Genomic DNA, 53,546 nt, shown 5'->3' with positions numbered 1-53,546 from the left:
GCCCGACGCCGCGGACCCGGACACCTACGGCTTTGTACGCCAGGAGCTGCTGGACGTCCGGATGCCCGGCCCGGACCAGGACCTCCTCGACGTACTGGAGGTCGTCCAGCGCACCCAGGACTGGAAGGCCGCGTCGCAGCTGCTCGCCGGGACCCCGAAGGAGAGCGAGCAGCGCTGGCAGCGCGTCCAGGCCTTCGCCGGCGCCGCGTCCCTCGAGCTGCAGCAGCAGCCCGGCGTCGGCGGCGCGTGGCTGCGCAACTGGCGCTACCAGGCCCCGAAGGACGCGGGCGCGGCGCAGGTGCACGCCGAGTTCCTGGTGCAGCAGGCCTGGCGTACGTCGACCGTGGGCGCGGACGACTTCCGGATCATCCTGGAGGAGGCCCGCACCGTCTGCGGCGAGGCAGCGCTCCTCGCTCCCGGCGACCCCGTGCCGTACATCGTCGAGCTGGCCGTCGCCCGCGGACTGGGCGACAGCCACGAGCAGTTCGACCAGCTGTGGGCGAAGGTGATCGACCGGGCCCCCGACCACATGGGCGCCCACCTGGCCGCGCTGCACTACCTGTGCGAGAAGTGGCACGGCTCGCGCGAGGAGGCGGACCACTTCGCCACGACCACCGCGGCCCGCGCCCCGCACGGCTCCCTGCTCGCCGCCCTCCCGCTCTTCGCGGTCTACGAGCACCTGCCGGAGGTGAACCTCGTGCGCTCCTTCTACCAGAGCGCGGTGGTCACCAAGGCCATGGAGGGCGCGCTGTTCGCGGTGCACTCCGCCCGCCCCGACGACCCGATGCTCGCGCACGTACGCCACCTGCTCGTCGTCTTCCTCGTGAACTCCGAGCGGTGGGCGGAGGCGATGCACCAGCTGGTGCAGGTCGACGGGCACGTCGGCGCGCTGCCGTGGACGACGGAGCCCGACCCGGCGGCCGCGTACACGGTCTACCGGGCCCTGGCAGTCGCCGGTTACGAGGCGAACGGCGGCAGCCCGGCGACACTGCTGCGGTAGCAGGCGCCGCTTCGGACCGGCGGAATGCATGACGGCATCGGGACGTTCTTGCCTGTGCCGTCACCGTGAAGGAGAACCAGCCATGCTCTTCGGCCGTACGCCCGTGCTGCCCACCCCCGAGCAGGCCCTCAAGGGCCGCCCCGACCCGTCCTTCACCGTCCCCGACCGCCACACCGTCCTCGGCAACCCCCTGCTGGGGCCCTACCCCGAGCACCTGGAGACCGCGGACTTCGCGCTGGGCTGCTTCTGGGGCGCCGAGCGCAAGTTCTGGCAGACCCGGGGCGTGTGGACGACCCTGGTCGGCTACCAGGGCGGCTACACGGAGAACCCCACGTACGAAGAGGCCTGCTCGGGCATGACGGGCCACACGGAGGCGGTCCGCGTCGTCTTCGACCCGTCGGTCGTGTCGTACGAAGACCTGCTGAAGCTGTTCTGGGAGTCCCACAACCCGACACAGGGCTTCCGCCAGGGCAACGACGTCGGCACCCAGTACCGCTCCGCGATCCACACCCACTCCCCGGCCCAGGCCGCGGCCGCCAAGTCGTCCCGCGACGCCTACCAAAAGGTCCTGACGGGCTCGGGCTACGGCACGATCACGACCGAGATCCTCCCGGCTGAGGGCCGCCCGTTCTATCCGGCCGAGGCATACCACCAGCAGTACCTCGACAAGAACCCGGCGGGCTACTGCGGCATCGGCGGGACGGGGGTCTCCTGCCCGATCGGCGTCGCAAAGGCCGACGGGTAAGCGCACCGCCGCTGCTGGAGGCGCTGTGGCGGGCCCGACTGCCGTGCCCGACGGCGTCGGGCACGGCTCCGAACGTCCCCCGCAGCCTGACGCCACTACCGGGCGACGATCCGCTCGGCGGGGTCGAGGCACCAGGCGAGCACCGACGGCCACGGCCCATAGCCCGCGTCGAGGTCGAGGTGGGCGCCGCCCGTGATCGTGTCGGTGTCGAGGCCGAGCGGCCGGCCGTAGTGCAGGTCCGCGCCGCCGGGACAGTAGGGGTCGTCGTCCCCGGCCACCAGCCGTGTCCGCGCCGCAGCGGCCCGCGCCTGGGGGCCGGTGACCTTGAGCTGCGCGAAGCCCGCAACCTCCTGGTATCCGGCGATCACTTCGGTGGACGGCGGTGCGACCAGCAGGACCCGGTCGGCGCGCACGCCCCCGCCTGCCGCGGCGTGCAGCCACAGCAGGACGGCGAGACTGTGGCAGATGACGACCCGCTCCGGGCCGCCGGCCTCCGGTTCGGCGCCGAGCAGGGTGTGGAGCCGGTCGAGCCATGTCCCGCGGTCCGGGCCGTCCGGCTCCGGGAGTTGCGGGCAGGTCACCGCATGGCCACGGGCCGTCAGTTCGTCCGCCGGCCTGTGCTGCCGGTGCGGCTTCGGCCGGCGGTTCTGCCAGCCGTGCAGGATGAGGAAGGAACTCGCAGGCCGGGCGGAAGCCGAGGCAGCAGTCGAGGTCATGGCGCGATCTTCGGGCCTCGCACCCGCCGAGTTCCACTCGTTGCGGCCCCGGTCCCCGTGGCACACTGGGCGCATGGGTTCCCACAAGCACTACTTCTTTCTCTGATTCCGGGCGCGGACGCAGCGTGCGAGTCGTAGGACTCCGCTGACGTCCCCTCTCTCCGCCCGTCCGGCAGAAACCCTGCTCCGCTTCCGGCATGCCCCGGCGCTGCACGTCGCCGCCGTGCCGTGCGCGGGGCTGTCATCCCAGGGAAAGAACCATGCGCGAACGCGCCCAATTGACCATGAAGGACGTCTCCAAGGCGTACGAGGGCCGTGTTGTCCTCGATCAGGTGTCGCTGACCGTCCGGCCCGGTGAGCGGGCCGGTGTCATCGGTGAGAACGGGGCCGGCAAGTCGACGCTGCTGCGGCTGCTCGCCGGGGGCGAAAGTCCCGACGCCGGTGAGATCACCGTCAGCGCGCCCGGTGGCACCGGGCATCTCGCCCAGACGGTCACCGGGACGTTCGGGCTCGGCCCCGAGCACACCGTGCAGGACGTCGTCGACGCCGCGCTCGCAGGGCTGCGCGACATCGAGCGCCGGATGCGCCAGGCGGAGGCCCGCCTGGGCGAGGCCGGTGAGGAGGAGCTCGCCGCGTACGGGGAGTTGCTCACCGCCTTCGAGGAACGCGGCGGTTACGAGGCCGACGCCCGGGTCGACGCCGCGCTGCACGGGCTGGGCATCGCCCGGATCGCGCGCGTCCGGCGGCTTCGTACGCTCTCCGGCGGGGAGCAGTCGCGGCTGGCGCTGGCGTGCGTACTGGCCCCCTCGCCGGAGCTGCTGCTGCTCGACGAGCCGACCAACCATCTGGACCGGCAGGCCACCGAGTGGCTGGAGGAGCACCTGCGCGGGCATCGCGGCACGGTGGTGGCGGTCACCCACGACCGGGCGTTCCTGGAACGCGTCGCCACCACCATCCTCGAAGTGGACCGCGACACCCGTACCGTGCGTCGCCATGGCGACGGCTGGGCCGGCTACCTGGCGGCGAAGGCCGCCGCCCGCCGGCGCAGGGAGCAGGACCACGAGGAGTGGCTGGACGAACTGGCCCGTACGCGGGAGCTCGTCGCCGCGTCGGGGCAGCGTCTCGCGGCGACGGGCAAGGACCCGCGCCAGGGCTTCGGCAAGCACCGGCGGTCGCACGAGGCGAAGTTGTCGGGCCGTGTCCGGGCGGCGCGGCAGCGACTCGAACGGCTCGAGCGGGAGCCGGTGGCCGCACCGGTACCGCCGCTGCGGTTCACGGCACGGCCGGTCACTTCGGGCCGCTCGGGGCTGCTCGCCGAGCTCACGGGCATCACCGTCGGCGACCGGCTGCGGCTGTGCGGTCTGCGGGTGGAGTCGGGACAGCGGCTGCTGGTGACCGGCCCGAACGGGGCGGGCAAGACGACCCTGTTGCGTGTCCTGGCGCGGGATCTGCGCCCGGACGAGGGCACGGTGCACCATCAGGAGCGGGTGCGCATCGGCTATCTGGCGCAGGAGCTGCCGGCGTCGCCGCCGCGTCGGCCGTTGCTGTCGGCGTACGCGGCGGGTCGCGGCGGGCCGCCGGAGGATTACGCCGACGAGCTGCTCGGTCTCGGCCTGTTCCGCGAGGAGGACCTGGCCGTGCCGGTCCCGGATCTGTCCGTGGGGCAGCAGCGGCGTCTCGAGCTGGCCCGGCTGCTGTCGTCCCCGGCCGACCTGCTCGTCCTCGACGAGCCGACGAACCACATGGCGCCCGCGCTGATGGAGGAGTTGGAGGAGGCGCTGGCCGCGTACGAGGGCGCCGTGGTCGCGGTCTCGCACGACCGGCGGTTCCGCTGTGCGTTCACCGGCGAGCGGCTGGAGCTGCGTGTCGGCCGTGCCGCGTCGGCGTGCCGGGTCTGACCTGGGGAAACGACACGGAAGCCGGGGCCTCTGCTCGCAGCGAATCTGCTGCGGGCAGAGGTTTCTGACATGGCGCCATGTACGGGCCGACAGTGGGAGGACCGCGGCGATCACCGCCGCGGACCACCCAAGGAGGCCCGATGTCAGCCCTTGCCCCGTATCCACGAGCCGCCGACGAGGACACACCCCCGTCGCGGTTCGACGATCATCTGGCCGCGCAGCTGCTGACGCAGCGGATCGTGTTCCTCGGTACGCAGGTCGACGAGGTGTCCGCGAACCGGGTCTGCGCGCAGTTGCTTCTGCTGTCGGCGGAGGACCCGCGGACCGACATCAGCCTCTACGTCAACAGCCCGGGCGGGTCGGTGACCGCGGGGCTGGCGATCTACGACACGATGCGGCTGATCCCCAACGACGTGTCGACGCTCGCCATGGGGTTCGCCGCGAGCATGGGGCAGTTCCTGCTCACCGTCGGCACGGCCGGAAAGCGTTTCGCGCTGCCGAACGCGCGGATCATGATGCACCAGCCGTCGGCCGGCATCGGCGGGACCGCGGCCGACATCGCGATCCAGGCCGAGAACCTCGAGTTCACGAAGAAGGCGATCGAAAGGATCACGGCGGAGCACACCGGTCAGTCCGAGGAGACGATCTCGCGCGACGGCGACCGCGACCGGTGGTTCACGGCGGAGCAGGCGAAGGAGTACGGCATGGTCGACCACGTCGTCGAGTCGCTCGAGGACGTCCGGCCCGCCGGGTCCCGGCGGCGTATCGGCCTGGGGGGCTGACATGGGCCAGTACACGATCCCGAACGTCGTCGAACGCACGGCGCAGGGCGAGCGGTCCTACGACGTGTTCAGCCGGCTGCTGTCGGAGCGGATCATCTTCATCGGCACGGAGATCGACGACGGCGTCGCGAACGTCGTCATCGCGCAGCTGCTCCACCTGGAGTCGTCGAGCCCGGACACCGAGATCGCGATCTACATCAACTCGCCCGGCGGCTCGTTCACTTCGCTGATGGCGATCTACGACACGATGACCTTCATCCGTGCGCCCATCTCCACCTTCTGCGTCGGGCAGGCGGCCTCGACCGCCGCTGTGCTCCTGGCCGGCGGCGACGCGGGCCGGCGGTACGTCCTGGAGCACGCGCGGGTGCTGATGGGGCAGCCCGCGAGCGGTGGCAGGCGGGGCACGGTCTCCGACCTCAGCCTCCAGGCCAAGGAGATGCTCCGCATCCGCTCCCAGGTGGAGGAGGTGCTGTCCCGGCACACGCACCACGACGTGGCCGCCCTGCGCGCCGACATGGACCGCGACAAGGTCTTCACGGCGCACGAAGCGGTGGCGTACGGGCTGGCGGACGAGGTGCTCAGCCGCCGCCAGACATGACGGCCGACGGACAAGATGCCCAGCCGCCGCCAGACATGACGGCCGGCCGGTGCACGGCCGGCCGTCGTCTCACGCGGCGAGGCGCACGTCGCCCTGCCGTGTGGCCCCTGCGGTCCGGCCGAGCCGGGCGGTGGTGGACCGGACGGGGCGTACGAGTTCGCGGTGGGAGAGGGCGAGGAGATCCGCGAGCCCGAACCCCAGCGCGTGCGCGGCGGCCGCGAGGATCTCGGAGGAGGCCTCCTTGCGGCCGCGCTCGAGCTCGGAGAGGTACGGGACGGAGATCCGCGCGGCGTCTGCCACGTCCTTGAGGGTGCGCTCCTGCGCGAGCCGCTCACGCCGCAGGACGCCGCCGACGATGTCCCGCCACAGGGGTTCCCTCACGGGGGTGGGGGATGCCGGGGCGGGAGTCGCCGGGGCGGCCGGGTCAGCGGCCGAAGCCGGGCGTAGAGGGATGACACGGGCGCGGTTCGTCTCGTGGCTGCTCACCCCCTCAGCCTAGGAGCGTCACAACCACCTTGCGAGCAGGCGGTGTTGCGCCGGGGGCGAAATCGCCGCGGCCCGGGGGCGCCGGCGGTGGAGACGGGGCCACCGCCTCAGCGCCCGGCGGCGGCCGCAGCCGCCTGCGCCTCCCTCATCCGGGCCGCCGTGACGGCGGGGTCGTAGCCGGGCGCGACGCCGTCGACGAGGACGACATCGCCGGCCATGTGGCGGGTCCGCAGCGGTACCAGCTCCTGATAGGCCTCGGACGCGTACCAGTCGCGGGCGTCGCCCAGTGCGGGGAAGGCGATGACGACCAGGGCGTCCGGCCCCTGGCCCTCGATCACTTCGAGGGTCGCCCCGTGGACGAGGAAACGGCCCCCGAAGGGGTCGAGCGTCGCCTGGATGCGCTCCATGTAGTCGAAGACCTCGTCGTCCAGGTGTTCGGCGGGCCGCAGGTTGGCGACGGCGTACGCGGTCATGGCGTCCTCCCGGGAACAGCGGTTCGTGATGTGGTCCCGATGCTGCCCGGAGAGCGGGCACCCGTCGATTACCTCGGAGGTAGTCGACGGGCGCCGCCCGGCTCAGATGGTGGCCGTGTCGATGACGAACCGGTAGCGGACGTCGCTCGCCAGCACCCGCTCGTAGGCCTCGTTGATCTGGTCGGCCCGGATCAGTTCGATCTCCGCGCCCAGCCCGTGCTCGGCGCAGAAGTCGAGCATCTCCTGGGTCTCGGCGATCCCGCCGATCATGGAGCCGGCGAGGGTCTTGCGGCCGCTGATGACCGAGAACAGGTTGAGGGAGATCGGCTCCTCGGGTGCGCCGACGTTGACGAGCGCGCCGTCCGTCTTCAGCAGGCCCAGGTAGGCGCCGAAGTCCAGGGGCGCCGAGACCGTCGAGACGATCAGGTCGAAGGTGCCGGCCAGCTTCTCGAAGGTCTCCGGGTCGCTGGTGGCGTAGTAGTGGTCGGCGCCGAGCCTCAGGCCGTCCTCCTGCTTGCGCAGGCTCTGGCTGAGCACCGTCACCTCGGCGCCGAGCGCGTGCGCGATCTTCACGCCCATGTGGCCGAGGCCACCGAGCCCGACGACGGCGACGTTCTTGCCGGGGCCGGCCTTCCAGTGGGTGAGCGGCGAGTAGAGGGTGATGCCGGCGCACAGGAGCGGCGCGGCCTCGTCGAGGGCGAGGCCGTCGGGGATGCGGACGGTGTAGTTCTCGTCGACGACGATGTGCGTGGAGTAGCCGCCGTAGGTGGGCTGCCCGTTCTTGTCCAGGGCGTTGTAGGTGCCGGTCATGCCCTGGGTGCAGTACTGCTCCAGCCCCTGCCGGCAGTACTCGCACTGGCGGCAGGAGTCGACGAAGCAGCCGACGCCGACCCGGTCGCCGGCCTTGTACGTGGTGACCCCCGTGCCCACCTCGGTGACGACACCGGCGATCTCGTGGCCGGGCACCATCGGGAAGATGCCCTCTCCCCAGCCGTCCCGGGCCTGGTGGATGTCGGAGTGGCAGATGCCGGCGAACTTGATCTCGATGAGTACGTCGTGCTCGCCGACGGCGCGACGCGAAACGGTGGTCCGCTCCAGCGGAGCGTCGGCGGCGGGAGCGGCGTATGCGGAAACGTTCGTGGTCATGGCGTCGAGTCTGTCCGAGTCCCGGCAAGCCACCCAGCCCTCTGTTGTGCGTACGTCTGCTGTGCCTACTACTGGCAGGGTCAGGCGGGCGCTCGGGCGCCGGCCGGGAGCGTTGAATAATTGACTGTATGGACCAGCGTGCGGAGCTCAGTGAATTTCTCCGGTCCCGGCGGGCCCGGCTCAAGCCGGAGGACGTCGGGCTTCCCGACTTCGGCCGCCACCGCCGGGTGCCGGGGCTGCGCCGCGAGGAGCTGGCACAGCTGGCCGGGGTCTCCGTCGCGTACTACACGCGCCTCGAGCAGGGAAACGGCCAGAACGTGTCCACCGAGGTGCTGGACTCGATCTCCCGCGCCCTGCGCCTGTCGGACACCGAGCGTTCGCACCTGACGCATCTGGCGAATCCGAAGGCGAAGAAGAAGCGGCATTCGCCGAACCGGCAGCTGAAGGTGCGGCCGGGGCTGCAGCATCTGATCGACTCCATGGACACCGTGCCCGCGTACCTCCTGGGCCGCCGGCTGGAGATCCTGGCGTGGAACCGGATGGCCCGCGCGCTGCTCGGCGACTTCGCCACGATGGCGCCGGAGGAGCGCAACATGGCACGGATCGTCTTCCTCGACCCGGGCGCGCGCGACCTCTACCTCGACTGGCAGTCCAAGGCGGTCGAGGTGGTGAGCGTGCTGCGGCTGTGCGCCGGCTGCTATCCGGACGACCCCCAGTTGTCGGCACTGGTGGGCGAACTGTCGGTCAAGAGCGAGGAGTTCCGGTCACTGTGGGCCGCCCATACCGTGCAGGAGAAGGGGCACGGCACGAAGCGGCTCCACCATCCGCTGGTCGGCGAGATGACGCTGGCGTACGAGACGCTGAAACTGGCCGACGACCATGATCTGTCCCTGGTCACCTACCACGCCGAGCCCGGTTCGCGGTCCGAGGAGTCGCTGCGGCTGCTTGCGGGCTGGGGCGTGGACGAGGTGGCGAACGCCGGCGCGGTGTGAGGCTCAGAGCGTGGTCTGGAAGTAGCCGATGGCGCGCTCGCGCCGGTAGCCGAGTTGTTCGTTGACGGCCAGCATGGGGCCGTTCTCGTCGGCGACCGTTGTGGCCACCTCCCGTACGCCGGGGTGCGCCGCGGCCACGACGCCCATCATGTGGCGCTTGACCGCCCTGCCGAGCCCGTGGCCGCGGTGGGCCGGAACGACGGCCGTGTCGTACTGCATGGCCCGTGCGTCGGACGGGTCGCGCAGCACCAGCTCGGTGTACGCGGCGACGCTGTCGGCGCCGGACGTGGTGTGCACGACGGCGGAGGAGAGGATGACCCCGCCGCGGCCCTCGACCACCTGGGCGGCCTGCCGCACTCTGGCCGCGTCCCACGGCCGGACGCCCTGGTCGACGTCTCCGAGGGGCGCGTCCTGCATGGCGTTGTGGGCCTCTGCGAACCCGTCGGCGAGCGCGTCGGGCACGACGCCGGTCCAGTGGGCGTAGGCGTACCCGTCGGGGAGCGCCGGCTGCACCGGCTGGGCGGCGAGCGCGTCTTGGATGTTCTGCACGTACCAGGCCAACGACAGTGCGTTCGAGAGCCCGAGGCCGGTGGCGAACGCCTCGCCAGGGCCGCCGAGTTCTACCGCGGTGGAGACGGACGTCCGTCCGCCCGCGACGAGTTCGTCGCATATGGCGTCCCAGAGCCGCGTCCCGACACCATGCCGCCGGGCCCGCGGGTGCACGGCCAACTGGTCGAGGAAACCGGTGTGCTGGTTGCTCCGGTCGGTGAACAGCACCAGCGAGGCCACACCGTCGTACGACCCGTCCGCGGCCACGGACGCCACATGGACGGACCGGGCGTCGACGGAGGACATGCGCAGCTTGCCCTCGGTCTCGACCCGGCCGGGCGGGGGCACATGCCCGGGCAGGTCCACGAGGTGCGCGGCCCGAACGACGGCGTGCCAGGCGTCGACGGCGGAGTCGGAGGGCGATGCGGGAAGACTGGTGATCGTCATGCCGGGACGGTACGCCCCCGGCATGTCCACAGCAGTCGAATTCCCGGAGCGACGGGCCCGGCGGCTCGGGGCGCGGCCAGGCCCGCGTCCGCCAGGGACCGGGACCAGGCCCGGGAGGTGACACCGAAGGGGCGGCACCCCTTGAGAGGGTGCCGCCCCTGTGGCGGTCGTGCGAGCGGTTGGGGGTGTATCAGGCGGCGGAGCCGGCCTTCCACTGTGCCCAGTCCAGGTTCCAGCCGTTCAGGCCGTTGTCCGGCTTGACGGTGGTGTCCTTGGAGTTCTTGACGACCACCACGTCGCCGACGATCGAGTTGTTGTAGAACCAGGCGGCGGGCTGGTTCGGGTCGCCGGCGCCCTTGACGTCGTTCAGACCGACACAGCCGTGGCTGGTGTTGGCACCGCCGAAGACCGAGTCGGGTCCCCAGTAGTTGCCGTGGATGAACGTGCCCGACGTGGACAGCCGCATGGCGTGCGGGACGTCCTTGATGTCGTACTCGCCCTTGCCGTCGTCGTCGGTGAAGCCGACCGTCGCGCCGTTCATCCGGGTCTCCTTGAACTTCTCGGAGATCACCATCTGACCGTTGTACGTCGGGTTCTCCGGCGAACCGGCCGAGATCGGGATGGTCTTGACGACCTTGCCGTCCTGAGTGACCGTCATCGTCTTCTTGGCGACGTCGACGGTCGACACCTGGTTGCGGCCGATCTTGAACGTGACCGTCTTCTGCTGCACGCCGTAGACGCCCTCGGCGCCCTCGACCCCGTCGAGCTCGAGCTTCAGGGTGACGGTCGAGCCCTCGGTCCAGTACTGGTCCGGGCGGAAGTCCAGGCGCTGGCCGTTGAACCAGTGCCCGACGACCTCCTGGCCGGTGCTGGAGGACACGGTGATGGCCGACTGGACGGCCTTGCGGTCGGTGATCGCCTTGTTGAAGTTGATCGAGACCGGCATGCCGACGCCGACGGTGGAGCCGTCCTCCGGCGTGAAGTTGCCGATGAAGCTGTTGTCCGGCGAGACGGTCGTGAACGACGTGTTCTCGTGCGCCTCGAGACCCGCCGCGTCCTTCGCCGTGGCGGAGATCTTGTACGTGGTCGAGCGCTCGAGCTGACCGTCCGGCTTCCAGCTCTTGCCGTCGGCGGCGAGTGTGCCGGCGACGGCCGTGCCGTCGGCGGTCGTCATCGCGACCTCGGTCAGCGTGCCGTCGCTGACTGTGACTCTGGCGGCGTTGTTGATGCTCGCGTTGGTGGCGCCGTTCTTCGGCGAAATCACTATTCGCGCCTTGGAGACTTCCTTGGCCGCCGCCTCGTCGATCTGAGCCTGTGACGTCTTCGACTTGTCCGAAGCGGCCGATGCCTCGTCGTCCCCGCCGCTGCAGGCAGACAGGGCCAGCACGCCCCCGAGCACGGCGGACGCGACCTTCAGGCCACTGCGCCGCTTGCTGTCCGTCATCACACGCTTCTCCATCGTTGCCGAGACACCTGATCAACCACTATGGACAACCCCCATTTCAGGTCATCCGGTTCCACATCGGTGCAAGATGTGGGGAACAACACTCACTCGAACGCGGTCTGTCCGGACGGCGGAGAGACCGCTCGCCGGACGCGCCGCGTCCCGAACTGATCGACGCTGCCGCGCCCTCGTCGGTTGCAGTACCCGCAGACCGGTTTCCCAGTGGCAATTGTCGTCCTTCTCACGTCCGCACGGTTACGCCCGGCTCCCGGTTCGCCTGCCCGACGATCCGGAGCCGAAGCCTGGCACATCTCCCGACCGGACCCGTTCGGCCATGATCCGCCGCGCGGGCCTACGGGTTGCGGCCGTCGTCGTCCGCGTCCAGCAGCGGGTAACCGTCCGGACCCCCGTCGTAACCGTCGTCGTCGTCCTCGTCACCCAGGTCCCACTCCTCGGAATCGGGGTCGTAGTCGATCTCCTCGCTGCTCCACGACGCCTGCGCGAGTTCGATCCCCGGCACCTCGCCGACCAGGTCGAACGGGTCCACGAGGTAGGCGAGGGCCTCCGCGTCGTCCTCCCGGACCGCGGAGCGCGCGTGGGCGCGCTCCTCGTCGGGCATCTGCTCGTCCTCCGCGATCTTCTCCAGGGCCGCGCCGGTCAGGGCCCCGGAGTCGTCGACCTCGAGCACCAATTCAACTCGTAGCCGCACATAGCGTGATGTCTCAGAAGTGGTCATACGACGGAGCGTAGGGCCCCCGAGGCTGTGGCTTTCCCGCGACCCGCTGCTTTCACTAGCATCAGCCCACCGGCCAATTCGAGGATGCCTCAAGGAGGATCGACTCCGTGTCCGTCGCACGTCGACCGCTGCTCACCGCCACTGCCGCAGGGACGCTGCTGTGTGCGCTGTGGTTCGTTCCCTCGGCGAACGCGACCGCCGAGAGACAGGCCGCGCAGCAGTCCGGAAGCATCACTTCCGCCGCCGCGCCGCAGACGGCGGGCGAGCAGGAACTACTCCTCGCCCGCACAGGCAGCGTGGACACCACCCCGTACGTGATCGGCGGCACCACTTTCCTGGGGATCGGGGCGGGCCTCGTCGCGTACTCGATGCGCAGGCACTCGCCGGCCGCCGTCTGAGTCCTCGGAGCACAGCGGTCCGCCGCCCTCCGAGGCTCCTGAACGCGGCCGGCCGCCCCCGCCGTCTCGGCGGAGGCGGCCTCGGCGTTACGGGGTCAGGCCAGCGGACCGGTCACCGGCTCCACGGCCGCGACGAGCTTCCCGCCCCGGACGAACGCGTCCGCGGCCGCCAGGTCGGGCGCGAGGAAACGGTCCTCCCCCGGGCCCCGCACACCCGCGGCGCGCAGCGCCTCGATCGCGGCCCGCGAGGCGGGGGCCGGGGTGAGGTGGCGGCGCAGCTCGATCGCGCGGGTCGCCGCGTACAGCTCCACGGCGACGACGCGGGTCAGGTTGTCGACGGCGGTGCGCAGCTTGCGGGCAGCCGACCAGCCCATCGACACGTGATCCTCCTGCATGGCGGAGGACGGGATGGAGTCCGTGGAGGCGGGGACGGCGAGGCGCTTCATCTCGCTGACGAGGGCTGCCTGCGTGTACTGGGCGATCATCAGGCCCGAGTCGACGCCGGCGTCGTCGGCGAGGAAGGGCGGCAGGCCGTGGCTGCGGTTCTTGTCGAGGAGCCGGTCGGTGCGGCGCTCGGTGATGGAGGCGAGGTCCGCGGCGGCGATCGCGAGGAAGTCCAGGACGTAGGCGACGGGCGCGCCGTGGAAGTTGCCGTTGGACTCCACTCGACCGTCGGGAAGCACGACCGGGTTGTCGACGGCCGAGGCGAGCTCGCGTTCGGCGACCAGGCGGGCGTGCGCCATGGTGTCGCGTCCGGCACCCGCGACCTGCGGGGCGCAGCGCACCGAGTAGGCGTCCTGGACGCGGGGCGCCTCCTCCTCCTGGAAGTGGCCGGTGAGCCCGGAGTCCTTGAGGACGGCGAGCATGTTCGCGGCGGACGCGGCCTGGCCGGGGTGGGGGCGGATGGTGTGCAGCTCGGGGGCGAGGACCTTCTCGGTGCCGAGCAGGGCCTCCAGGGACAGGGCCGCGGTGATGTCGGCCGACGTGTAGAGGCGCTCGAGGTCGGCGAGGGCCATGACCAGCATGCCGAGCATGCCGTCGGTGCCGTTGAGGAGCGCGAGGCCCTCCTTCTCGCGGAGTTCGACGGGTGCGATGCCGTGCTCGGCGAGCAGCTCGCCGGCGGGGCGCACGGTGCCGTCGGGGCCCTCGGCGTCGCCCTCGCCCATGAGCGTGAGAGCGCAGTGGGACAGCGGGGCGAGGTCCCCGGAGCAGCCGAGGGAGCCGTACTCGTGGACGACGGGCGTGATGCCCGCGTTCAGCACGTCCGCCATGGTCTGCGCGACCTCGGGGCGTACGCCGGTGCGGCCGGAGCACACGGTCTTCAGGCGCAGGAACATCAGCGCGCGCACGACCTCGCGCTCGACGTGCGGGCCCATGCCGGCGGCATGCGAGCGCACGATGTTGCGCTGAAGCTGGGCGCGGAGCTCGGGGCTGATGTGACGGGAGGCGAGGGCGCCGAATCCGGTGGAGACGCCGTAGACGGGCTCGGGCTTGGCGGCCAGCGCGTCCACGATCCCGCGGGCCGCGGCGAGGGCGGCGACGGCCTCGGCGGAGAGCTCGACACGGGCTCCGCGGCGGGCCACGGCGACGACGTCGTCGGCGGTGGTACCGGACGTCCCCACCACGACAGTTTGCATATCCATATTCAGCAGCGTACGGACTGAATCCAAACCTGTCACCACTGGAGTCCGGGTCGACCCCTTACCGGCTCCAGCGCCGCCTCAGGGCTCGCTCCACGGCTCCTCCCCGGCTTCCTCCGGGCTCGCGTCGCGGAAACGGCGACGGTCGCGCGGGGAGCGCGGCGGGGAGTCGGCGAGCCGCATCACCGTGCCGTCGCGACCCGCGACCACCGGCTTGAGGGAACGGGCGGCCTTCGCCCGGTACTGGGCCGCGTCCGCCAGCCGGAAGAGCCGCCGGGCCGAGTGCACCTGCCCGATCGGGTCGCCGGTCGACGCCACCCCGCAGGCGACACCCTCGCCGAGCTCCAATTCCTTCGCCCTGGCGCACAGTTCGCCGGCGACGTCCACCACCTCGTCGGCGGTGGGCCCCACCGCCACCAGACAGAACTCGTCCCCGCCGAGACGGGCCGCCAGCGTGCCCGGCAACATCGCCCCGCACAGCGACAGGACCGAACCGAACCGCTCCAGCAGCCGGTCCCCGACTGCGTGGCCCTGGGTGTCGTTCACCTGCTTCAGCCCGTTGACGTCGCACACGACGAGGCTGGCCACCACACCGTCCGCCCGGTGCTGCTCCAGCGCCTCGTCGAGTCGCGTGTCGACCGCGCGGCGGTTGGCGAGGCCGGTCAGCGGATCGGTGAACGCGAGTCGGCGGACCTCCTCGAGCCGCTCCGTCTGGGCGATCCCCGCGGCCACGACGGACGCCAGGACCGTCGCGAAGTCGGCGTCGTCCCGGTCGAACACCGGCGCCCCCTGCGGCCGGGCCACATACAGCTCGCCCCACGCCCTGCCGTGCAGCACGATCGGCGCGACGACGCAGCACCCCCGGCCGCGACGACGGAGCGCCGCCGCCCTCTCCCACAGGACTCCGTCCGTGGGAGGCGCCCCCTGGCGGCGGTAGCCGTGGCCGGCTGTCGCGGGACCCGCCGCGGTCTCCACCCAGGCTCCCCCACAACGCTCCGCGCGTGGGAGGGTCTCCCACTCCCCGCCGCCCGCCCAGCGCTCGTGCAGGAACTCGGTGATCTCGGGGAAACGGTTCACCGGGTAGGTCTCCGACTCGGGGAACTCCTCCTCGTCCGGAGTGCGTTCGCCGGCGTTGACGAGCACCCTCAGCCGCCCGCGTTCGCGTTCCCACACGGAGAGCGCCGAGAACGACCCGGCGAGCGCGCCGCACGCGCCGAGAGCCGCCGCCCGCCAGCAATCGCGCGGGGTCTGGGCGGCGGCCATCGCCTGAGCCAGCGCCACCACGGATCGCAACCGCCCATCCACAGCCATTCACCCAGCTTAGGGAGGTTTCGGGCGATTTGATCAGTTGGAGTGGACCGAGCCGGTCGCGCGCCCGCGATCACCCGCTTCCACCCTTTTCCGCCAGGCGCTCACTCACCGGGCCACTGCGGCTTGCGCTTCTCATTGAAGGCAGCCACACCCTCCGCCCGGTCACCGGAGAACGCGGTGGCCCGCCACGCGGCGTCCTCGACCTCGAGACCGGCCCGCAGGTCCAGCCCCTGCCCGAGCCGCATGGCCTTCTTCGCGTTGCGCAGACCGACCGGCGAGTTCACGGCGATCCGGGCGGCGAGCGCGAGCGCTTCCGTACGGGCGTCCTCGGCGAGGATGTCGACGAGCCCCAACTCCCGCGCCTCTCCGGCCTCCACGCGTCGCGCGCTGAAGACGAGTTCGGCGGCACGGGCGGCGCCGACCCGGCGCGGCAGCAGCTGCGTACCGCCGCCGCCGGGAATGACGCCGACGGACACCTCGGGCAGGCCCACGAGGGCGGTCGCGTCGGCGACGATCACGTCGCAGGACAGCGCCAGCTCGAACCCCCCGCCGAGCGCGAACCCGTGCACCGCGGCGACCGTCGGCATGGGCAGCTCCAGCACACCGGTGTAGGCGGCACGGGCGGTGGGCCGCTGTCGGACCAACTCGGCGTCGGAGAAGGAGTTGCGCTCCTTGAGGTCGGCGCCGACGCAGAAGGCGCGCTCGCTGCTCGACGCGACGACGGTCACCCGCACGTCCCCGTCCGCGGCGAGCTCGTCGCAGGCCGCTCCGATGGAGCGTGCCATCTCGGTGGAGACGGCGTTCATGGCCTTGGGCCGATCGAGGACGAGCTCGGCGACATGGCCCTGTTCGTGCCTGCGCACGACGACGAACTCCCCGAACCGCTGCTCGGACTCCGACATGGCACCCTCCCGGTTAACGATGGTTCACCGGATCATAGGCCGGGCGCGATTCCCCCATCGGCGGGCGGGCCGAGAAAGTCCGCGGGCCCGGACAGGCCGCCGGGCCGCAGGGGGTGCGAGGCGCGGGGTTTCGGGGACAGAGCCAGTCCCCGGTCACGGGAAAACAGCCTGCCGCAGGCGCTACGCGCCCGCCCGCCTCACGACGGCCGGCGCGACAGCAGCCACGGCTCGACGACGCCCAGACCGCGGACCGGCCGCTGCCACATCGGCTGCAGGGCGAAGCGGTACGTGGGGACCTCCCGGCCCTCCTTCTCCGCCTTCAACGCCTCCTCCGCGGCCTCCGCCTCGGACGCGGGCGCGTCGCCGGTCCTGATCAGCTCCTCCGCGAACGCCCCGTCCACCAGTACGGCGTCCTTCGGCGCTATCGACGTCAGCCGGCTGGCCAGGTTGACCGTCGTGCCGAAGACGTCACCCATGCGCGTGGTGACCGTTCCGAACGCGATGCCGACCCGCAGCGCGGGCATCGACTCGTCGTCCGTCATCGTCTCGATGAGCCGCAGGGCGATCTCCGCCGCGGTGCCCGCGTCGTCCGCCGCGTACAGCACCTCGTCACCGAGGGTCTTGATCAGCCTGCCGCTGTGCGCCGCCACCAGGTCCGCGCAGGTGGTCTCGAAGGACTCGACGAGCTCTCCGAGCTCCTCCTCCTCCAGGCGGCGGGTGAGCCGGGTGAAGCCGACCAGGTCGGCGAAGCCGACGGCGAGCCGGCGGTCGACCATCTCCTCGTCGTCCGCGGCCTGCACGACGCGTCCGGTCGCCGCGGCCAGCTGCCGCCGCCAGACGTAGACGAGAAACTCCTCGAGCTCGGGCAGGAGCAGCTCGACCAGGGGATAGGTGACCTCGGTGCGGGTCATGCCGGGCTCGGGGGGCTCGGTCAGGCCCTCCAGGAAGGAGTCGATCTGCCAGTCGGCCAGTCGGGCGGTGGTCTGGCCGGTCGAGCGGGCCACCTGGATTGCCATCGGCTCGCTGAGCAGGCCCGCCTCGACGAGACCGGCGAGCCGTCGCAGAGCGAGAACGTCCGCCTCGGTGAGCGCCTTGGCCTGCCCGATGTCGGCGAAGCCCATGGCCCGCCAGAAGCGGGCGGCGAGCTCCATGGACACTCCGGCGGTGCGGGCGGCCTGGAAGGCGGTGTAGCGCCGCTCGGCGCCGAGGATCAGCTGTTCCAGCCGGATCGCCAGCGGGTCGTCGGAGGGCTCAGCCGTGTGGTCGACCTCGTGATGAGGCGTGGGGTGCACCGAGCCTGAGGATCCGGACGACCCCGAGGAAGCACCTGAGGACCCGGAGGACGACCCTGTGGGCCCGGATTGCCCCGATGACGAGGCGGACGCGCCGGAAGAGCCGTCCGACGGCGGCTGCGCGCCCGCGCCGGAAGTGGTGTCGTCGACGGTCACCAGCCGCCTCCTGCCCGTTCCCTGCGCAATGCCCTGCCGATCTGTCGCTCGATCGCCTCAACGATACGGCAGGTGTGCCCTGGCTCACGTCCGGACGGCCGGGCCGGTTCGTCCAGGGCCACGCCGGTGGGCTCCGGGTACCGCTATGGGGGGCCCTCAGTCCGACGGCCGCAGATGCACGATGTCGCCCGCGCTGACCGGGTGCCGCTGCCCGTCCTGCGTTGCCAGCACCAGCCTGCCGTCGCCGTCCAGGGCGACGGCCTCGCCGGTCACGGACGTGCCGCCGGGCAGCTCGGCACGCACCTGGCGCCCGAGGGTCGCGCAGCCGGCCGCGTATGCCGCCTGGAGGCCGCAGGCGGCGGGGTCGCCGCCGGCCGCGCGCCAGTCGGTGTACCACTTCTCCAGGGAGCGCAGCACGGCCCGCAGCAGCGGGTCGCGGTCGGTGGACACGGCGTTCGCGAGGCCCAGGGAACCGGCCGCGGGGACGGGCAGTTCTTCGGATTTCAGGGAGACGTTGATGCCCATGCCGAGCACCACCGCGTCGTCCCCGGCACGTTCGGCGAGGATGCCGCCGGCCTTGCGCTCCTCGCCCTTGACGGTGACCAGCAGGTCATTGGGCCATTTGAGGGACATGTCCACGCCCGCGGCCCTCGCCAGCCCGGTCGCGGCGGCAACCCCGGCGAGCAGCGGCAGCCAGCCCCAGCGCGTCGCCGGCACGTCGGGGCCGGGCCGCAGCAGCACGGAGAAGAAGAGGCCGGAGCGCGCGGGCGCGGTCCAGGTGCGGTCGAGCCTGCCCCTCCCCGCGGTCTGTTCCTCGGCGACCAGCACCGCACCCTCGGGCAGCGCGGCCGCCCGTGCCGCCAGGTCGGAGTTGGTGGAGCCGGTGGCGGCCACCAACTCGAGCGAGGTCCACAGGCCGCCGGGGACGACGATGCCGCGACGCAGCGCGGCAATGTTCAGCGGGGGCCGGTCGAGGTCGGACCAGCGGCTGTCGGGCGCATGGGGAGGCGTCATGCAAGCCAGGTTAGGTGTGGCCAACGCCGCACTGCCGAACGGTATCCGCGCCGATACGCTACGGGTCAGTAGCAACCGATCGTTAACACGTCCCCGTAAGCCGTCCCCGTGAGCAGCCAGGGAGCCGCATCCCGATGTCCGAGCCGGAAGAGATCGCCCTCTCACCTGACCCGAGCAGCCACACCACCGCAGGAAAGATCGCGGATCTTCAGCGCCGTATCGAAGAGGCGACGCACGCCGGCTCCGCCCGCGCGGTGGAAAAGCAGCACGCCAAAGGCAAGTTGACGGCCAGGGAGCGGATCGACCTGCTCCTCGACGAGGGCTCCTTCGTCGAGCTGGACGAGTTCGCCCGCCACCGTTCGACCAACTTCGGCCTGGAGAAGACCCGGCCGTACGGCGACGGTGTCGTCACCGGCTACGGCATGGTCGACGGCCGTCCCGTCGCCGTCTTCTCGCAGGACTTCACCGTCTTCGGCGGTGCGCTCGGCGAGGTGTTCGGACAGAAGATCATCAAGGTGATGGACTTCGCGCTGAAGACCGGCTGCCCGGTCATCGGCATCAACGACTCCGGCGGCGCCCGCATCCAGGAAGGCGTCAGCGCGCTGGGCATGTACGGCGAGATCTTCCGCCGCAACACCCACGCCTCCGGCGTGATCCCCCAGATCTCGCTGGTCGTCGGCCCCTGCGCGGGCGGCGCGGTCTACTCCCCCGCCATCACCGACTTCACGGTGATGGTCGACCAGACCTCGCACATGTTCATCACCGGCCCCGACGTCATCAAGACCGTCACCGGTGAGGACGTCGGCTTCGAGGAACTCGGCGGCGCCCGCACCCACAACACCACCTCCGGCGTCGCCCACCACATGGCCGGCGACGAGAAGGACGCGATCGAGTACGTCAAGTCCCTGCTGTCGTACCTGCCGTCCAACAACCTGTCCGAGGCGCCCTCGTTCCCCGAGGAGGCGGACACCGCCGTCAGCGCCGAGGACCGTGAGCTGGACACGCTCATCCCGGACTCGGCCAACCAGCCGTACGACATCCGCACCGTCATCGAGCACGTCGTCGACGACGGCGAATTCCTCGAGACGCAGGCGATGTTCGCCCCGAACATCACCACCGGCTTCGGGCGGGTCGAGGGCTTCCCGGTCGGCATCGTCGCCAACCAGCCGATGCAGTTCGCCGGCTGTCTGGACATCAACGCATCCGAGAAGGCCGCGCGTTTCGTGCGCACCTGCGACGCGTTCAACGTCCCGGTGCTGACGTTCGTCGACGTCCCCGGCTTCCTGCCCGGCGTCGACCAGGAATACGGCGGCATCATCCGCCGCGGCGCCAAGCTGATCTACGCGTACGCGGAGGCGACCGTCCCGCTCATCACGGTCATCACCCGCAAGGCGTTCGGCGGCGCGTACGACGTCATGGGCTCCAAGCACCTGGGCGCCGACCTCAACCTCGCCTGGCCGACCGCGCAGATCGCCGTCATGGGCGCCCAGGGCGCGGTCAACATCCTGCACCGCCGCACCATCGCCGCCGAGGCCCCGGAGAACCAGGAAGCCACCCGGGCCCGGCTGATCCAGGAGTACGAGGACGCGCTGCTCAACCCGTACACGGCCGCCGAACGCGGCTACATCGACGGCGTGATCATGCCCTCCGAGACACGGGCACAGATCGTGAAGGGCCTGCGCCAGCTCCGCACCAAGCGGGAGAGCCTGCCGCCGAAGAAGCACGGGAACATTCCCCTGTAAGGCTCCGAAGTACGAGGAAGGGACACGACGATGATCAAGGTCGTACGAGGAAACCCGACCCCCGAGGAGCTGGCAGCCGCACTGGCGGTGGTTCAGGCCCGTGCCGCGGCGGTCCAAGGCGCCGCGGCCGGTGGCCCTGCGCTGCCCGAAGGCTGGTCGGACCCCGCGCGGATCGCGCGCAGCAACAGGCCGCTGCCCGGGCCGCGGGCGTGGGCGCGCAGCTACTGGCCGGTCTGAGGGTGACGGGAAGGCCGGGCCCTCGAAGGGAGGGCCCGGCCTTCGCGCTGCCCAGCGCGGTGATCGCCGCCGCGGCCTGCGACGAGGAATGCGCGGACGTCGCACCTCGGGGAGTGGGCACCGGTGGCAGAACGGGCCTCGCTCGCGGCGAGCTCCCGCCGGGGACGGACCCGCTGGAGGACGTACGGGCCATCTGCGCGCCGCTGTACTGCCTGCCGCTTCACCGTCAGCCGCGAGAACGCGCGGCGGCGGGGGCGGCGGGCGCGTTCGTGGTTTGAGTACGCGTACTCAGGCGCGTGGACGTCCTCGCCAGCACCATCGAAGGCATGCTGTGGTCCGACCCGAAGAACGAGCCCCCCAAGGAACTGCGCGACATGCAGGCGATGCTGCGTCGCGCTGGCCTGCTGCTGGCGCTGGCGATGCTGGTGGCCATGCTCGCGGCGGGCCTCCGCTGACGCCGAACCGCACCTCCAGCCCGCCGCCCCGGCCCCCGGGCAGGACCGGCAGGACCGGCCCCTCCAGCCCCGCCGACGTTTGAGGCGCGGGGGCACAATCAGCCTCGCCGGAGTTTGAGGCCTGGGGCTCGGGGCTCGGGGCCTCGACGGGCGGGGGCCCAGTCAGCCCTGCGCACTCGAGGCGCGGAGCTCGGGGCGAAGCCCCGACAAGACCGGTCCCTGAGGCGCGGGAGCGCATTCAGCCTCGCCGGCGCTTGAGGCGCGGAGCTCGGGGCAGAGCCCCGACGGGCGGGGCCCTCCAGCCCCCGGCCCGACGAGACCGGCTCCAGCCTCGCCGGCGCTTGAGGCGCGGAGCTCGGGGCGAAGCCCCGACAAGACCGGTCCCTGAGGCGCGGGAGCGCATTCAGCCTCGCCGGCGCTTGAGGCGCGGGGCTCGGGGCAGAGCCCCGACAAGACCGGTCCCTGAGGCGCGGGAGCGCATTCAGCCTCGCCGGCGCTTGAGGCGCGGGGCTCGGGGCAGAGCCCCGACGGGCGGGGCCGGGTCGGGGCCCGGGCCGGCCGACTCCCGGCTCGCCGGGTCCGGGCGGAGCCCGGTTCGGGAAGGGGCGGGGTGGGGAAACGCGCCGCCGCCTACGATGACCCCCATGACCCCGCAGCACCCACACCCCCGTCTCGTCCTCGCCTCCGCCTCCCCCGCGCGCCTGAACCTGCTCCGGCAGGCCGGCCTCGCGCCCGAGGTGATCGTCAGCGGCGTCGACGAGGACGCCATCGACGCGCCCACGCCCGCCGAACTCGCGCTGGTGCTCGCCGAGGCGAAGGCCGCGGCCGTCGCCGCGCGGCCCGAGGCCGCCGGGGCGCTGCTGATCGGCTGCGACTCCGTCCTGGAACTCGACGGCGAGGCGCTCGGCAAGCCCGCGGACGCCGAGGAGGCGACTGCCCGCTGGAAGGCGATGCGTGGCCGTGCGGGCGTGCTGCAGACCGGGCACTGCGTGATCGACACGGCGACCGGCCGCCGGACGTCGGCGACCGCGTCGACCGTCGTGCGGTTCGGCGAGCCGACGGACGCCGAGATCGCGGCGTACGTCGCGAGCGGCGAACCACTGCACGTGGCGGGCGCGTTCACCCTCGACGGCCGCTCGGCCCCGTTCATCGACGGAATCGACGGCGACCCGGGCAATGTCATCGGACTCTCGCTGCCCCTGCTCCGCAGGCTCTTCGCCGAGCTGGGCTTCTCGATCACCGACCTCTGGGCCGCTCCCGCGGTCTGAACGGCCGCAGCCTCAGCCCAGCCGACGCCGCCCCGGAACGTCTCAGCCAGCCGACGCCGCCCCGGAACGTCTCAGGCCGGCGACGCCGCCCCGCCGACGGGCGGCGCTGCCGGTCCGTCCTCTCCGTCCGCCTCCCGCGATGGCCGCTCCTGGCCGTACGCGATCAGTGACGCCACGATCAGACCGAGCACCACCATCATCCAGGCGAACGCGGTCCATCCGACCAGACCCACCGTCAGCGCGCCCAGCACCCCGTGCAGGACGGCCAGGCCGATGAGCAGGATGCGGGTGAGGCGGCCGGGTGCCCGGTCGCGTACAGCCACCACCAGCAGCAGGACACCGCACAGCGCGAGGAGCAGGCCGGTCCCGATCCCCAGCCCCCAGGTCGCGGTCACCATCACGTCCGGATCCAGGCCGTCGAGCGACATCCGCTGGGCATCGACGAAGGTGGCCATGACGCCGTTGAGCACGACGATGCCGACGGCCTCCACCAGCAGGACAAGCGCAGCCACTACGGCCACCGGTCTGCGCACCACGGCGCCCCCAACCCTCTGTGTAACCGGAAGTACGTACGACAGCCGCGAGGCTACTGATCGGTAAACGCTGCGACAAGAGCCGCGGCACGCTCGGTCCCAGGGCAAAGAATCATTGGGCCATTCGTAGGGACTCCACAAAGAAACCCATTCGGCCGCTGACCTCGCAGACAGAGACCTTGGCCACACCGGAGGGCTACTGTGCGGGAGAGGAACCCGTCGTACCGTGGTGCGACAAGGGATTTCGCGATCGAGCGAGCCTCGAATCACGCTCCGTGTGGGCAAGCTCACCATTGGGGACGGGTCGAAAGGCCGTGTCGGCAGTCCCTAAACTCAGCTTGTTTCAAGGAGGGAGCCATCGTGCGCAAGGTGCTCATCGCCAACCGTGGCGAAATCGCTGTCCGCGTTGCCCGTGCCTGCCGGGACGCCGGGATCGCAAGCGTAGCCGTCTACGCCGATCCGGACCGGGACGCTCTGCATGTCCGCGCGGCCGACGAAGCGTTTGCCCTGGGCGGTGACACCCCGGCCGCCAGCTATCTGGACATGGCCAAGGTGCTTCAGGCCGCGGCCGATTCGGGAGCGGACGCCGTCCACCCCGGATACGGCTTCCTGTCCGAGAACGCCGAGTTCGCTCAGGCGGTCATCGACGCGGGCCTGACCTGGATCGGCCCGCCGCCGCAGGCGATCCGCGACCTGGGTGACAAGGTCGCCGCTCGTCATATCGCGCAGCGCGCTGGTGCGCCGCTGGTCGCGGGCACGCCCGACCCGGTCTCGGGGGCCGATGAGGTCGTCGCGTTCGCCAAGGAGCACGGCCTGCCGATCGCGATCAAGGCCGCCTTCGGCGGTGGCGGTCGCGGCCTGAAGGTCGCCCGCACCCTCGAAGAGGTGCCGGAGCTGTACGACTCCGCGGTGCGCGAGGCCGTCGCCGCCTTCGGGCGCGGCGAATGCTTCGTCGAGCGCTACCTCGACAAGCCGCGTCACGTCGAGACCCAGTGCCTGGCCGACTCGCACGGCAACGTGGTGGTCGTCTCCACACGTGACTGCTCGCTGCAGCGCCGCCACCAGAAGCTGGTCGAGGAGGCTCCGGCGCCGTTCCTGTCAAAGGCGCAGAACGCCGAGCTGTACCGCGCGTCGAAGGCCATCCTCAAGGAGGCCGGTTACGTCGGCGCCGGCACGGTCGAGTTCCTCGTCGGCGTGGACGGCACGATCTCCTTCCTGGAGGTCAACACCCGACTGCAGGTCGAGCACCCGGTCACCGAAGAGGTCACCGGCATCGACCTGGTCCGCGAGATGTTCCGTATCGCCGACGGCGAGGAGCTGGGTTACGACGACCCGGCGGTGCGCGGACACTCGTTCGAGTTCCGCATCAACGGCGAGGACCCGGGCCGGGGCTTCCTGCCCGCCCCCGGTACCGTCACCACCTTCGCCGCGCCCAGCGGGCCGGGTGTGCGTCTGGACGCGGGCGTCGAGTCCGGCTCCGTGATCGGCCCGGCGTGGGACTCCCTCCTCGCCAAGCTGATCGTGACCGGCGCGACGCGCGAGCAGGCGCTGCAGCGCGCCGCGCGTGCGCTGGCGGAGTTCCAGGTCGAGGGCATGGCGACGGCCATCCCGTTCCACCGCGCGGTCGTGACCGACCCGGACTTCACGGCGGACCCGTTCCGCGTCCACACCCGGTGGATCGAGACCGAGTTCGTCAACGAGATCAAGCCCTTCGCCGTCGTCGGGGACGGGGAGGAGGAGGACGAGTCCGGCCGCGAGACCATCGTGGTCGAGGTCGGCGGCAAGCGCCTCGAGGTGTCGCTGCCGTCCTCGCTCGGTATGACGCTGGCGCGCACCGGCCTCGCGGCGGGCGCCAAGCCGAAGCGCCGGGCCGCGAAGAAGTCGTCGTCGGCCGCGTCCGGCGACACCCTCGCCTCCCCGATGCAGGGCACGATCGTCAAGGTCGCCGTCGAGGAGGGCCAGGAGGTCAAGGAGGGCGACCTCGTCGTCGTTCTCGAGGCGATGAAGATGGAGCAGCCGCTGAACGCGCACCGCTCCGGCACGATCAAGGGCCTCGCGGCCGAGGTCGGCGCGTCCCTCACCTCCGGCGCGACGATCTGCGAGATCAAGGACTGACCCTCGGTCCGCTCGATCCGAGCCTCGGCGAAGGGCCCACGGCATCCGTGCTGTGGGCCCTTCGTCATGGGGCGCCCTGCGCATAGGACGTCCCGGCGTCCGTACCGGCCCACCGCAGCCGCCGCCGTCGCCGACCGCCCGTTCCGGATCTTCCGGCATCCTTGACGGCGTGACCGACACCAGGCCCAAGCGCGCCGACGCGCGACGCAACTACGAACGACTGCTGACCGAGGCTCGCGCCACGTTCGCGGAGCGCGGCACCGACGCGTCGCTCGAGGAGATCGCGCGCCGCTCGGGCGTGGGCATCGGCACCCTGTACCGGCACTTCCCGAACCGCCACGCCATGATGAACGCCGTCTTCCAGGAGGCGCTCACCGCGCTGCTGGAGCGCTCGCACGAACTGGCCGGCGCGGAGCAGCCGTGCACGGCGCTGGTGGAATGGCTGCGCGCCCTCGTCACCCACGCGGGTGAGTACCGCGGGCTGGCCCGCGCACTGATGTCGGCGTCCCACGACGAGGACTCGGCCCTCACGGCCTGCAGCGTCCCCCTCCGCCAGGCCGGCGAACGACTGCTCGTCCGGGCGCAGGAGGCGGGCTCGGTACGGGCCGACGTCTCGATCGCCGACCTGATGCAACTGACGAACGCGATCGCCCTGGCGGCGGACCAAGCCCCGGAGGACCCGGAGTTGGCGGACCGCCTGCTGACTCTGACCCTGCGTGGCCTGCGCGCGGACTAGCCGCCCAAGGCGCCCCTGTCGTGGGGGCGCCCCCGGGGAGGGTCAGCGACGGCGGAGGTCCGCCACGCGGGGGCGGTCCGGGAGCGTGTCGGAGGGCAGCGCGCTGCGGAGGCCCGCGCGGGTGCGACGTTGCCCGGGGAGCGGCACATCGTGCCGCGGCCCCGCCGCCGCACCCCCGCCGCCGGCAACGGCGATCTGCACGCCCTGGTCGGCCAACGCCTGCAACTCCGTCGCCGCCCGCTCGTCGTGCGCCGGCGGCTCGTCCGTCACGAGGCGCGTGATCACGTCCGTCGGCACCGTCTGGAACATCGTGTCGGTGCCGAGCTTGGTGTGGTCCGCCAGGACCACGACCTCCGCCGCCGCCTGGACCAGCGCCCGGTCCACGCTCGCCGAGAGCATGTTGGACGTGGACAGGCCGCGTTCGGCCGTGAGCCCGCTCCCGGACAGGAAGGCGCGGGAGACACGCAGTCCCTGCAGGGACTGCTCCGCGCCGCTGCCCACCAGCGCGTAGTTGGAACCGCGCAAGGTCCCGCCCGTCATGACGACTTCGACCCGGTTGGCATGCGCCAGCGCCTGCGCGACCAGCAGCGAGTTGGTGACCACGGTCAGTCCGGGAACGCGCGCGAGCCGGCGGGCCAGCTCCTGCGTCGTCGTTCCGGCGCCGACCACGATGGCCTCGCCCTCTTCGACGAGGGCCGCCGCGAGATCGGCGATGGCCGTCTTCTCGGCGGTCGCGGACAAAGATTTCTGCGGGAAGCCGGACTCGCGGGTGAACCCGCCCGGCAGTACCGCACCGCCGTGCCGGCGGTCGAGGAGTCCTTCTGCCTCCAGTGCCCGCACGTCACGCCGTACGGTCACTTCGGAGGTCTGGACGACGCGGGCGAGCTCACGGAGCGACACGGCTCCGTTGGCGCGCACCATTTCGAGGATCAACTGGCGACGTTCTGCAGCGAACACGGAACTGACAGTAACCCCACCGCCCGTCGGTTTTCAGCTCCATGTGCCGAATAGCGGAAATTGCGCACTTAAGAGGCCGCCAACTGATATAGGCGGCCCCAAAGTTGATCGCGCTCCGCGTGGAGTGCCCGGGGTTCGCCGGGTTTAGCCCTCGCCTGCCGTCTTCCGGGTGTGCAACTGACGTGCCACCTCGGCGATCGAGCCCGACAGAGACGGGTACACGGTGAAAGCGTTTGCGATCTGTTCCACCGTCAAGTTGTTGTCGACCGCGATCGAGATGGGGTGGATCAGTTCCGACGCGCGGGGCGAGACGACCACGCCGCCGACGACGATCCCCGTGCCCGGACGGCAGAAGATCTTGACGAAACCGTCCCTGATGCCCTGCATCTTGGCCCGGGGGTTGCGCAGCAGCGGCAGCTTGACGACGCGGGCGTCGATCTTGCCCGCATCGACGTCCGCCTGGCTGTAGCCGACGGTCGCGATCTCGGGGTCGGTGAAGACGTTGGAGGACACGGTCTTCAGGTTCAGCGGGGCGACCGCGTCGCCGAGGAAGTGGTACATCGCGATCCGGCCCTGCATCGCGGCGACCGACGCCAGCGCGAAGATGCCCGTGACGTCACCCGCCGCGTACACACCCGGCGCCGACGTGCGCGACACCCGGTCGGTCCAGATGTGGCCCGAGTCCTTCAGCCGCACCCCGGCTCCCTCGAGGCCCATGCCGGCCGTGTTCGGGACGGCGCCGACCGCCATGAGGCAGTGCGTGCCGGAGATGACCCGGCCGTCGGAGAGCGTGACCTCCACCCGGTCGCCCACGCGCTTGGCGGACTCGGCGCGGGAGCGGGCCATGACGTTCATGCCGCGGCGGCGGAAGACGTCCTCGAGGACGGCGGCGGCGTCGGGGTCCTCACCCGGCAGCACGCGGTCACGGGAGGAGACGAGGGTGACCCGGGAGCCGAGCGCCTGGTACGCACCCGCGAACTCGGCGCCCGTGACACCGGAGCCGACCACGATGAGCTCCTCGGGGAGCTCGTCCAGGTCGTACACCTGCGTCCAGTTGAGGATGCGCTCGCCGTCGGGCTTGGCGTCGGGGATCTCGCGCGGGTGGCCGCCCGTCGCGATGAGCACGGCGTCCGCGACGAGCGTCTCCTCCGTGCCGTCCGCGGCTCGCACGACCACCTTGCGGGAGCCGTCCATCGCCTGCTGTCCGTCGAGCCGGCCGCGGCCGCGCATGACGCGCGCACCTGCCCGGGTGACGGACGCGGTGATGTCGTGGGACTGGGCGAGCGCGAGACGCTTGACGCGTCGGTTGACCTTGCCGAGGTCGACACCGACGACGCGGGCGGCCTGCTCGATGTGCGGGGTGTCGTCGGCCACGATGATGCCGAGCTCCTCGTAGGAGGAGTCGAAGGTCGTCATCACCTCGGCGGTGGCGATCAGGGTCTTCGACGGTACGCAGTCGGTGAGCACCGACGCCCCGCCCAGACCGTCGCAGTCGACGACGGTCACCTCCGCGCCGAGCTGGGCGCCCACGAGGGCCGCCTCATATCCGCCGGGTCCGCCACCGATGATCACGATCCGGGTCACGAAAAAGTCCGCCTCGCATTGTCGATCCCGGCCCGCCTGCCCGCTCTGCCGGGGGTCCGGGGTGCCCCCGGGGGAATGCAGTACGTACTTCATTGTCCCGCATCGTTCAGGCGTTCTCCCTCCGGGGCCTCCCTATGGCCACGACCACGAAAGTTGTCATGTCCTAGGCCCGCCGGACCCCGCCGCGCGGGCAGGTTCCCGCCCCCCTCCCGTACCCTCGACCCCATGTCGCTCTACGCCGCGTACGCCGGCAACCTCGACGCGCGGCTGATGTCCCGCCGCGCACCGCACTCACCGCTGCGCGGCACCGGCTGGCTGAACGGCTGGCGGCTGACCTTCGGCGGGGAGCAGATGGGCTGGGAGGGAGCGCTCGCCACCATCGTGGAGGCGCCACGCTCGCAGGTCTTCGTCGCGCTGTACGACGTCGCCCCGATGGACGAGGACTCCCTGGACCGCTGGGAGGGCGTCGGCCTCGACATATACCGGCGCATGCGGATCCGTGTGGACACACTGGACGGCGAGGAACCGGCCTGGGTGTACGTGCTGAACGCGTACGAGGGCGGCCTGCCGTCCGCCCGCTACCTGGGCGAGCTGGCGGACGCGGCGGAGTCGGCGGGTGCGCCGCACGACTACGTGATGGAACTGCGCAAGCGCCCCTGCTAGCGCCGCGCCCCCGCGGGGCTGCCATGGCCCCTCCCCCGCGTTCGTCGGAAACGACAAGACAACGATCCGAAGACCGTGGGCTGCGTCATCTACGCGCGTAGGCCATCCCGGGTTACCCTCGTCCGCGTGAACGCATCTGTGAATCCGGACCTCGTCGGCGACGCACTCGCCGACCCCCACGCCGCGGCCGACGCCGCCGCCGCGCGTCTGCGCGAGCTGACCGGCACCGAGACCCACGACGTCGCACTGGTGATGGGCTCCGGCTGGGCCCCGGCCGTCGACGCGCTCGGCACTTCCGAGGCCGAGTTCCCCGTCACCGAGCTGCCCGGCTTCCCGCCGCCGGCGGTCGAGGGCCACGGCGGCAGGGTCCGCTCGTACCGCATCGGCGCGAAGCGCGCGCTGGTCTTCCTCGGCCGTACGCACTTCTACGAGGGCCGCGGCGTCGCCGCCGTCTCGCACGGTGTGCGCACCGCGGTCGCCGCGGGCTGCAAGACCGTGGTGCTGACCAACGGCTGCGGCGGACTGCGCGAGGGCATGCGCCCGGGCCAGCCGGTGCTGATCAGCGACCACATCAACCTGACGGCCACGTCGCCGATCATCGGCGCGAACTTCGTGGACCTGACCGACCTCTACTCGCCGCGACTGCGGGCGCTGTGCAAGGAGGTGGACGCGACGCTCGAGGAAGGCGTCTACGTCCAGTTCCCCGGCCCGCACTACGAGACCCCGGCCGAGATCAACATGGTCCGCGTCATGGGCGGCGACCTGGTCGGCATGTCCACGGTCCTCGAAGCGATCGCGGCCCGCGAGGCCGGTGCGGAGGTGCTGGGCATCTCCCTGGTCACCAACCTGGCGGCGGGCCTGTCGGGCGAGCCGCTGAACCACGAGGAAGTGCTGCAGGCGGGCCGGGATTCGGCGGCGCGGATGGGCGATCTTCTGACGCGGGTGCTGGAACGCATCTGAGGCGCGTGAGGCGGCGGCCGGCGCGTGGTGTCGCTCCGGGACGTTGCCCTCGAGCGCCCGGGCCTCGCCGGGCCCGGTGCCTGCCTGGCGGGAGCCCGGCAGGCGCGACGCGGTGTGGTTGCGGGGCTCCGCCCCGTGTGCTCGGACCTCGAGGGGCCCGGTGCCTGCCTGGCGGGGCCCGGCAGGCGCGACGGGACGTCGTTCCGGGGCCCCGCCCCGTGCTCGGGCCTCGACCGGCCCCCATACCTCCCGGTACCTCCCGGGCGGGAGCCCGGCGTGTCCGACGGAGACGACGCGGTGTCGTTCCGGGAGCAGCGGCCCCGAGCGCCCAGCCCTCGACGGGCCCGGTGCCTGCCTGGCGGGAGCCCGGCGTGCCGACGGGCACGACACGGCGTTTCGGGGCTCCGCCACCGAACGCTCGGTCCTCGACGCCCCTGTACCTCCCGGCGTAGGGCATGGCTGGTGGCACGCCCTGGGCGGCGTCGCCCCGGGGCCGAGCCGGGGGCGGAGCATCGGTCGGGCGTGGCCGGCACCTCCCCTCCCGTCGCGCAATCACCTAGCGACCTTGGCACGGCTGCCTTGTCAGCCCGTCCGGCGGACCGGCAGTGCCACAAGGCCGGGGTGTGCCGGCGGGGCCGGGCTGCCGCGCAGCGGCGGCCTGGGCGGACCGTCGGCAGGCAGCCGACCGCCCGGCGGGCGCAGGTGCAGGCCGCGGCCCGGCACCGGCGCCCGGCCCCTCGCCCCTCGCCCCTCGCCCCTCGCCCCTCGCCCCAGGGTCAGGGGAACAGCCCGCCACCCGGCAGTGCCGCCCACCAGTACAACGGACAGCAGGGCTCGCCAACGCCCGCCGGACCGCACGGCAGTTCAACGACCCCGTACCGGGCCCGGCCCCCGCGCCACCCGGCGAGAGGAACAGCCCGCCACCCGGCGGAGCCCACCAGTACAACGGAAAGCGGGGCTCCCCCCACGGCCCAGCGGCCGTAGGGGAGAGTGGGGATCCCCGCGCCGCGGGGACGCGCGGCCACACGCCCACCCCACAGCATTGACGCCCGCCCACCCCACGGGCGCGCACACTCGACGTAGTCGGAGACGAGAGGCGGAGCAACCGTGCAGCAGGACCTCATCGCGCGGGCCCAGGCGTGGCTCGCGGAGGACCCGGACAGCGAGACCCGGGACGAACTCGGGAAGCTCATCGAAGCGCAGGACCTCGACGAGCTGGCCGACCGGTTCGCCGGGACGCTCCAGTTCGGCACCGCCGGGCTGCGCGGCGAACTGGGCGCCGGGCCCATGCGGATGAACCGGGCCGTGGTCATCCGGGCCGCCGCCGGGCTCGCCGCGTATCTGAAGGCCAAGGGCCAGGGCGACGGCCTCGTCGTCATCGGCTACGACGCCCGGTACAAGTCCGCGGACTTCGCCCGCGACACCGCCGCCGTCATGGTCGCCGCGGGCCTGCGCGCCGCCGTGCTGCCGCGCCCGCTGCCGACGCCCGTACTGGCGTTCGCCATAAGGCAGTTGGGTGCGGTCGCCGGCGTCGAGGTGACCGCGAGCCACAACCCGCCGCGGGACAACGGCTACAAGGTCTACCTCGGCGACGGCTCGCAGATCGTGCCGCCGGCGGACGCGGAGATCGCCGCGGAGATCGAGGCGATCCACAGTCTCGACGACGTCCCCCGCGCCGACGAGGGATGGCAGACGCTCGGCGAGGAGGTACTGGAGGCGTACCTGACGCGTACGGACGCCGTACTGAGCGCCGATTCCCCGCGCACCGCCCGCGTCGTCTACACGGCCATGCACGGCGTCGGCAAGGACGTGCTGACGGCCGCCTTCGCGCGAGCCGGGTTCCCCGAGCCGACCCTCGTCGCGGAGCAGGCCGAACCGGATCCCGCCTTCCCGACGGTCGCCTTCCCCAACCCGGAGGAGCCCGGCGCGATGGACCTCGCCTTCGCGACCGCGCGCCGCACCTCACCCGACGTCGTCATCGCCAACGACCCCGACGCCGACCGCTGCGCCGTCGCCGTCCCGGACGACGCGGCCGAGGGCGGCTGGCGGATGCTCCGCGGCGACGAGGTCGGAGCGCTGCTCGCGGAGCACCTGGTCCACAAGGGCGCCACGGGCGTCTTCGCCGAGTCGATCGTGTCCTCGTCCCTCCTGGGCCGCATCGCGGGGGCGGCGGGGCTGCGTCACGAGGAGACGTTGACCGGCTTCAAGTGGATCGCCCGGGTCGAGGGGCTGCGTTACGGCTACGAGGAGGCCCTCGGCTACTGCGTCGACCCCGAAGGCGTACGCGACAAGGACGGCATCACGGCGGCGCTGCTCGTCGCCGAGCTGGTCTCTGAGCTGAAGGAGCACGACCGTACGCTCACCGACCTGCTCGACGACCTCGCCGTCGAGCACGGCCTGCACGCGACCGACCAGCTGTCGGTGCGGGTCGAGGACCTGAGCGTCATCGCGAACGCGATGCGCGCACTGCGCGAGCAGCCCCCGACCTCGCTGGCGGGACTCCGGATCACCACCGCGGAGGACCTGACCCGCGGCACGGACAACCTCCCGCCGACGGACGGGCTGCGCTACTACCTGGACGGCGAGTTCAAGGCCCGCGTCATCGTCCGCCCGAGCGGTACGGAGCCCAAGCTCAAGTGCTACCTGGAGGTCGTGGTGCCGGTGGCGGACGCGGCCGCGCTGACGGGCGCCAGGGCACGTGCCACGGAGGTGCTCGAGGGCATCAAGCGGGACCTGTCCACCGCGGCGGGCATCTGACCCCACCGAAGGCGGGCCCGGCACGAACCGGGCCCGCCCAAGGGCTCCACCGCCCGGCCTTACCGCTCCCGCTCTACCCCGCCGCCAGCAGCACCGCCAGCAGCACCGCCCCCGCCACCAGCGGGGCCAGCAGCTCGAACGCCCAGCGGACCTCCGGGTCGCCCTGGGCCTCCGGTGCCGTGGCGCGGCGCTCGGCCAGTGCGCGCAGGTCGGCGACCGACTGGTCGGCGGGCGCCACGCGCGCCTTCGAGTCGCTGACGTCGGCGTGCACGGATGTCTTGCCGTGCGGGTCGTCGTACGCGGCCTGCGCCTGCCTGCGTGCGGCGCTCTTGCGCCTGCGAAGGGAGACGGGGATGGCCCAGAGCTGGTACTTCGTGCCGTCCTGCGTGAAGATCTCGCTCGAGTAGGAGGCCCGCACGTCCGCCACGGCAGCCCACGGCAGCGTGATCGTCCGGAACGGGTTGCGGATGCGGATCCGCTCGTCGCTCGCGAAGACCGCGGGCCGGAAGGTGAAGGCGACGACCACCGGCGCCGCCAGCAGCGCACCGGCCAGTGCGAGCCAGGGCGTACGGCCCTCGCCGCGGACGACCGCGTCGACGGCGATCCAGGCGATGAGCGCGAGCAGCACCGCACCGCCCGCCATTCCGGCGGGCGAGCGGAAGACCCGTTCGCTGTCGGTGGAGGGCTCGGGCTGCTGGGGGCTCGTCATGGTTCCGATTCTGCCGCACGCCGGACGGCGCGCCCGGCGCGGGCGGGTCGCACGGCCGGCCTGGGAGGCGTCGTCGCTTGTGTCCCGTTTCGCGCAGAGATTCGGCCGACCCCCTGTACAGGTCGCTACGCGCGTAGATATGCTCACCTGGTGACCATGCCCACCACCGCACCTGCATTCGCCGACGCGACCGCGTCCGACAGCACTCTGCGCCGCTTCCTGCACGGGCTGCCCGGCGTCGACGCCGTCGGCCTCGAAGGCCGCGCGGCGTCCCTCGGCACGCGTTCCATCAAGACCACGGCCAAGGCGTTCGCCATCGATCTGGCCATCTCCATGATCGATCTGACGACGCTCGAAGGCGCGGACACCCCGGGCAAGGTCCGGGCGCTCGCCGCCAAGGCCGTCAACCCCGACCCGACCGACCGCAGCACCCCGACGACCGCCGCGGTCTGCGTCTACCCCGACATGGTGGCGACCGCCAAGGAGGCCCTGAAGGGCTCCGACGTGAAGGTCGCCTCCGTGGCCACCGCCTTCCCGGCCGGCCGCGCGGCTCTCGCAGTGAAGCTCGCGGACGTGCGTGACGCGGTCGCCGCGGGGGCGGACGAGATCGACATGGTGATCGACCGCGGCGCCTTCCTGGCCGGCAAGTACATGAAGGTGTACGAGGAGATCCGCGCCGTGAAGGAGGCCTCCGGCAGCGCCCGCCTCAAGGTCATCTTCGAGACCGGCGAGCTCTCCACGTACGACAACATCCGCCGCGCCTCCTGGATCGGCATGATCGCCGGCGCGGACTTCATCAAGACGTCCACCGGCAAGGTGGCGGTCAACGCCACACCGGCGAACACCCTGCTGATGCTGGAGGCTGTCCGCGACTTCCGGGAGCAGACTGGGGTACAGGTGGGCGTGAAGCCCGCCGGCGGTATCCGCACGACCAAGGACGCGATCAAGTTCCTGGTCCTGGTCAACGAGACCGCGGGCGCGGACTGGCTGGACAACCACTGGTTCCGCTTCGGCGCGTCGAGCCTGCTCAACGATCTGCTGATGCAGCGCCAGAAGCTGGCGACCGGCCGCTACTCCGGCCCCGACTACGTGACGGTGGACTGATCATCATGGCTTCCGTATTCGCATACGCACCCGCACCCGAATCGCGGTCGGTCGTCGACATCGCCCCGTCGTACGGCCTGTTCATCGACGGCGAGTTCACCGAAGCGGCCGGCGGCAAGGTCTTCAAGACCGTCTCGCCGTCCAGCGAGGAGGTGCTCGCCGAGGTCGCCCAGGCCGGCGCCGAGGACGTGGACCGGGCCGTGAAGGCAGCCCGCAGGGCGTTCGAGAAGTGGTCGGCCCTGCCGGGCTCCGAGCGTGCCAAGTACCTGTTCCGCATCGCCCGGATCATCCAGGAGCGCAGCCGCGAGCTGGCCGTCCTGGAGACCCTGGACAACGGCAAGCCGATCAAGGAGACCCGCGACGCGGACCTCCCCCTGGTCGCGGCGCACTTCTTCTACTACGCGGGCTGGGCCGACAAGCTCGACCACGCGGGCTACGGCGCGAATCCGCGCCCGCTCGGCGTCGCCGGCCAGGTCATCCCGTGGAACTTCCCGCTGCTGATGCTGGCGTGGAAGATCGCCCCGGCGCTCGCCACCGGCAACACCGTCGTGCTGAAGCCGGCCGAGACGACTCCGCTCTCCGCGCTCTTCTTCGCGGACATCTGCCGCCAGGCCGGTCTGCCCAAGGGCGTCGTCAACATACTTCCCGGCTACGGGGACACGGGCGCCGCGCTCGTGGCACACCCGGACGTCGACAAGGTCGCCTTCACCGGCTCGACCGCGGTCGGCAAGGCCATCGCCCGCGAGGTGGCCGGCACGCACAAGAAGGTCACCCTCGAGCTGGGCGGCAAGGGCGCCAACATCGTCTTCGACGACGCTCCCATCGACCAGGCCGTCGAGGGCATCGTCAACGGCATCTTCTTCAACCAGGGCCAGGTGTGCTGCGCGGGCTCGCGCCTCCTCGTCCAGGAGTCGATCCAGGACGAGCTGCTGGACTCCCTGAAGCGCCGGCTGTCCACGCTGCGCCTCGGCGACCCGCTGGACAAGAACACCGACATCGGCGCGATCAACTCCGAGGAGCAGCTCTCCCGGATCACGTCGCTCGTCGAGGCGGGCGAGGCGGAGGGCGCGGAGCGCTGGTCCCCCGCGTGCGAGCTGCCCACCTCCGGCTACTGGTTCGCCCCGACGCTGTTCACGAACGTCACCCAGGCGCACACCATCGCCCGCGACGAGATCTTCGGTCCGGTCCTGTCGGTGCTGACGTTCCGCACGCCGGACGAGGCCGTCGCCAAGGCCAACAACAGCCAGTACGGCCTGTCCGCCGGCATCTGGACGGAGAAGGGCTCCCGCATCCTCGCGGTGGCGAACAAGCTCCGGGCCGGTGTGGTGTGGGCCAACACGTTCAACAAGTTCGACCCGACGTCACCCTTCGGCGGGTACAAGGAGTCGGGCTTCGGCCGCGAGGGCGGCCGTCATGGTCTGGAGGCCTACCTCGATGTCTGATCAGAGCCGTCTGAGCGTCTTCAAGACCTACAAGCTGTACGTCGGGGGCAAGTTCCCCCGCTCCGAGAGCGGCCGGGTGTACGAGGTGACGGACTCAAAGGGCAAGTGGCTGGCCAACGCGCCCCTCTCGTCCCGCAAGGACGCTCGGGACGCGGTCGTCGCGGCCCGCAAGGCGTTCGGCGGCTGGTCCGGCGCGACCGCGTACAACCGCGGGCAGATCCTCTACCGCATCGCCGAGATGCTGGAGGGCCGCAAGAGCCAGTTCGTGCACGAGGTCGCGGACGCCGAAGGACTGTCCAGGTCCAAGGCCGCGGCCCTGGTCGAGGCGGCCATCGACCGCTGGGTCTGGTACGCGGGATGGACGGACAAGATCGCGCAGATCGTGGGCGGGGCGAACCCGGTCGCGGGCCCGTACTTCAATCTGTCCACGCCGGAGCCGACGGGTGTCGTGACGATCGTCGCGCCGCAGGACTCGTCGTTCCTGGGCCTGGTCTCCGTCGTCGCCCCGGTGATCGCCGCCGGCAATACGGTCGTCGTCGTCGCCTCCGAGCGGGCCCCGCTGCCCGCCCTGTCGCTGGGCGAGGTGCTCGCCACCTCCGACCTGCCCGGCGGCGTGGTGAACGTGCTCTCCGGCCGTACGGCCGAGATCGCGACACCGCTCGCGGCGCACCAGGACGTCAACGGCATCGACCTGACGGGCGCCGACGAGGTGCTCGCGAAGGAGCTCGAGATCGCGGCGGCGGACAACCTGAAGCGGGTCCTCCGTCCACAGGCTGTGGATTTCTCGGCCGACCCCGGCACGCACCGCCTGACGGCGTTCCTCGAGACCAAGACGGTCTGGCACCCGACGGGTTCACTCGGCGCCTCGGGTTCGGCGTACTGAGCCGAAGCCCCCACCTCTCCGTCCGGAGGTGGGGGCTTCTCCAAGTCGCGGCTACGGCAGCAGGTTGCCGGCGGCCGGCCCTGTCACCGGCAGGTCCTCAAGCGCCTGCCCCTTGGTGATGTGGTCCGTCGCCAGCGCGGTGCTGACCGGCTTGAAGTCGGCGACCTGCGTGCCTACCGCGTTGTCCAGCGGGTCGACGCCGGTGTTGGCCAACGGGTTGAGCTGAAGGCTCTTGAGCTCGCCCACGCCGTTCACCGAGTTGCCGACAAGACCGGTCACCGCGCCGACCGGGAGCCCTGCGGTCGGACCGGCCGGCGCCGCGTGGGCGGCCGCCCCGGCCGCACCGAGCGCGGCACCCGCCGCCGCGACGGTCAGTCCCGCGCGCAGCAGTGCGCGCCGCTGGTTTTTGGAAGCTGCGTGACGAGCCATGGATCCCTGCCTAGTCGAGTAATCATGCGTGTGCGGAAAGTAGTTGACGGTGTGACGCTCGTACCAACCGCCGCTCCGGGGGCTCCCCCACGCCGCTCGATGCGTCACACTTGTCTCCCGTGAGTTCCCAACCCATTCCGACCCGCGTCGTGCTGCTCGCGGGCCCCTCAGGTTCCGGAAAGTCCTCTCTCGCCGCCCGTACCGGCCTGCCGGTCCTGCGCCTGGACGACTTCTACAAAGAGGGCAACGACCCGACGCTTCCCCTGGTGACGGGCTGCACGGACATCGACTGGGACTCGCCGTCGTCCTGGGACGCGGACGCCGCGGTCTCCGCGATAGCGGAACTGTGCCGCAGCGGCCGGACCGACGTGCCGGTGTACGACATCGCCACCAGTTCCCGGGTGGACACCGAGACCCTCGACATCGACCGCACGCCGCTGTTCGTGGCTGAGGGGATCTTCGCGGCCGACATCGTCCGGCGCTGCCAGGAACTCGGCGTCCTGGCCGACGCGCTCTGTCTGCGCGGGCGGCCGTCGACGACGTTCCGCCGCCGGCTCGCCCGCGATCTGCGCGAGGGCCGCAAGTCGGTGCCGTTCCTGCTGCGCCGAGGCTGGCGCCTGATGCGCGCGGAACGCGGCATCGTGCACCGTCAGGCGGAACTGGGCGCGCACCCCTGCAACAAGGCGGAGGCGCTGGGCCGTCTCGCGGCGGCGGCAGCGGGGCGCTGCAGGGCGCCGTCGCCTGCATAGCGCGTACCGGCGCGTGGCCCGGGCACGGCCCGGATGGTGCGTCCGGGTGCCGCGCGGGGGGCATGTCCGGGACTGCTTTCCCGTACTTGCCCTGCCCCGGGCTTACGACGCCTTACGTCCCGAACACCCCTTGAGCGTCCCCCGCCCCAGGCCGGCGTTTTACCCCCGGTGGGCCACCAACACCACACCCGGCCCGCGGACAGCGGGCACCCGGGAAACACGGCAGTGGGGCCGAACAGAACCCCCCGCCCTGTCCGGCCCCACTGCGTTTCCCCCGTTGGATCCCCGTGTCCCCCGTGGATCCGTCCGCCGTCTCCCCCGAAACGGCGGCCCCCGTGTTTCCCCCGTTGCCTTCAGGCCACCAGCTCGCCGAAGGACTCTTCCTCGTCACGGCCGAAGCTGAGGACCTCGTCCTCGCGCAGCCGGCGGAGCGACCGCCAGATGCTCGACTTCACCGTGCCGACACTGATGTCCAGGATCTCCGCGATCTCCGGGTCGGTGCGGCCCTCGTAGTAGCGGAGGACCAGCATCGTGCGCTGGAGTTCGGGGAGCCTGGCGAGCGCCTGCCACAGGACCGCGCGCAGCTCCGTGCCCCGCATCGCGTCGGTGTCGCCGGGAGTCTCCGGCAGCTCCTCCGTGGGGTACTCGTTGAGCTTGCGCCGACGCCAGGCGCTGATGTGCAGATTGGTCATGGTGCGGCGCAGGTAGCCCCCGACCGCCGCCTTGTCGCTGATCCTGTCCCAGGCCCGGTACGTGGAGAACAGCGCGCTCTGCAGCAGGTCCTCGGCTTCGTAACGGTCACCGGTCAGGTGGTAGGCGGTTGCGAACAGGGAGGCGCGGCGCTCCTGGACGTAGGCCGTGAACTCGGCCTCCGAGCAGGATGTCCGCTCCCCCGTTGCCTCCCCGTACGCCGCTCCGCTTCCCCCCGTGGGCGCGTCAACGACCGTCATGAACGACGGCTTGTGCTGACGCCCGGCGCCGCGAACGCACCCCCGCCCGTTCACGGCGCCGGACTTCTCGGTGCTCCGCGCGACGTCGTGGAGACGCGTCACAACTGCGCTTGAGGTGGTGCTGTGCAGTGCGTTCATCTCGCGCCCCCCGTCGAGTGGAGTCTCGTTCGTTCCTGGTGAGAAGAAGCCTGCCCGGCCTGTTTCATGGCGTTGTCCGCCGACTGTCACAGGCGCGTCACAAGGGGAGGAGTCGTGCAGGGAAGGGGGTCGGGCCCCCGGGGAGTCGAACTAGGGCTCCCCATGGGCCAGAATGACCCCGTGCCTTTCCTGTTGCTGATCGAGGACGACGACGCCATCCGCACGGCCCTCGAACTCTCGCTGTCACGCCAGGGCCACCGAGTGGCCACCGCGGCGACGGGCGAGGACGGCCTGAAACTGCTCCGCGAGCAGCGGCCCGACCTGATCGTGCTGGATGTGATGCTGCCCGGGATCGACGGCTTCGAGGTGTGCCGGCGGATCAGGCGCACCGACCAGCTGCCGATCATTCTGCTGACGGCTCGCAGCGACGACATCGATGTTGTCGTCGGGCTCGAGTCCGGCGCGGACGACTATGTCGTCAAGCCGGTGCAGGGCCGGGTGCTGGACGCCCGTATCCGCGCCGTACTGCGGCGCGGCGAACGGGAGTCCACGGACTCCGCGACGTTCGGCTCCCTGGTGATCGACCGCTCCGCGATGACGGTCACCAAGAACGGCGAGGATCTGCAGCTCACGCCGACCGAGTTGCGCCTCCTGCTGGAGCTGAGCCGCCGGCCCGGCCAGGCACTGTCGCGCCAGCAGCTGCTGCGGCTCGTGTGGGAGCACGACTACCTCGGCGACTCGCGTCTGGTGGACGCGTGTGTGCAGCGGCTGCGGGCGAAGGTGGAGGACGTGCCGTCCTCGCCGACCTTGATCCGCACGGTGCGAGGCGTCGGTTACCGGCTGGACGTTCCGCAGTGACCCACGCGTACGTCCCGGACGGGGCCGTCCGGTGAGCGGTGGCAGCAACTCGGTGAGGGGCTCCGGGAACAAGGGCGACGGGGCGAGGCGCGGGATTCTCACCGGGATCCGTCTGAGCAGCCTGCGGCTGCGTCTGGTGGTGGTCTTCGGGCTTGTCGCGCTGACCGCCGCCGTGTCCGCGTCCGGCATCGCGTACTGGCTGAACCGCGAGGCGGTACTGACGCGTACGCAGGACGCGGCGCTCGACGACTTCCGGCAGGACATGCAGAGTCGCGCGGCGGCGCTGCCCCTGCGCCCCACGCAGGACGAGATCCAGCGTGCCGCCGAGCAGATGGGCAACGGAAGCGACGGCTTCAGCGTCCTGTTGATCGGCGAACGGGCGGAGGGCAAGCCGATCGTCGGCGTCTCCGACCCCGACGTGTTCACCAAGGAGGACGTGCCGCAGTCGCTGCAGGACGCGGTGAACGACCGGCAGGAGATCAACGCGGCCAACTCGGTGCCCTACCACCTGTTCTGGCAGCGGACCGAGCGCGGCGGGAAGCCGTATCTGGTCGGCGGGACCCGGATCGTGGGCGGTGGGCCGACGGGCTACATGTTCAAGTCCCTCGACCAGGAACGCCAGGACCTCAACTCTCTCGCCTGGTCCCTGGGAATCGCGACGATGCTGGCCCTGGTCGGTTCCGCGCTGCTCGCACAGGCCGCCGCGACGACGGTGCTGCGGCCGGTGCACCGGCTCGGCGAGGCGGCGCGGCAGCTCGGCGAAGGCAAGCTCGACACCCGGCTGCGTGTCTCCGGTACGGACGAACTGGCCGAGCTGGCAAGGACGTTCAACAAGACGGCCGCGTCGCTGGAGAGGAAGGTCGCGGACATGAGCGCGCGGGACGAGTCCAGCCGTCGCTTCGTCGCCGACATGTCGCACGAGCTGCGCACCCCGCTGACCGCGCTCACCGCCGTCACCGAGGTGCTGGAGGACGAGGCCGACAGCCTCGACCCCATGATCGCGCCGGCCGTGAACCTGGTGGTCAGCGAGACCCGGCGGCTGTACGACCTGGTGGAGAACCTCATGGAGGTCACCCGCTTCGACGCGGGCACCGCGCGGCTCGTGCTGGACACCGTCGACGTCGCCGATCAGGTCACCGCCTGCATCGACGCGCGCGCCTGGCTGGACGCGGTGGAGCTGGACGCCGAACGCGGCATCATGGCGCGGCTCGATCCCCGCAGGCTGGACGTGATCCTGGCCAACCTGATCGGCAACGCGCTCAAGCACGGCGGCTCGCCGGTCCGTGTCGCGGTGCGCACCGACGACTCCGAGCTGGTCATCGAGGTACGCGACCACGGGCCCGGCATTCCGGAAGAGGTGCTGCCGCACGTCTTCGACCGCTTCTACAAGGCGAGCGCCTCGCGCCCCCGTTCCGAGGGCAGCGGCCTCGGTCTGTCGATCGCCGTGGAGAACGCCCACATCCACGGCGGCGACATCACGGCGGCGAACTCGCCTGACGGGGAAGGCGCGGTGTTCGTGCTGCGGCTGCCCCGCGACGCGTCCTCGCTCGCGGACTGCGAGGCGGTCGGGACGGGCGACGCGGACGCCGGGGACGGCGGCACGGGCCCGGGCCAGGGCCGTGAACGGGGAGAGGACGACACGCTGTGACAGCGGTTGAGGGCAGGGCCGTCACGGCCGCCTCGGGAACACTCGACGGCGCGGCACCCGGGCAGGCCCGAGCGCACCCGTCCGCACGACGCCCTTTCACGGCGCTCACGGCGCTCACCGCGTTCGCCGCCTCCGTCGTGCTCGCCGGCTGCGGCATCAGGACCACCCAGGTGCCCGTCGACGCCGGAGCCGCACCGTCGCGGGTGCCGTGCGAGGTGTCGGCCGAGAACATCACGCCGCAGGCCCAGCCGCAGGGCGTCCCGGTCCGCGTCTACATGGTGTGCTCTTCGCAGCTGGAGTCCGTCGACCGTACGGCGAAGATCACCGAGAGCAAGGCCGGTGACAGCCCGCCCGAGTTCGCGCAGGCGCTCCTCGACGAGTTGCTGAAGGAGCCGTCGTCGCCGGAGCAGGAAGCGGGCTTCGCGACGTACGTGCGGGGACCGCTGATGGTGAGCGGCGCTCGGGACGGCGACCCCGTCGGCACCCTGCGGCTGAGCCGCCAGCCGGAGGACCTGCCGGCGCCGGCCCTCGCCCAGATCGTGTGCACCCTGGCGGAGAGCAGGGCGACGGCAGCGGGCGGTGCCGTGGTGCTCGGCGGCCCCGGCGACTATCCGCCGCACGCGTATGTGTGCTCCGCGCAGACCAAGCAGCGGCCCGAAGGGGCCGTGCCCACAACGGGCACTCTGCCCTCACCGGGCCCGACCGTCTCCTAGGAATCGCCTCCTGGGATTCGGCGGAACCGTTTCCCGCGGACCGTGCGTCTAGGGGGGCGTGCAGCGTCAAGGTTCGGGCGGCAGTGCCGCCATCCGCTTCCGCGTGGCGGGGCTCGTCCTCCTCCTCGCCCATCTGCTGCTCGTCTCATGGCTGACGCTGCGACCACTCGACGTGATGTGGGTGACGGCGGCGAACCTGGAACCCTTCGCCGGGATCGAGGCCGCCCTTGAGCTCGGGCCCGTCGAGGCCGTACGGCGCATCGGCGGAGGTCTTCTCCTGCTGGCGCCGCTCGGGGTTCTGCTGCCGATGGCGAGCGGCCGGCTCGCCGTCTCCCCCTGGGCGTCACTGACGCGCACGGTCGCGGCCGGCGCACTGCTGTCGCTCGGGATCGAGCTGCTGCAGACCGGTGTGCCGGGCCAGGTTGTCGACATCGACTCGCTGCTGTTGAACACGACCGGGGTGGCGCTCGCCCATCTCGCGGTCGTGCCCGCGGGCCGTGCCCGGCTGCGCCGCCGCCTGCTGGAGGGGCGCCTCGGGTCCGCGCTGAGCGGCCGGGAGCGTGAGGTGCGGCGCAAGGCCGTGCTCCGGGAGGAGGGATCTCAGGGGCCGACCCCGACGATTCCCAGGGTCGGGATCGCCCCGTGGAGCGACGCTTCGTCCCCTTCGTGAAGCCACCATGGATACATGAGGAGCCCGGGGAAGGCTCCCACCGACAGTCTCACGAAGGAGCCCACCATGGCCGCACTTGTCCGCCCCCGTGATGGAAGGATGATCGGCGGAGTGTGCGCAGCGCTGGCCCGGCGCTTCGGCATGTCCGCCACCACGATGCGCGTGATCTTCGTGGCTTCCTGCCTGCTGCCGGGGCCGCAGTTCCTGCTCTACCTGGCACTCTGGGCGCTGCTGCCGTCCGAGAAGACGGCCGCCGGCGCCTGGTGACCGCCTCGCCCGACGGCTGTCAGCCGACAAGCACCTGTGCGACCTTCGCGAGCTGCTTGTCGGCGACTTCCTGGGGCACGCGCGGCGGCTTGCGCCGCGCGAGGTCGAACGCCATGAAGCGGGCGACCGTCGCGCCCTTGCGGACCACGACCACGTGGATGGGCGACTCGACACCCTCGTTGGTGGCGACCGTGGTCCAGGCGACCGTTTCGTCGCCGCCCAGGGCGGTGAACGGGGCCGCCTTCACCTCGCGGTAGGTGGCGCCGCGGTCGTCCAGTGCCGCCTCGAACCCGCCCCCGCATATCGGGAGAGCCGATTCGAGGCCGTCCATCAGCCTCTTGGCCTCGGCCTCGCCGTACGAGCTCAACGACGCGGAGACCGCGAGTCCGAGTTCGTCGAGCGAACCGAGCCCGCGGTTGACGGTGTGCGTCGCCCGCGGATCCGGCTTCTCGCCCATGGCGTCGGCGAGCGGCTGGCATTGTTTCTTGTCGGCGGTGGGCTGCCCCGTGGGCGCGAGCGCGCTCTTCTCCGACGAGATCTGGAAGCCCGGCAGATCGCCCGTGGCGAAGGAGGCACGCTCCAACTGCGGGGCGGTGAGCGGTACGGACGGGTCGCCGCCGGATTTGTCGCCACCCTTGCCGGTGTCCGTGGCCGGGGGCGCACTCTTCCCCGGGCGGGTGTCCTTGCCCTTGCCGGATCCTGCGCCGCCGTCGCTCGTGCAGCCGGTCGCCGCCAGCAGCAGAGCGCAGACGGTGCCGAGTACGGACAGCGCGGTGGTCTTGGCTCGCATGGCGGCGATCCTGGCACAAGCGCGTGGGGCGCACACCCGCTTCGGGTGTGCGCCCCACGCTCGAGTCACGCCGGGTACGCGACGGTGCGGGTCAGACTCCGAGAGCGGGCAGCAGGCCGCCCGCGACCGGAAGGCCGCCGCCGGTGAGTGCGTCGGTCGGAAGACCGCCACCGGCGACCGGGAGGCCACCGAGCAGACCGGCGACCTGCTCGGTCGCGCCGGAGGGGGCCACCTCGCCGACGGCGCCCTGCACGGCACCGGGCAGCGTGGAGGCGCCGTCCGTCACCACGCTGCCGCCGCCGGCCAGGGCGTCGGCCGCGCCCGCGGGCAGCTTTCCGGTGACCTCCTGGACCGGCAGCGTCTGGGAGACGTCGCCGAGCGCTCCCGTCGCGTCGGGGACTACGTGAGCCGCGGAGGCGGTGCCGGCGGCGACAGCGGCGAAGGCGGCACCGAGAGCGGCGACACCGAGGGTCTTTGCAGCAGACTGCTTCATAAGGAATGAGTCCTTGGGGACGGGAACATGAGCGGCTCTGCAAGCTAGTGAGCCTCGCACAGGGCCCGCAAACAACGCGAAGCGGCCGGCAGTTGACGCTCCGGCCGCTTCGGTGTAGGCGCCTTACGTGGTGGCCGTGGCTGCTCAGTTCCCGGCCGTGGTGGTCTGCTTGAACAGCCATTCGGACTTCAGTTCGGCGTAACCCGGCTTGATGACGTCGTTGATCATCGCGAGTCGTTCATCGAAAGGGATGAACGCGGACTTCATCGCGTTGACGGTGAACCACTGCATGTCGTCGAGCGAATATCCGAACGCCTCGTTCAGCAGCTCGAACTCACGGCTCATGCTGGTGCCGCTCATCAGCCGGTTGTCGGTGTTGACCGTGGTCCTGAAGTGCAGTTTCCGGAGCAGCCCGATCGGATGCGCCGCGATGGAGTCCGCTGCGCCCGTCTGCAGGTTGGATGTGGGGCACATCTCCAGCGGGATGCGCTTGTCCCGAACGTACGCCGCCAGCCGGCCGAGCGTCACGGAGCCGTCTTCCGCGACCTCGATGTCGTCGATGATCCGCACCCCGTGACCGAGCCGGTCGGCACCGCACCACTGGAGCGCCTGCCAGATCGACGGCAGTCCGAAGGCCTCGCCGGCGTGAATGGTGAAGTGGTTGTTCTCGCGCTTGAGGTACTCGAACGCATCGAGGTGCCGGGTGGGCGGGAAACCGGCCTCCGCGCCCGCGATGTCGAATCCGACGACGCCGTTGTCGCGGTAGCGGTTGGCGAGTTCGGCGATCTCCAGGGCGCGGGCGGCGTGGCGCATCGCGGTGAGCAGGGCACCCACCCGGATGCGGTGACCGCTCTCCCTGGCCCGTCGTTCGCCTTCGCGGAAGCCGTCGTTGACCGCCTCCACGACCTCCTCGAGGGTGAGTCCCGCTTCGAGATGCTGCTCGGGTGCGTAACGGACCTCGGCGTAGACGACTCCGTCCTCCGCCAGATCCTGCGCGCACTCGGCCGCTACGCGGAACAACGCGTCACGGGACTGCATGACGGCACAGGTGTGCGCGAAGGTCTCCAGGTACCGCTCCAGCGAACCGGAGTCGGCGGCCTCCCGGAACCAGATCCCGAGCTTGTCGGGCTCGGTCTCCGGCAGGGCCTCGTATCCGGCGTCACGGGCGAGTTCGATGATCGTGCCCGGCCGCAGACCGCCGTCGAGGTGGTCGTGGAGCAGCACCTTCGGGGCGCGGCGGACCTGCTCCGCGGTGGGCGAATTGAGGGTCTGGCTCGTCATCTGCGCACTCTAGCCCCTACGCGCGTAGAGCGCGCCCCTTCGGATCGCTGGTCGATACATAACAGTGACCGCGCGTACGGGTGGAGTACACCTCGGCTTCTGAGACTGTTCTGCCATGGCACACCATGCACTGCCCCGGTGGTGGGGGCGCCCGGCCGCTACGGCCGGAGGAGCGAGCGCCCTCGGTGAGACGACGGTCGCACGGGCGGCACGAGGGGGCCGGTCGGGGGCGCAGGCCAGGCTGGGCCATGTGCCGGGGCGTTCGGGCGCCAGGAACGACGGGACCGAGCCGGCGGTGGCCGGGGCGGTGCTGCTGCTGCCTGACGGCGAGCCGCAGTCCGCCCGCAGGGCGTCCGCCCTGTCGTACGCCGCGGTGCTGCCGCTGGGCCGCGCGCTCGCCAGGGCGGGGCGCGACGACGGGCTGGCGGTGCACAGCGTGCACTACCGCGGCCGCGGCTGGAACGGCGCCGACGCCCAGCTCGCGGTGGACGCGACCTGGGCGGTCGAGGAGGTCGTACGACGCTACGGCGACATCCCCGTGTGCCTGGCCGGTCACGGCATGGGCGGGCGGGCCGCGCTGCACGCGGCGGGACACCCGGCGGTCAACTCCGTGCTGGCCCTGGCTCCTTGGCTGCCGGAGGACGACGTGGCCGCCGAGCCGGAGCCGGTACGGCAACTGGCCGGCCGCAAGGTGCTGATCGTGCACGGCACCAAGGACGCGCGCACCGATCCGGAGCTCTCCTACCGGCTGGCCGAGCGCGCCAAGAAGTCCAACCGGGACACCTGCCGCTTCGAGGTCCACTCGGACGGGCACGCGCTGCGCCAGTACCAGGAGGAAGTGCACGCGCTGGCCGTCGACTTCGTGCGCGGATCGCTCTTCACCAGGCTCTACGCCCGGCCCCTCGCGGACGCGCTGGCGGCTCCGCCGCCGCTGGGGCTGAGGATGCCGCTGGCGGCGGGTTTCGGCAGGGCGTTGCGAGCCTGAGCCGGGCTCGACTTGATCTGGGCTCCACATTCCGGACTCCCTGCCAGCCCCCGGGAATCCGAGACCGGCCCCGGAAACCCGGGACCCGGCCCGGAAACCACCATGAAGTACCGCACCAAAGGCACCGGTCCGAGCATCCGCCGTGAGGTGAGCGTGCTCGCCCTGGGCGCCATGCGCTTCGGGCTCCCTGGCCGGGCTGCGGCCCGTCAGTCGGAGAGGAGGCGGCCGCGTCGGGAGAGCAGGAAGCGTTTGAACTCCGCCACCGGCGGGGTGTCCGGGTGGCCGTCGAGCCAGGCGACGCCGATTTCGCGGACCGCGCGCGGCGCGGTCACCGTCAGTTCCACGACGCCGGGGCGGGCCACCGCCGGCGGGGGCAGCAGGGCGACGCCGAGGCCCGCCGCGACCAGGCCGCGGAGGGTCTCCGCCTCCTCGCCCTCGAAGGCGACCCGTGGGGTGAAGCCCGCTTCCGCGCACAGGTCGTCGGTGATGCGCCGCAGGCCGTAGCCGGGCTCGAGGGTCACGAAGGTCTCGTCGGCGGCCTCCGCGAGGCGGACGCGTTTGCGGCTCGCGAGCCGGTGGTCGTCGGGGACGACGAGCCGCAGACGCTGTTCGTCGAGACGGCGGCCGACCAGGTCGGGGGCGTCGGGCACGGGCGAGGTGAGGCACAGGTCCAGCTCGCCCGCCCGGAGCCGTTCGATCATCGCCTCACCGTAGTTCTGGACGAGCGTGAAGCGGATCCGCGGATGGTCCGCGCGAAAGGCGCGGATCAGGCCGGGCACGGTCTCCGACCCCATGGTGTGCAGAAAGCCGAAGGCGACCTTGCCCGACCGCGGGTCGGTGTCTGCCCGCACGGCCTCGGCGGCCCGCTCCACCTCCGCGAGGGCACGCTCCGCAGAGGCGAGGAAGGTGCGGCCGGCGGGAGTGAGCGAGACCGTACGGCCTTTGCGCGCGAACAGTGCGACGCCCAGATCCTGTTCCAGTCGGACGATGGCCCGTGACAGCGTCGACTGGGGTACACCCATCTCCTGGGCGGCGCGCGTCACATGCTCGTGCCGGGCGACGCCCGCGAAGTACGCGAGGCGGGGAGCAAGCTCCAGCGTGATGTCTTCTTCGTAACTGCCCGGTGACAGGCGGGGCCCTGAGCTGCGTTCATGCGCCATGGGAACGATTATTGCCGTTTCATGCATTGGACGCATGAAAATCGGCGGCCTACCTTCGACGTATGCCTCCTGCCAGTACCAAGGCGTCCACCACCGTGGGCGCCGCCCCGTCGCCCCCCGGCCTCCTCTCCCCCGGCGCTCCCGGCTACCGCCGCATGAGCTTCGCGCTCTTCGCCGCCGGAATGGCGACCTTCGCCCTCCTCTACTCGACGCAGGCGCTGCTGCCCGCCGTCTCGGCCGACTTCGGCGTGACCGCCGGCACCGCCAGCTGGACGGTGTCCGCCGCTACGGGCGCGCTGGCCCTGTGCGTACTGCCCCTCAGCGCGCTGTCCGAGCGTTTCGGACGGACCACCGTGATGAACGCGTCCCTCGCGGTCGCCGTCGTGGTGGGTCTGCTGGCGCCGTTCGCCCCGAACGTCGAGTGGCTGGTGGCGCTGCGCGCCGTGCAGGGCGCCGCGCTGGCCGGTCTGCCGGCGTCGGCGATGGCGTTCCTCGCGGAGGAGGTCAGGCCCAAGGCGCTGGTCGGCGCGATCGGCCTGTTCGTGGCGGGCAACAGCATCGGAGGCATGAGCGGCCGTATCGTCACCGGCTGGGTGGCGCAGCTCGCCGGCTGGCGTGTCGCGCTCGCCGCGGTGGGGGTGATGGCGCTGGTGTGCGCGCTGGTGTTCCGCGCGCTCCTGCCGAAGGCCCGGCATTTCACCCCCGGCACGCTGAGCCCGCGATCCCTGGCGAGGGCGGTCCGCGGGCATCTGGCCGACCCGCTGCTACTGCGGCTGTACGCGATCGGCGCGCTGTTCATGACCGTCTTCGGCGCGGTGTACACGGTGATCGGCTACCGCCTGGTGGAGGCGCCGTTCGGGCTCGCGCAGGGCGTGATCGGTTCGATCTTCCTGGTGTATCTCGTGGGTACGGTCTCCTCCGCCGCGGCCGGCAGGCTGGTCGCGCGGCTCGGCCGCAGGGGGGCGCTGTATCTGGCGGTCACCACCACCACCGCGGGCCTGCTGCTCTCACTGGCGGACACGCTGGCGTCGGTACTGCTGGGTCTGGTCCTGATCACCGCCGGGTTCTTCGCGGGCCACGCGGTCGCCTCCTCCTCGGTGAGCCGTACGGCGAAGACGGGCCGCGCCCAGGCGTCGGCGCTCTACCAGTCGGCCTACTACCTGGGCAGCAGCGCGGGCGGCACGCTCGGCGCGGTCGCCTTCCACGCCGGCGGCTGGGGCGGAACGGTACTGCTGGGGCTGCTCGCGGTCCTGGGTGTCGTGTCGATCACGCTCTACGGGACGCACGCGGCGCGGTCGCAGGAGCGGCGGCTCGCGGCAGCTGCCGCATAGGGCCCGGGGCCGGGCCCACCAGCCGTCAGAAAATACGTCCCAGTGCCGTGCAACTACTGCTCCCCTCCGGGTGTCTCAACCGTCAGACCATCCCAACCGGAAGGCACACGAAGGGGAGTTGGGGAGCATGGCGGATAAAATCGGAAGAACCGGACGGCGACGTCTGCGGATGCGTCGCCGTACCGGAGCCGTACTCTCCCTGACCGGCCTGCTGGTGCCGCTCACCGCCGTCCTCGGCAGCGGTACGGCGCAGGCGGCGTCGTGCTCGCTGTCGACGGGGCCGCACCAGAAGCAGGTGGAGCAGTTCCTCGGGCGCCCGGTGGACGGCCGGCAGTCACCGGCCGACTGCCGGGCGATCCGTGCCTTCCAGGCCAAGCACGGGATCACCCCCACGATCGGCTACGCGGGCCCGCTCACCTGGCGCACGATGAACACGATGCTGGCTCAGCGGGCCGCCGGCCAGAACCCGAACAAGGCGGGCACCTGCCCGACGAACAAGGGACGTATCGCCTGCGTCGACCTGACCCGGCAGCTGAGCTGGATCCAGGACGGCGCGACGCTCAAGTACGGCCCGGTCCCGGTACGGACGGGCAAGGACGGCACGGAGACCCGTACCGGCGCGAAGAAGATCTACTGGCGCAGCATCGACCACTGGTCGACGATCTACCACGTGAGCATGCCGTACTCGCAGTTCTTCGACGGCGGCCAGGCCTTCCACTCCACCACGAAGTCGATGTACAACCCGCCCGGCTCGGGCGGGTGCGTCAACATGCGCCCCGCGGACGCGAAGGCATACTGGAACCTGCTGAAAAACGGCGACGACGTATACGTCTACGGGCGCAAGCCCGGAACCTGACCCCGTTGTCAGTCCTCTCCTGTAGGTTCCGAAGGGCTGGTGCCGATGGGTGACAGGGGTGGACCAATGAGTGACCTCGCGACGACGCAGGACCTGGACTCGCGGCTGGAGAAGCACCGCAAGGAGCTGACCGGCTACTGCTACCGCATGCTCGGATCGTCCTTCGAGGCGGAGGACGCGGTACAGGACACGATGGTGCGGGCGTGGCGCAGCTTCGAGAAGTTCGAGGGCCGTTCGTCCCTGCGCTCGTGGCTGTACCGCATCGCGACCAACGTCTGCCTGGACATGCTGACCGCGGGCAATCGCCGTGCCCGTCCGATGGACCTGTCCGGTCCCACGCCGGTCGCGCAGGCCCAGCTCAACGCCCGCCCCGAGATCACCTGGCTCGAGCCAGTGCCCGACGGGCGGGTGCTGCCGTCCGTCGTGGACCCGGCGGAAACGGCGGTCGAGCGGGAGACGATCCGGCTCGCGTTCGTCGCCGCGCTGCAGCATCTGCCGCCCAAACAGCGGGCGGTGCTGATCCTGCGCGAGGTGCTGGCCTGGAAGGCGAGCGAGGTCGCCGAGTTGCTCGACACGAGCGTCGCCTCGGTCAACAGCGCGCTGCAGCGTGCCCGGGCCACGCTCACCGAGCAGGGCCCGGCCGCGTCCGACGCGGCGGATCCGCTCGACGAGGAGCAGCAGCAGCTACTGGAGCGCTATGTCGCGGCCTTCGAGGGATACGACATGAAGGCGCTGACGGCGCTGCTCCGCGAGGACGCGACGATGTCCATGCCGCCTTACGACCTGTGGTTGCGCGGTCACGACGACATCGTGGGCTGGATGCTGGGTGTCGGCGACGTCTGCCGCGGATCGAAGCTGGTCCCGACCGTGGCGAACGGCTCCCCCGCCTTCGCGCACTACCACCCGTCGGCGGACGGCGAGGGGTACGAGCCGTGGGCGCTCATCGTCCTCGAGCTCTCGGACGGCAAGGTCGGTGGGATGGACTTCTTCCTGGACACCAAGCGCTGGTTCCCGCTGTTCGACCTGCCGAAGCGGCTGGACAAGGCGGGCGAGCCGGTGGCCTCGGAGAATTCCTAGGCAGCGTCGGCGAGTTCAGGCAGGCCCACCAGCTCCAGCAGGGCGATCAGTTCGGGTCCGGCGTTGCGCAGCCGGACCCAACTGCCCCGTCGGCGCGCGGTGAGGTGCAGCCGGGCGAGTGCGTCGACGGCGGCCAGGTTCACATGGACCAGGCCTCCGACGTCACAGTGCACCTCGGCGGGCGAGCGGCCACCGCGCCCGTCGTCACGGAGCAGTTCGCTCAACTGCTCGCAGAGACCCGGCACATCGGCCGGGTTGATCCTCCCGGGGATGCGCATGACGGCAGGTTCGATGGCGTCCACACGAAAGAGACCGTCGCCGGGCCGGGAACTCATCGCGTCCTGCTCGGACGGACCCGCATGCCGTCAGCCGTAGCGCCTCGACAGGACCGGCACCGGGTGCCGGCCCCGTCGACCCCACGTCGTCGCGGCTCAGGCGATGCGGTCCAGCACGATCGGGTTCGCCGTGAATTCCGTGCCGGCCGGGGCGATGTCGTATGCGGCCTCCAGGGACTTCAGCGCGTAGGCGAACGTCTCCGGGGTGTCCGTGTGCAGCGTCAGCAGCGGCTCGCCGGCCTTCACCGTGTCGCCCGGCTTGGCGTGCAGCTCGACGCCCGCGCCCGCCTGGACCGGGTCCTCCTTGCGGGCGCGGCCCGCGCCGAGACGCCAGGCGGCGATGCCGATGTCGTACGCGTCCAGGCGGGTGAGGACGCCCGAAGCCGGGGCGGTGAGGACGTGCTGCTCGCGGGCGACGGGCAGGGTGGCGTCCGGGTCGCCGCCCTGGGCGGCGATCATGCGGCGCCACACGTCCATCGCGGAGCCGTCCGCCAGCGCCTTCGCCGGGTCGGCGTCCTTGATGCCCGCCGCGTCGAGCATCTCGCGGGCGAGCGCGAGCGTCAGCTCGACGACATCGGCGGGGCCGCCGCCCGCGAGGACCTCGACGGACTCGCGGACCTCGAGCGCGTTGCCCGCGGTGAGGCCGAGCGGGGTGGACATGTCGGTGAGCAGCGCGACGGTCTTCACACCGCTGTCGGTGCCGAGGGCGACCATCGTGGAGGCGAGTTCGCGGGCGTCCTCGATGTTCTTCATGAACGCGCCGGTGCCGACCTTGACGTCCAGCACGAGCGAGCCGGTGCCCTCCGCGATCTTCTTCGACATGATCGAGGACGCGATCAGCGGAATCGCCTCGACCGTGCCGGTGACGTCACGCAGCGCGTACAGCTTCTTGTCGGCGGGGGCGAGCCCGTCGCCGGCCGCGCAGATGACCGCGCCGGTGGTGTCGAGGACGTGTCGCATCTCCTCGTTGGAGAGCAGGGCCCGCCAGCCGGGGATGGACTCCAGCTTGTCGAGCGTGCCGCCGGTGTGGCCGAGGCCACGGCCGCTCAGCTGCGGCACGGCCGCGCCGCAGGCCGCGACCAGCGGGGCGAGCGGCAGGGTGATCTTGTCGCCGACGCCGCCCGTGGAGTGCTTGTCGGCGGTGGGACGGGAGAGGGAGTCGAAGTTCATCCGCTCGCCGGAGGCGATCATCGCGGCGGTCCAGCGGGCGATCTCCGTGCGGTTCATGCCGTTGAGGAGGATGGCCATGGCCAGCGCCGACATCTGCTCGTCGGCGACCTCGCCGCGGGTGTAGGCGTCGATGACCCAGTCGATCTGCTCCGGGCTCAGCTCGCCCCGGTCCCGCTTGGTGCGGATGACGGAGATGACGTCCATGGCATTCCTCCAGGGTTGATCTTCTGCGGTTCTACGCGCATAGAGAGAGTAAGGGAGCGGCCCCTCCGCCGGAGCGGAAGGGCCGCGAGGTACTAGCGGAGATGATCGGGACCGAAGGCCTGCGGGAGCATCTCCGACAGGGGCAGAACGCCGGCCGGGGTGTCCAGCAGCAGCGTGGGGCCGCCGAACTCGAAGAGGAGCTGGCGGCAGCGCCCGCACGGCACGAGGAGTTCGCGCCGGCCGTCCACACAGGTGAAGTGCGTCAGCCGCCCGCCGCCGGTGGCCTGCAGCTGCGACACCAGACCGCACTCGGCACAGAGGCCGAGCCCGTACGAGGCGTTCTCGACGTTGCACCCCGTCACCGTACGGCCGTCGGCGACGAGCGCGGCGGCACCGACCGGGTAACCGGAGTACGGGGCGTACGCGTGCGACATCGCCTCACGCGCGCGCGCCCGCAGGGTCTCCCAGTCGAACTCTTCGTCCGCGGTCACTTGGCCTGACCCTTGAAGTACGGCTGACCGTTGGCCTTCGGCATACGCAGCCGCTGTGCGGACACCGCCAGCACGAGCAGC

General features: G+C 71.5%; 55 protein-coding genes (2 of these 55 running past the window's edge). 29 read left to right on the top strand and 26 right to left on the bottom strand.

Going from position 1 to position 53,546, the window contains the following annotated elements; genetic code table 11:
• Nucleotides 1–1,000: the 3' portion of a hypothetical protein gene (locus ACIQ7Q_RS02185; protein ID WP_403855331.1), read on the top strand. It extends 104 nt beyond the left edge of the window; 1,000 of the gene's 1,104 nt are visible here — the last part of the coding sequence; the start codon falls outside the window, past its left edge; its stop codon occupies nt 998–1,000.
• A gap of 82 nt (nt 1,001–1,082) precedes the next feature.
• Complete coding sequence (gene msrA, locus ACIQ7Q_RS02180; RefSeq protein WP_403855329.1) at nt 1,083–1,745, top strand: peptide-methionine (S)-S-oxide reductase MsrA; 663 nt, start codon at nt 1,083–1,085, stop codon at nt 1,743–1,745.
• 95 nt (nt 1,746–1,840) lie between these two features.
• Here the strand turns inward: msrA and ACIQ7Q_RS02175 are convergent, their stop codons facing one another.
• Complete coding sequence (locus ACIQ7Q_RS02175; RefSeq protein WP_403855327.1) at nt 1,841–2,461, bottom strand: RBBP9/YdeN family alpha/beta hydrolase; 621 nt, start codon at nt 2,459–2,461, stop codon at nt 1,841–1,843.
• A gap of 260 nt (nt 2,462–2,721) precedes the next feature.
• Between ACIQ7Q_RS02175 and abc-f the strand changes: the two genes are divergently transcribed.
• From abc-f to ACIQ7Q_RS02160, 3 genes are all read left to right on the top strand, one after another.
• Nucleotides 2,722–4,359, top strand: coding sequence for a ribosomal protection-like ABC-F family protein (abc-f, locus tag ACIQ7Q_RS02170; protein WP_403855325.1), 1,638 nt, complete (start codon nt 2,722–2,724; stop codon nt 4,357–4,359).
• A gap of 140 nt (nt 4,360–4,499) precedes the next feature.
• Entirely contained in the window at nt 4,500–5,141 is a 642-nt protein-coding gene (locus ACIQ7Q_RS02165) for an ATP-dependent Clp protease proteolytic subunit (RefSeq protein WP_403855323.1), read from the top strand.
• 1 nt (nt 5,142) lies between these two features.
• Nucleotides 5,143–5,739 carry a ClpP family protease gene (locus ACIQ7Q_RS02160; protein ID WP_403855321.1) on the top strand — a complete coding sequence of 199 codons (597 nt, stop codon included), beginning with the start codon at nt 5,143–5,145 and terminating at the stop codon, nt 5,737–5,739.
• A gap of 69 nt (nt 5,740–5,808) precedes the next feature.
• Here ACIQ7Q_RS02160 and ACIQ7Q_RS02155 read toward each other — a convergent pair whose 3' ends face one another.
• The 3 genes from ACIQ7Q_RS02155 to ACIQ7Q_RS02145 form a co-directional block, all read right to left on the bottom strand.
• Nucleotides 5,809–6,225 carry a helix-turn-helix domain-containing protein gene (locus ACIQ7Q_RS02155; RefSeq protein ID WP_403855319.1) on the bottom strand — a complete coding sequence of 139 codons (417 nt, stop codon included), beginning with the start codon at nt 6,223–6,225 and terminating at the stop codon, nt 5,809–5,811.
• A gap of 107 nt (nt 6,226–6,332) precedes the next feature.
• Nucleotides 6,333–6,698: a DUF1330 domain-containing protein gene (locus ACIQ7Q_RS02150; RefSeq protein ID WP_403855317.1), complete on the bottom strand. Its 366-nt coding sequence runs from the start codon at nt 6,696–6,698 to the stop codon at nt 6,333–6,335.
• A 102-nt stretch (nt 6,699–6,800) separates the two neighbouring features.
• On the bottom strand, nt 6,801–7,844 hold the full coding sequence (locus tag ACIQ7Q_RS02145) for an NAD(P)-dependent alcohol dehydrogenase (RefSeq protein ID WP_403855315.1): 1,044 nt from the start codon (nt 7,842–7,844) through the stop codon (nt 6,801–6,803).
• 128 nt (nt 7,845–7,972) lie between these two features.
• On the opposite strand from ACIQ7Q_RS02145, the gene ACIQ7Q_RS02140 reads away from it, so the two are divergent.
• The gene (locus ACIQ7Q_RS02140) at nt 7,973–8,836 is read left to right on the top strand and encodes a helix-turn-helix transcriptional regulator (RefSeq protein WP_403855313.1); all 864 of its coding nucleotides are present in this window, start codon (nt 7,973–7,975) and stop codon (nt 8,834–8,836) included.
• A gap of 3 nt (nt 8,837–8,839) precedes the next feature.
• Here the strand turns inward: ACIQ7Q_RS02140 and ACIQ7Q_RS02135 are convergent, their stop codons facing one another.
• The 3 genes from ACIQ7Q_RS02135 to ACIQ7Q_RS02125 form a co-directional block, all read right to left on the bottom strand.
• Nucleotides 8,840–9,832: a GNAT family N-acetyltransferase gene (locus ACIQ7Q_RS02135; RefSeq protein WP_403855311.1), complete on the bottom strand. Its 993-nt coding sequence runs from the start codon at nt 9,830–9,832 to the stop codon at nt 8,840–8,842.
• 190 nt (nt 9,833–10,022) lie between these two features.
• Nucleotides 10,023–11,291: an Ig-like domain-containing protein gene (locus tag ACIQ7Q_RS02130; RefSeq protein ID WP_403855309.1), complete on the bottom strand. Its 1,269-nt coding sequence runs from the start codon at nt 11,289–11,291 to the stop codon at nt 10,023–10,025.
• Nucleotides 11,292–11,628: 337 nt separating this feature from the next.
• On the bottom strand, nt 11,629–12,012 hold the full coding sequence (locus tag ACIQ7Q_RS02125; RefSeq protein ID WP_403855307.1) for a hypothetical protein: 384 nt from the start codon (nt 12,010–12,012) through the stop codon (nt 11,629–11,631).
• Between the two features lie 107 nt (nt 12,013–12,119).
• On the opposite strand from ACIQ7Q_RS02125, the gene ACIQ7Q_RS02120 reads away from it, so the two are divergent.
• Entirely contained in the window at nt 12,120–12,410 is a 291-nt protein-coding gene (locus ACIQ7Q_RS02120) for a hypothetical protein (RefSeq protein ID WP_403855305.1), read from the top strand.
• Between the two features lie 95 nt (nt 12,411–12,505).
• Here ACIQ7Q_RS02120 and hutH read toward each other — a convergent pair whose 3' ends face one another.
• From hutH to ACIQ7Q_RS02095, 5 genes are all read right to left on the bottom strand, one after another.
• On the bottom strand, nt 12,506–14,047 hold the full coding sequence (gene hutH / locus ACIQ7Q_RS02115; RefSeq protein ID WP_403856391.1) for a histidine ammonia-lyase: 1,542 nt from the start codon (nt 14,045–14,047) through the stop codon (nt 12,506–12,508).
• A gap of 84 nt (nt 14,048–14,131) precedes the next feature.
• Nucleotides 14,132–15,361 (bottom strand): diguanylate cyclase domain-containing protein, encoded by a 1,230-nt coding sequence (locus ACIQ7Q_RS02110; RefSeq protein WP_403855303.1) that lies wholly within the window; start codon nt 15,359–15,361, stop codon nt 14,132–14,134.
• Nucleotides 15,362–15,462: 101 nt separating this feature from the next.
• The gene (locus tag ACIQ7Q_RS02105) at nt 15,463–16,263 is read right to left on the bottom strand and encodes an enoyl-CoA hydratase/isomerase family protein (RefSeq protein WP_403855301.1); all 801 of its coding nucleotides are present in this window, start codon (nt 16,261–16,263) and stop codon (nt 15,463–15,465) included.
• Nucleotides 16,264–16,460: 197 nt separating this feature from the next.
• Nucleotides 16,461–17,711, bottom strand: a complete 1,251-nt coding sequence (locus ACIQ7Q_RS02100; protein WP_403855299.1) for an adenylate/guanylate cyclase domain-containing protein — start codon at nt 17,709–17,711, stop codon at nt 16,461–16,463.
• 156 nt (nt 17,712–17,867) lie between these two features.
• A complete protein-coding gene (locus ACIQ7Q_RS02095) occupies nt 17,868–18,725 on the bottom strand; it encodes a biotin--[acetyl-CoA-carboxylase] ligase (protein ID WP_403855297.1) in 858 nt (285 codons plus the stop codon).
• Between the two features lie 134 nt (nt 18,726–18,859).
• Here ACIQ7Q_RS02095 and ACIQ7Q_RS02090 point away from each other — a divergent pair, with 134 nt between their 5' ends.
• The 4 genes from ACIQ7Q_RS02090 (at nt 18,860) to ACIQ7Q_RS02075 (ending at nt 22,427) form a co-directional block, all read left to right on the top strand.
• Nucleotides 18,860–20,467, top strand: coding sequence for an acyl-CoA carboxylase subunit beta (locus tag ACIQ7Q_RS02090; protein WP_403855295.1), 1,608 nt, complete (start codon nt 18,860–18,862; stop codon nt 20,465–20,467).
• 30 nt (nt 20,468–20,497) lie between these two features.
• The gene (locus ACIQ7Q_RS02085; protein WP_403855293.1) at nt 20,498–20,704 is read left to right on the top strand and encodes an acyl-CoA carboxylase epsilon subunit; all 207 of its coding nucleotides are present in this window, start codon (nt 20,498–20,500) and stop codon (nt 20,702–20,704) included.
• A 326-nt stretch (nt 20,705–21,030) separates the two neighbouring features.
• Complete coding sequence (gene mmpB / locus ACIQ7Q_RS02080; RefSeq protein WP_356636139.1) at nt 21,031–21,159, top strand: morphogenic membrane protein MmpB; 129 nt, start codon at nt 21,031–21,033, stop codon at nt 21,157–21,159.
• 644 nt (nt 21,160–21,803) lie between these two features.
• Nucleotides 21,804–22,427 carry a Maf family protein gene (locus tag ACIQ7Q_RS02075; RefSeq protein WP_403855291.1) on the top strand — a complete coding sequence of 208 codons (624 nt, stop codon included), beginning with the start codon at nt 21,804–21,806 and terminating at the stop codon, nt 22,425–22,427.
• A 71-nt stretch (nt 22,428–22,498) separates the two neighbouring features.
• Here the strand turns inward: ACIQ7Q_RS02075 and ACIQ7Q_RS02070 are convergent, their stop codons facing one another.
• Entirely contained in the window at nt 22,499–22,939 is a 441-nt protein-coding gene (locus ACIQ7Q_RS02070) for a hypothetical protein (RefSeq protein WP_403855289.1), read from the bottom strand.
• A 381-nt stretch (nt 22,940–23,320) separates the two neighbouring features.
• Between ACIQ7Q_RS02070 and ACIQ7Q_RS02065 the strand changes: the two genes are divergently transcribed.
• Both ACIQ7Q_RS02065 and ACIQ7Q_RS02060 read left to right on the top strand, forming a co-directional pair.
• Nucleotides 23,321–25,075, top strand: coding sequence for an acetyl/propionyl/methylcrotonyl-CoA carboxylase subunit alpha (locus tag ACIQ7Q_RS02065; protein WP_403855287.1), 1,755 nt, complete (start codon nt 23,321–23,323; stop codon nt 25,073–25,075).
• Nucleotides 25,076–25,244: 169 nt separating this feature from the next.
• The gene (locus tag ACIQ7Q_RS02060) at nt 25,245–25,811 is read left to right on the top strand and encodes a TetR/AcrR family transcriptional regulator (RefSeq protein ID WP_403855285.1); all 567 of its coding nucleotides are present in this window, start codon (nt 25,245–25,247) and stop codon (nt 25,809–25,811) included.
• Nucleotides 25,812–25,853: 42 nt separating this feature from the next.
• On the opposite strand, the gene ACIQ7Q_RS02055 is transcribed toward ACIQ7Q_RS02060, so the two are convergent.
• Nucleotides 25,854–26,768 (bottom strand): DeoR/GlpR family DNA-binding transcription regulator, encoded by a 915-nt coding sequence (locus ACIQ7Q_RS02055; RefSeq protein ID WP_403855283.1) that lies wholly within the window; start codon nt 26,766–26,768, stop codon nt 25,854–25,856.
• Nucleotides 26,769–26,912: 144 nt separating this feature from the next.
• Entirely contained in the window at nt 26,913–28,352 is a 1,440-nt protein-coding gene (locus ACIQ7Q_RS02050) for an NAD(P)H-quinone dehydrogenase (RefSeq protein WP_403855281.1), read from the bottom strand.
• A 225-nt stretch (nt 28,353–28,577) separates the two neighbouring features.
• On the opposite strand from ACIQ7Q_RS02050, the gene ACIQ7Q_RS02045 reads away from it, so the two are divergent.
• The 3 genes from ACIQ7Q_RS02045 to ACIQ7Q_RS02035 all read left to right on the top strand — a co-directional run bounded on the left by ACIQ7Q_RS02045 (nt 28,578) and on the right by ACIQ7Q_RS02035 (nt 32,732).
• Nucleotides 28,578–29,015, top strand: a complete 438-nt coding sequence (locus ACIQ7Q_RS02045; RefSeq protein WP_403855279.1) for a gamma-glutamylcyclotransferase — start codon at nt 28,578–28,580, stop codon at nt 29,013–29,015.
• A 126-nt stretch (nt 29,016–29,141) separates the two neighbouring features.
• On the top strand, nt 29,142–29,975 hold the full coding sequence (locus ACIQ7Q_RS02040) for a purine-nucleoside phosphorylase (RefSeq protein WP_403855277.1): 834 nt from the start codon (nt 29,142–29,144) through the stop codon (nt 29,973–29,975).
• Between the two features lie 1,107 nt (nt 29,976–31,082).
• Complete coding sequence (locus ACIQ7Q_RS02035; RefSeq protein WP_403855275.1) at nt 31,083–32,732, top strand: phospho-sugar mutase; 1,650 nt, start codon at nt 31,083–31,085, stop codon at nt 32,730–32,732.
• A gap of 73 nt (nt 32,733–32,805) precedes the next feature.
• Here ACIQ7Q_RS02035 and ACIQ7Q_RS02030 read toward each other — a convergent pair whose 3' ends face one another.
• A complete protein-coding gene (locus tag ACIQ7Q_RS02030) occupies nt 32,806–33,441 on the bottom strand; it encodes a PH domain-containing protein (RefSeq protein WP_403855273.1) in 636 nt (211 codons plus the stop codon).
• Between the two features lie 150 nt (nt 33,442–33,591).
• On the opposite strand from ACIQ7Q_RS02030, the gene deoC reads away from it, so the two are divergent.
• From deoC to ACIQ7Q_RS02015, 3 genes are read left to right on the top strand one after another with little or no spacing between them, the layout of a single operon-like run.
• Complete coding sequence (deoC, locus tag ACIQ7Q_RS02025; RefSeq protein ID WP_403855271.1) at nt 33,592–34,545, top strand: deoxyribose-phosphate aldolase; 954 nt, start codon at nt 33,592–33,594, stop codon at nt 34,543–34,545.
• A gap of 5 nt (nt 34,546–34,550) precedes the next feature.
• Nucleotides 34,551–35,987, top strand: a complete 1,437-nt coding sequence (locus ACIQ7Q_RS02020) for an aldehyde dehydrogenase family protein (RefSeq protein ID WP_403855269.1) — start codon at nt 34,551–34,553, stop codon at nt 35,985–35,987.
• A complete protein-coding gene (locus ACIQ7Q_RS02015) occupies nt 35,980–36,870 on the top strand; it encodes an aldehyde dehydrogenase family protein (RefSeq protein ID WP_403855267.1) in 891 nt (296 codons plus the stop codon). Before ACIQ7Q_RS02020 ends, ACIQ7Q_RS02015 begins: the two co-directional genes overlap by 8 nt.
• Before the next feature lie 51 nt (nt 36,871–36,921).
• Here ACIQ7Q_RS02015 and ACIQ7Q_RS02010 read toward each other — a convergent pair whose 3' ends face one another.
• Nucleotides 36,922–37,299 (bottom strand): hypothetical protein, encoded by a 378-nt coding sequence (locus tag ACIQ7Q_RS02010; protein ID WP_403855265.1) that lies wholly within the window; start codon nt 37,297–37,299, stop codon nt 36,922–36,924.
• 119 nt (nt 37,300–37,418) lie between these two features.
• On the opposite strand from ACIQ7Q_RS02010, the gene ACIQ7Q_RS02005 reads away from it, so the two are divergent.
• Nucleotides 37,419–38,048, top strand: a complete 630-nt coding sequence (locus ACIQ7Q_RS02005; protein ID WP_403855263.1) for a uridine kinase — start codon at nt 37,419–37,421, stop codon at nt 38,046–38,048.
• 353 nt (nt 38,049–38,401) lie between these two features.
• Here the strand turns inward: ACIQ7Q_RS02005 and ACIQ7Q_RS02000 are convergent, their stop codons facing one another.
• A complete protein-coding gene (locus ACIQ7Q_RS02000; protein WP_403855261.1) occupies nt 38,402–39,136 on the bottom strand; it encodes a SigE family RNA polymerase sigma factor in 735 nt (244 codons plus the stop codon).
• 180 nt (nt 39,137–39,316) lie between these two features.
• On the opposite strand from ACIQ7Q_RS02000, the gene afsQ1 reads away from it, so the two are divergent.
• The 5 genes from afsQ1 to ACIQ7Q_RS01975 all read left to right on the top strand — a co-directional run bounded on the left by afsQ1 (nt 39,317) and on the right by ACIQ7Q_RS01975 (nt 43,292).
• Nucleotides 39,317–39,994, top strand: a complete 678-nt coding sequence (gene afsQ1 / locus ACIQ7Q_RS01995) for a two-component system response regulator AfsQ1 (RefSeq protein ID WP_175257369.1) — start codon at nt 39,317–39,319, stop codon at nt 39,992–39,994.
• 31 nt (nt 39,995–40,025) lie between these two features.
• The gene (locus tag ACIQ7Q_RS01990) at nt 40,026–41,642 is read left to right on the top strand and encodes an ATP-binding protein (RefSeq protein WP_403855259.1); all 1,617 of its coding nucleotides are present in this window, start codon (nt 40,026–40,028) and stop codon (nt 41,640–41,642) included.
• A complete protein-coding gene (locus ACIQ7Q_RS01985) occupies nt 41,639–42,355 on the top strand; it encodes a hypothetical protein (protein WP_403855257.1) in 717 nt (238 codons plus the stop codon). The genes ACIQ7Q_RS01990 and ACIQ7Q_RS01985 overlap by 4 nt, the downstream gene beginning before the upstream one ends.
• A gap of 58 nt (nt 42,356–42,413) precedes the next feature.
• Entirely contained in the window at nt 42,414–43,025 is a 612-nt protein-coding gene (locus tag ACIQ7Q_RS01980) for a VanZ family protein (protein ID WP_403855255.1), read from the top strand.
• 66 nt (nt 43,026–43,091) lie between these two features.
• Complete coding sequence (locus tag ACIQ7Q_RS01975) at nt 43,092–43,292, top strand: PspC domain-containing protein (protein WP_403855253.1); 201 nt, start codon at nt 43,092–43,094, stop codon at nt 43,290–43,292.
• A 19-nt stretch (nt 43,293–43,311) separates the two neighbouring features.
• Here the strand turns inward: ACIQ7Q_RS01975 and ACIQ7Q_RS01970 are convergent, their stop codons facing one another.
• The 3 genes from ACIQ7Q_RS01970 to ACIQ7Q_RS01960 all read right to left on the bottom strand — a co-directional run bounded on the left by ACIQ7Q_RS01970 (nt 43,312) and on the right by ACIQ7Q_RS01960 (nt 45,856).
• Nucleotides 43,312–44,082: a hypothetical protein gene (locus tag ACIQ7Q_RS01970; protein WP_403855251.1), complete on the bottom strand. Its 771-nt coding sequence runs from the start codon at nt 44,080–44,082 to the stop codon at nt 43,312–43,314.
• A 91-nt stretch (nt 44,083–44,173) separates the two neighbouring features.
• The gene (locus ACIQ7Q_RS01965) at nt 44,174–44,575 is read right to left on the bottom strand and encodes an ATP-binding protein (protein WP_403855249.1); all 402 of its coding nucleotides are present in this window, start codon (nt 44,573–44,575) and stop codon (nt 44,174–44,176) included.
• Between the two features lie 144 nt (nt 44,576–44,719).
• Nucleotides 44,720–45,856, bottom strand: coding sequence for an adenosine deaminase (locus ACIQ7Q_RS01960; RefSeq protein ID WP_403855247.1), 1,137 nt, complete (start codon nt 45,854–45,856; stop codon nt 44,720–44,722).
• Nucleotides 45,857–45,971: 115 nt separating this feature from the next.
• Here ACIQ7Q_RS01960 and ACIQ7Q_RS01955 point away from each other — a divergent pair, with 115 nt between their 5' ends.
• Nucleotides 45,972–46,841 carry an alpha/beta hydrolase gene (locus tag ACIQ7Q_RS01955; protein ID WP_403855245.1) on the top strand — a complete coding sequence of 290 codons (870 nt, stop codon included), beginning with the start codon at nt 45,972–45,974 and terminating at the stop codon, nt 46,839–46,841.
• Nucleotides 46,842–47,047: 206 nt separating this feature from the next.
• Here ACIQ7Q_RS01955 and ACIQ7Q_RS01950 read toward each other — a convergent pair whose 3' ends face one another.
• A complete protein-coding gene (locus tag ACIQ7Q_RS01950; RefSeq protein WP_403855243.1) occupies nt 47,048–48,001 on the bottom strand; it encodes a LysR family transcriptional regulator in 954 nt (317 codons plus the stop codon).
• 62 nt (nt 48,002–48,063) lie between these two features.
• Between ACIQ7Q_RS01950 and ACIQ7Q_RS01945 the strand changes: the two genes are divergently transcribed.
• The 3 genes from ACIQ7Q_RS01945 to ACIQ7Q_RS01935 all read left to right on the top strand — a co-directional run bounded on the left by ACIQ7Q_RS01945 (nt 48,064) and on the right by ACIQ7Q_RS01935 (nt 51,265).
• Nucleotides 48,064–49,332, top strand: coding sequence for an MFS transporter (locus ACIQ7Q_RS01945; RefSeq protein ID WP_403855241.1), 1,269 nt, complete (start codon nt 48,064–48,066; stop codon nt 49,330–49,332).
• Between the two features lie 169 nt (nt 49,333–49,501).
• The gene (locus ACIQ7Q_RS01940; protein ID WP_403856389.1) at nt 49,502–50,188 is read left to right on the top strand and encodes a L,D-transpeptidase family protein; all 687 of its coding nucleotides are present in this window, start codon (nt 49,502–49,504) and stop codon (nt 50,186–50,188) included.
• A 66-nt stretch (nt 50,189–50,254) separates the two neighbouring features.
• Nucleotides 50,255–51,265: a sigma-70 family RNA polymerase sigma factor gene (locus tag ACIQ7Q_RS01935; protein WP_403855239.1), complete on the top strand. Its 1,011-nt coding sequence runs from the start codon at nt 50,255–50,257 to the stop codon at nt 51,263–51,265.
• On the opposite strand, the gene ACIQ7Q_RS01930 is transcribed toward ACIQ7Q_RS01935, so the two are convergent.
• From ACIQ7Q_RS01930 to ACIQ7Q_RS01915, 4 genes are all read right to left on the bottom strand, one after another.
• The gene (locus ACIQ7Q_RS01930; protein ID WP_403855237.1) at nt 51,262–51,600 is read right to left on the bottom strand and encodes an STAS domain-containing protein; all 339 of its coding nucleotides are present in this window, start codon (nt 51,598–51,600) and stop codon (nt 51,262–51,264) included. The genes ACIQ7Q_RS01935 and ACIQ7Q_RS01930 overlap by 4 nt on opposite strands.
• Nucleotides 51,601–51,696: 96 nt before the next feature.
• A complete protein-coding gene (locus ACIQ7Q_RS01925; RefSeq protein WP_403855235.1) occupies nt 51,697–52,974 on the bottom strand; it encodes a thymidine phosphorylase in 1,278 nt (425 codons plus the stop codon).
• A 92-nt stretch (nt 52,975–53,066) separates the two neighbouring features.
• Nucleotides 53,067–53,465 (bottom strand): cytidine deaminase, encoded by a 399-nt coding sequence (locus ACIQ7Q_RS01920; RefSeq protein ID WP_403855233.1) that lies wholly within the window; start codon nt 53,463–53,465, stop codon nt 53,067–53,069.
• On the bottom strand, nt 53,462–53,546 hold the final stretch of the coding sequence (locus ACIQ7Q_RS01915; protein WP_403855231.1) for an ABC transporter permease. Its footprint extends 1,184 nt past the window's final position; the window shows 85 of its 1,269 coding nt (coding positions 1,185–1,269); its start codon lies beyond the right edge, outside the window; the stop codon is at nt 53,462–53,464. Before ACIQ7Q_RS01915 ends, ACIQ7Q_RS01920 begins: the two co-directional genes overlap by 4 nt.

It is taken from the genome of Streptomyces sp. NPDC096176 (assembly GCF_044763255.1).
In the GTDB taxonomy this organism is placed as follows: domain Bacteria; phylum Actinomycetota; class Actinomycetes; order Streptomycetales; family Streptomycetaceae; genus Streptomyces.
This window is presented reverse-complemented; position numbering and strand designations above follow the sequence as displayed.

What these genes read in the sequence shown, in the direction of transcription:
- ACIQ7Q_RS02030 (WP_403855273.1), bottom strand. Translation starts at nt 33,441, where the DNA reads ATGACGAGCCCCCAGCAGCCCGAGCCCTCCACCGACAGCGAACGGGTC.
- hutH (WP_403856391.1), bottom strand. Translation starts at nt 14,047, where the DNA reads ATGCAAACTGTCGTGGTGGGGACGTCCGGTACCACCGCCGACGACGTC.
- ACIQ7Q_RS01955 (WP_403855245.1), top strand. Translation starts at nt 45,972, where the DNA reads ATGGCACACCATGCACTGCCCCGGTGGTGGGGGCGCCCGGCCGCTACG.
- ACIQ7Q_RS02000 (WP_403855261.1), bottom strand. Translation starts at nt 39,136, where the DNA reads ATGAACGCACTGCACAGCACCACCTCAAGCGCAGTTGTGACGCGTCTC.
- ACIQ7Q_RS01970 (WP_403855251.1), bottom strand. Translation starts at nt 44,082, where the DNA reads ATGCGAGCCAAGACCACCGCGCTGTCCGTACTCGGCACCGTCTGCGCT.
- ACIQ7Q_RS02110 (WP_403855303.1), bottom strand. Translation starts at nt 15,361, where the DNA reads ATGGCTGTGGATGGGCGGTTGCGATCCGTGGTGGCGCTGGCTCAGGCG.
- ACIQ7Q_RS01945 (WP_403855241.1), top strand. Translation starts at nt 48,064, where the DNA reads ATGCCTCCTGCCAGTACCAAGGCGTCCACCACCGTGGGCGCCGCCCCG.
- ACIQ7Q_RS02095 (WP_403855297.1), bottom strand. Translation starts at nt 18,725, where the DNA reads ATGACGCCTCCCCATGCGCCCGACAGCCGCTGGTCCGACCTCGACCGG.
- ACIQ7Q_RS02105 (WP_403855301.1), bottom strand. Translation starts at nt 16,263, where the DNA reads ATGTCGGAGTCCGAGCAGCGGTTCGGGGAGTTCGTCGTCGTGCGCAGG.
- abc-f (WP_403855325.1), top strand. Translation starts at nt 2,722, where the DNA reads ATGCGCGAACGCGCCCAATTGACCATGAAGGACGTCTCCAAGGCGTAC.
- ACIQ7Q_RS01925 (WP_403855235.1), bottom strand. Translation starts at nt 52,974, where the DNA reads ATGGACGTCATCTCCGTCATCCGCACCAAGCGGGACCGGGGCGAGCTG.
- ACIQ7Q_RS02090 (WP_403855295.1), top strand. Translation starts at nt 18,860, where the DNA reads ATGTCCGAGCCGGAAGAGATCGCCCTCTCACCTGACCCGAGCAGCCAC.
- ACIQ7Q_RS01950 (WP_403855243.1), bottom strand. Translation starts at nt 48,001, where the DNA reads ATGGCGCATGAACGCAGCTCAGGGCCCCGCCTGTCACCGGGCAGTTAC.
- ACIQ7Q_RS02015 (WP_403855267.1), top strand. Translation starts at nt 35,980, where the DNA reads ATGTCTGATCAGAGCCGTCTGAGCGTCTTCAAGACCTACAAGCTGTAC.
- ACIQ7Q_RS02135 (WP_403855311.1), bottom strand. Translation starts at nt 9,832, where the DNA reads ATGACGATCACCAGTCTTCCCGCATCGCCCTCCGACTCCGCCGTCGAC.
- ACIQ7Q_RS02125 (WP_403855307.1), bottom strand. Translation starts at nt 12,012, where the DNA reads ATGACCACTTCTGAGACATCACGCTATGTGCGGCTACGAGTTGAATTG.
- ACIQ7Q_RS02150 (WP_403855317.1), bottom strand. Translation starts at nt 6,698, where the DNA reads ATGACCGCGTACGCCGTCGCCAACCTGCGGCCCGCCGAACACCTGGAC.
- ACIQ7Q_RS02075 (WP_403855291.1), top strand. Translation starts at nt 21,804, where the DNA reads ATGACCCCGCAGCACCCACACCCCCGTCTCGTCCTCGCCTCCGCCTCC.
- mmpB (WP_356636139.1), top strand. Translation starts at nt 21,031, where the DNA reads ATGCTGTGGTCCGACCCGAAGAACGAGCCCCCCAAGGAACTGCGCGAC.
- ACIQ7Q_RS02045 (WP_403855279.1), top strand. Translation starts at nt 28,578, where the DNA reads ATGTCGCTCTACGCCGCGTACGCCGGCAACCTCGACGCGCGGCTGATG.
- ACIQ7Q_RS01965 (WP_403855249.1), bottom strand. Translation starts at nt 44,575, where the DNA reads ATGAAGCAGTCTGCTGCAAAGACCCTCGGTGTCGCCGCTCTCGGTGCC.
- ACIQ7Q_RS01930 (WP_403855237.1), bottom strand. Translation starts at nt 51,600, where the DNA reads ATGAGTTCCCGGCCCGGCGACGGTCTCTTTCGTGTGGACGCCATCGAA.
- ACIQ7Q_RS02085 (WP_403855293.1), top strand. Translation starts at nt 20,498, where the DNA reads ATGATCAAGGTCGTACGAGGAAACCCGACCCCCGAGGAGCTGGCAGCC.
- ACIQ7Q_RS02165 (WP_403855323.1), top strand. Translation starts at nt 4,500, where the DNA reads ATGTCAGCCCTTGCCCCGTATCCACGAGCCGCCGACGAGGACACACCC.
- ACIQ7Q_RS02145 (WP_403855315.1), bottom strand. Translation starts at nt 7,844, where the DNA reads ATGACCACGAACGTTTCCGCATACGCCGCTCCCGCCGCCGACGCTCCG.
- ACIQ7Q_RS02130 (WP_403855309.1), bottom strand. Translation starts at nt 11,291, where the DNA reads ATGGAGAAGCGTGTGATGACGGACAGCAAGCGGCGCAGTGGCCTGAAG.
- ACIQ7Q_RS02160 (WP_403855321.1), top strand. Translation starts at nt 5,143, where the DNA reads ATGGGCCAGTACACGATCCCGAACGTCGTCGAACGCACGGCGCAGGGC.
- ACIQ7Q_RS01940 (WP_403856389.1), top strand. Translation starts at nt 49,502, where the DNA reads ATGCGTCGCCGTACCGGAGCCGTACTCTCCCTGACCGGCCTGCTGGTG.
- ACIQ7Q_RS01960 (WP_403855247.1), bottom strand. Translation starts at nt 45,856, where the DNA reads ATGACGAGCCAGACCCTCAATTCGCCCACCGCGGAGCAGGTCCGCCGC.
- ACIQ7Q_RS02020 (WP_403855269.1), top strand. Translation starts at nt 34,551, where the DNA reads ATGGCTTCCGTATTCGCATACGCACCCGCACCCGAATCGCGGTCGGTC.
- ACIQ7Q_RS02010 (WP_403855265.1), bottom strand. Translation starts at nt 37,299, where the DNA reads ATGGCTCGTCACGCAGCTTCCAAAAACCAGCGGCGCGCACTGCTGCGC.
- ACIQ7Q_RS01935 (WP_403855239.1), top strand. Translation starts at nt 50,255, where the DNA reads ATGAGTGACCTCGCGACGACGCAGGACCTGGACTCGCGGCTGGAGAAG.
- ACIQ7Q_RS01975 (WP_403855253.1), top strand. Translation starts at nt 43,092, where the DNA reads ATGGCCGCACTTGTCCGCCCCCGTGATGGAAGGATGATCGGCGGAGTG.
- msrA (WP_403855329.1), top strand. Translation starts at nt 1,083, where the DNA reads ATGCTCTTCGGCCGTACGCCCGTGCTGCCCACCCCCGAGCAGGCCCTC.
- ACIQ7Q_RS02175 (WP_403855327.1), bottom strand. Translation starts at nt 2,461, where the DNA reads ATGACCTCGACTGCTGCCTCGGCTTCCGCCCGGCCTGCGAGTTCCTTC.
- ACIQ7Q_RS02140 (WP_403855313.1), top strand. Translation starts at nt 7,973, where the DNA reads ATGGACCAGCGTGCGGAGCTCAGTGAATTTCTCCGGTCCCGGCGGGCC.